We start from the raw sequence: 57110 nt of genomic DNA, 5'->3' as shown, positions 1-57110 counted from the left end.
GTCTGAAAACGCCGCAGACCATCTGCTACGAAATCCAGCGCGAAGTCGTCCGCGAGGCCCGCCGCTACGATGCCCAGTCCTTCCGCATCTTGGCCGCGCCCAACGTCATCGACCTTTTCCTCGACGAAGAATCACAATCGCTGGCGATGCTGATAGACTTTATCGGCAAACCGATTTCGCTGGCAGTCGAAACCGCCTACACGCAGGAACAATACGACATCGTATTGATGTAACCCAACGATCAGGCCGTCTGAAAACCTAAAACAAAGACAAACCCATGCGCAACGAATCCTACGCATCCGAGAAAAAAGGCAAAACCGGCATCAAACGCATCATCAATGCCTACGGCTATTCCAAAGACGGACTCAAGGCCGCCTACCGGCATGAGAGCGCGTTCCGCCAAGTATGCTGGCTCAACCTGACGTTGGTTATACTCGCCTGCATCTTCGACTTTGATTTTTCCGTCAGGCTGCTGCTGATTACCGCATCCTTCATTTCGCTGATTACCGAATTGTTCAACACCGCCGTCGAAGCTGCCGTCGACCATACATCCACCGAAAAGCACGAACTGGCCAAACGTGCCAAAGACGCAGGTTCGGCAGCGCAGCTTGCGGCTTTGGTTTTGTTGGCGGTAACTTGGCTGTCCGCACTGTGGCACACCTACATCTAAATATTTTTAGCTATGTAAAATTATTATATTAGTTATTTATATCTAGTTATTAATCTGTAAAAATTTAATTTAAGTCAAATATTCAGACGGCCTTAACGTATAATATGACCACTATCTTCCCCAACCCTTGCAAAGGAAAAAACATGAAGAAACTACTGGCAACACTGGTTTTGGCAGGTCTGTACCAAACCGCTATGGCGGCAGGCATCCAAGTCGAAGAACCTTGGGCGCGCGCTTCCGTCGAAGGCATGAAAATGAGCGGCGCGTTCATGAAAATCAACAATGACACCAACGCCCAAGATTTTCTGGTCGGCGGCAACAGTCCCGTAGCGGAGCGCGTAGAAGTCCACACCCATGTCAACGACAACGGCGTGATGCGTATGCGCGAAGTCAAAGGCGGCATCCCTCTGCCGAAAAAAGCCGTTACCGAGTTGAAACCGGGCAGCTACCACGTCATGTTCATGGGCCTGAAACAGCCTCTGAAAGAAGGCGAAACCGTACCGGTTACGCTGAAATTCAAAAAAGCCAAACCCATTACCGTCGACGTACCGGTTAAAAACGTGCCCAAAGCGGCCGACGACGCACACAACCACAACCACGGCGGCGGTGCGCACGCACACTAAATCCCGCCTGATGTGAAAATCCCTCCCGGATTCCGGTCTTTCGAGGCCGTCTGAAACCCGTCTGTCGGTTTTCAGACGGCCTCAGTATATTTAAATTTATGTTAAAATCAGCGTTTAAATCCGTTTTCACCCCACATCTCCACGCATGAATATTGAAAACACACCGCAAAACATCATCGTCGGACTCTCCGGCGGCGTCGACTCCTCCGTAACGGCCGCCCTGCTCAAACAGCAGGGACACCGAGTGCACGGCGTATTCATGCAAAACTGGGAAGACGACGACAACGATGAATATTGCAGCATCAAACAAGACTCTTTCGACGCCATCGCCGTGGCCGACATCCTCAGCATCGACATCGACATCGTCAATTTCGCCGCACAATACAAAGACAAAGTATTCGCCTATTTCCTCAAAGAATACGGCGCGGGCAGGACGCCGAATCCCGACGTATTGTGCAACGCCGAAATCAAGTTTAAATGCTTTTTGGACTACGCCCTAGAGCAAGGCGCGGACACCATCGCCACCGGCCACTATGCACGCAAAGAAGTCCGAAACGGCGTGCACTACCTGCTCAAAGGCCTCGACCGAAACAAAGACCAAAGCTATTTCCTCTACCGCCTCCAACCCTTCCAGCTCGAACGCGCGATTTTCCCGCTGGGCGGTTTGGAAAAACCCGAAGTCCGCCGCCTTGCCGCCGAATTCAATTTGCCGACTGCCGCCAAAAAAGACAGTACCGGCATCTGCTTCATCGGCGAACGCCCGTTCCGCGAGTTCTTGCAAAAATACCTGCCGACCAACAACGGCAAAATGGTGACGCCCGAAGGAAAAACCGTCGGCGAACACGTCGGACTGATGTTCTACACGCTCGGACAGCGCAAAGGCCTAGGAATAGGCGGCGCTGGCGAGCCTTGGTTCGTCGCGGGTAAAAACTTGGCGAAAAACGAACTCATCGTCGTACAAGGCCACGACCACCCGCTGCTCTACACCCGCAGCCTCGTCATGAACGATTTGAGCTTCACACTACCCGAACGCCCGAAAGAAGGACGCTACACCTGCAAAACCCGCTACCGTATGGCCGACGCGCCCTGCGGACTGCGCTATCTTGACGACGACACCGCCGAACTTGTCTTTGACGAACCGCAATGGGCGGTAACGCCGGGTCAATCCGCCGTCCTCTACGACGGTGATGTCTGCTTGGGCGGCGGCGTGATTATGGCCACCGACAAACCGCTGATTGTTAACGGCTGACCCTTTTTCAGACGGCCTGGCCGGTACCGGCCGTTTCCGCAGATTCACCTGTTACCACGAGGCCGTCTGAAAACCCTTCCAGACGGCCTGCAACGAAAACCAAAGAAAGCCCCATTATGGAAAAACTCTGGCTGAACAGCTACGAACAAGGCGTCAACGCCGAAATCGACATCACTAGCTACAAATCCATCACCGACGTATTCAACCAAAGCGCGCAAAAATTCGGCGGCAAACCCGCCTTTTGCAATATGGGCAAAACGCTGACCTATGCCGAAACCGCCAAGCTGATTACCGACTTCGCCTCCTACCTGCAAAACGTACTGAAACTACCGCGCGGCGAGCGCGTCGCCATCATGATGCCCAACCTGCTGCAATATCCGGTCGCCCTGTTCGGCACCTTGCAGGCAGGCATGGTCGTCGTCAATACCAACCCGCTCTATACCCCGCGTGAACTGGAACACCAGCTTAAAGACAGCGGCGCAACCACCATCGTCGTTTTGGAAAATTTTGCCAACACGCTGGAATTGGTGCTGCCGCGCACGCAAATCAAACACGTCATCGTCGCCAGCGTCGGCGACATGTTCGGCACCATCAAAGGCACGCTGATGAATTTCGTGCTGCGGAAAATCAAAAAAGCCGTACCCGAATACCGCATCCCGAATGCCGTTCCGTTTCAGACGGCCATGAAACAGGGAGCGGCGCTGCCTTTTACCAAGGTAGACATCACCCGCGAAGACACCGCCTTCCTGCAATACACCGGCGGCACGACCGGCGTTGCCAAGGGCGCCGTACTCAGCCACGGCAACATCTGCGCCAATATGCTTCAAGCGAAAGAATGGATTAGGAACCAACTGCGCGAAGGAAAAGAAACCGTCATCGCCGCGCTGCCGTTCTACCACATCTTCGCCCTGACGGTGAACCTGATGATTTTTACCAACGCCGGTTCCAAAATCATCCTGATTACCAACCCGCGCGACATGAAAGGTTTCATCGGAGAACTCAAAAAAGAGCGTATCAGCGTCTTTGTCGGCGTCAACACCTTGTTTAACGGCATGGTCAACCAGCCCGATTTCGCCACCGTCGATTTCTCCGACCTGCGGCTGACGCTCGGCGGCGGCATGGCAACGCAGAAAGCCGTCGCCGAAAAATGGAAAGACATTACCGGCACCCCCATCGTCGAAGCCTACGGCCTGACCGAAGCCAGTCCGGGGGTGTGCTGCAACCCGCTGAATATTGAAACATACAGCGGCGGCATCGGCCTGCCGATACCCTCGACCGAAATCGAACTGCGCGATGCCGACGGCAGCACTGTGGCGCAAGGACAGCCTGGTGAACTATGGGTCAAAGGCCCGCAGATCATGCAGGGTTATTGGAACCGTCCCGAAGAAACCGCCAAAGCCATTGACGCGCGCGGCTTTTTGGAAACCGGCGACATCGCCGTCATGGACGAAAAAGGCTGGTTCAAGCTGGTCGACCGCAAAAAAGACCTGATTGTCGTTTCCGGCTTCAACGTTTACCCGAACGAAATCGAAGAAGTCATCGCCCACAACGACAAAGTCATGGAAGTTGCCTGCATCGGCGTGCCCAACGAAAAAACAGGCGAAGCGTTAAAAGTGTTCGTGGTAAAAAAAGACCCGTCGCTGACCAAGGAAGAACTCATCGCCTTCTGCCGCACCGAACTGACCGGCTACAAAGTGCCCAAAGACATCGAGTTCCGCGACGAACTGCCCAAATCCAACGTCGGCAAAATCCTGCGCCGCGAACTGCGCGAACAGGCGCTGGGCAAATAATCCGATTCCGTCCTACGGCAAGAGGCCGTCTGAAAATCCGGTTTTCAGACGGCCTCAATAGCGTCCGTCGGCCTCATTGCCAGCCCTACTGCTTCAAGGTAAAATCCCGTATTCCAACATGGGTACTGCATCATGACTAAATTTATTTTCGTAACCGGCGGCGTCGTATCTTCACTCGGAAAAGGTATCGCCGCCGCTTCTATTGCCACCATCCTAGAATCGCGCGGTTTGAACGTGACCATGCTCAAGCTCGACCCTTATATCAACGTCGACCCCGGTACGATGAGCCCGTTTCAGCACGGCGAAGTGTTCGTGACCGACGACGGCGCGGAAACTGACCTCGACTTGGGACACTACGAACGTTTCATCAACGCCACCATGACCCGCCGCAACAGCTTCAGCACGGGGCAGGTGTACGAAAACGTTATCGCCAAAGAACGCCGCGGCGACTACCTCGGCGGTACGGTTCAAGTCATCCCGCACATTACCGACGAAATCAAACGCCGCATCCACGAAGGCGCGGCGGGTTACGATGTGGCCATCGTCGAAATCGGCGGTACGGTCGGCGATATCGAATCACTGCCGTTTTTGGAAGCCATCCGTCAGATGCGCAGCCAGTTGGGACGCAACAACACCTTGTTCGCCCACTTGAGCTACGTTCCCTACATTGCCGCCGCCGGCGAAATCAAAACCAAGCCGACTCAGCATACCGTTAAAGAAATGTTGAGCATCGGTTTGCAGCCCGACATCCTGATTTGCCGCATGGACAGAACCATGCCCGCGGATGAACGCCGCAAAATCGCCTTGTTCTGCAACGTGGAAGAGCGCGCGATTGTGGGCAGCTACGACGTGGACAGCATCTACGAATGTCCCGAAATGTTGCACGACCAAGGCATCGACAACATCATTACCGAGCAGTTGCAGCTTAACGTGCAACAGGCGGATTTGACCGCGTGGAAAAAAATCGTCCATGCCATCAAAAATCCGAAACACACCGTCAAAATCGCCATGGTCGGCAAATACGTCGATTTGACCGAATCCTACAAATCGCTGATCGAGGCCTTGAAACACGCGGGTATCCACACCGAAACCGATGTGCAAATCACCTTCGTTGACAGCGAAAACATCGAGAAAAACAACGGCGACGTTTCCATGCTCAAAGACATGGACGCCATCCTTGTTCCCGGCGGTTTCGGTTCGCGTGGCGTGGAAGGCAAAATCGCCGCCGTGCGTTACGCCCGTGAAAACAACGTGCCATACTTGGGCATCTGCCTCGGTATGCAGATTGCGCTGATCGAATACGCCCGCGACGTGGCAGGCTTGAAAGGCGCAAACTCCACCGAGTTCGACCTCAAATGCGCCGCGCCCGTCGTTGCCCTGATTGACGAATGGCAAACCGCCGACGGCAGCGTCGAAACCCGCGACGAATCCGCCGATTTGGGCGGCACCATGCGTTTGGGTGCGCAAGAGGTTGAATTGAAAGCAGGCAGCCTCGCAGCCAAAATCTACGGCAGCGAACACATCCGCGAGCGCCACCGCCACCGCTACGAAGTCAACAACAACTACGTTCCCGCGCTGGAACAGGCAGGCTTGGTCATCGGCGGCGTATCTGCCGGACGCGAACGTTTGGTTGAAACCATCGAACTGCCGTACCATCCTTGGTTCTTCGCCTGCCAGTTCCACCCAGAGTTCACCTCCAACCCGCGCAAAGGCCATCCTTTGTTTACCGCGTTTGTTAAAGCCGCGTTGAACAATAAAAAAGTCTGACATTCGGTCAAAGGCCGTCTGAAAATAAAAAGCACCTCAGTTGTGAGGTGCTTTTTTAGTCCGTAGGTCAGGTATTTTATTCCCGACCTACAGCTGCGTCTACCGTTTTCAGACGGCCTTTAAGTTTTTATGGCGGACTACTGAATCTCGTTCACTTCGCGGCCGTTCAAAGGCTGCACAGGGCGGTTGTTGGCGCTGCCGATAATTGCCCGCATCGCCTTAATCTGTGCCTCTCCCGCCTGAACCGGCGTTTCAAACACCACCCAAGTAACGTTTTCGCTGCAAGGCGGCGTGGTCAACGAGCCTTTCAGATGGAAAGATTTGGTGTCTTCGGGCAGCAAAGTTTGAATATCCAAGCCTTTCAACTGCACGGATTCGCCCGTTTTCAATTTTTTCGCCACCAACGTAGTCAAGGCAGGGTTGTTTTTTCCCGGTTTGAACACCGTGGCAACTACGGCCAAAGTCCCGTCTTCAGCCTGATGGACAAAATGCGCCTCCATCGGCAAATGCTTGCCTTTAAACGTATGTTCGCTCGGGATATGGAAATGGAACTGCTTGAATACATAAGGCTTGCCGTTAATCATAACAGTCTGCGTTTTACCCTGCGGTGTTGCTTGAAGGGTATGGCCGTTATTTTCCACTTTATAATCGGATGTGTCGTAGCGGTACACAACCTGCTTGCCTTTTACCGCTTTTACAGAGGAGAAATCCACGGGGGACTGCTGTTTTCCCGTTTTGCAGACTGCAAAATCCTTGCTCAATCCGCCCCAGTGGGCCGAATCGTTTGCTCCTGTGTAAGACCAATTAGGTTGAGGATTTGCCGCGGATACTGTCGCGGCCGACGCCGCCATCAGCAAAGAGAGGAACAGATGTATTTTCATAATCACACTCCGGTTTTTATGCTACATTGATAATATTTTATATCGGTTAAATCTACCGATATAAAAGGCTCCTGCTTCTGGTAAACAGTATAGTATCAACAGGCGTTATAAGCTTGACATATCTCAAACATCCTTCCTTAAACCGATTCCGGCCGCTCAATATAACGAAATCATCTTTAAATACAACAAACCATTCTTTCCCTTTTTCAGACGGCCTCAGTAAAGTAGCGTCATCAGAAATATAGGAAAAACTGCAAGTTTCCTATGGCCGCGCCCCGCACGACATCGGAGGCACGCAATAAAAATAAACTCAGGAGCACCCTATGACGACCACCGCCGACCCGCGCGCCAAGCTGCCCGACACCCCGCTTTCCGGCAACGAGGCCCTGAAAGACCGCAGCGACTATCTGCACGGTACCATCAAAGACGATTTGACCGACGACTTTACCGGCGGCTTTACCGCTGACAATTTCCAGCTCATCCGTTTCCACGGCATGTACGAGCAGGACAACCGTGACATCCGCGCCGAGCGTACCGACCAAAAACTCGAACCCTTAAAAAACATGATGTTGCGCTGCCGTCTGCCCGGCGGCATCATCACACCGGCGCAGTGGCTGGGCATAGACGAATTTGCCGGCGACCACACCATTTACGGCTCTATCCGCCTGACCAACCGCCAAACCTTCCAATACCACGGCATTTTAAAAACCGATTTGAAACTGGCGCACCAGTCCCTACACAAACTCGGCCTCGATTCCATCGCCACCGCCAGCGACGTCAACCGCAACGTTCTCTGCACCAGCAATCCCGTTCAAAGCCCGCTGCACCAAGAAGCCTACGAATGGGCGAAACGCATCAGTATGCACCTCCTGCCGCGCACTATGGCATATGCCGATGTCTGGCTGGACGGCGAAAAAGTGTTCACCACCGAACCGACCGAACCGCGCAACAAAGAAATCGCCGACGATGTCGAACCGATTTTGGGCAAAACCTATCTGCCGCGCAAATTCAAAACCGCCGTCGTCATCCCGCCCGACAACGATGTGGACATCCATTCCAACGATTTAGGCTTTGTCGCCATCGAAGAAAACGGCAGACTTGTCGGCTTCAACGTCCTTGTCGGCGGCGGGCTGTCAAGCGAACACGGTAACACTAAAACCTATCCCAACACCTCTTACGAATTCGGTTTCGTCCCCCTCGAATACACCCTCAACGCCGCCGAAGCCGTCGTCAGCACCCAGCGCGACTGGGGCAACCGCAGTGACCGCAAAGCCGCGCGCACCCGCTATACCCTCCAGCGCGTCGGCGTCGAAGTATTCAAAGAAGAAGTCGAAAAGCGCATGGGCATCAAGTTCCAACCCATCCGCCCCTACGCCTTCACCCATCGCGGCGACCACATCGGCTGGGTTAAAGGACTTGAAGGCAACTGGCACCTGACCCTGTTTATCGAAAACGGCCGCCTGCTCGACTACCCCGGCAGGCCGTTGAAAACCGGCGTGCGCGAAATCGCCAAAATCCACCCCGGCGACTTCCGCCTGACCGCCAATCAAAACCTCGTCGTCGCCAACGTCCCGCCCGAGCTGAAAGACACCATAGACAAAATCGCCAAAGAACACGGCTTAATCAGCAAATCCATCACCATCCAGCGCGAAAACTCGATGGCGTGCGTCGCCCTGCCGACCTGTCCGCTGGCGATGGCGGAAGCCGAACGCTTCCTGCCGTCGTTCTCCGACAAAATCGACGAAATGTTCGCCAAATACGGTTTGGAAGACGAATACATTGTCCTGCGCGTCACCGGCTGCCCCAACGGCTGCGGCCGCGCCATGCTCGCTGAAATCGGCTTGGTCGGCAAAGCCGTCGGCCGCTACAACCTCTACGCAGGCGGCAACCGCGAGGGTACCCGCATCCCGCGCCTCTTTAAAGAAAACATTACCGAACCCGAAATCCTCGAAATCGTCGACGGCTGGGTCGGCAACTGGGCGCAAAACCGCCTCGATAACGAAGGCTTCGGCGATTTCGCCATCCGCACCGGCATCGTCAAGCCCGTCTTGGACGCGCCGCACGATTTTTGGGCATGAGCCGCAGATTGGAACTAATCCCGATTAACCCAATCCTACAATGGTAAAAAGTACCGCTACCGCCGTCGGCCTATGCAGCACACCGGTTGACGGCACCGCCGGTTCCCCCTGCCCTTTGCAGGTTTTTCACTAAAAAAGCAAGTCTATAAAGCAGCATGGTAAAACAACCGTTTTACCGCCGGAGAAACCGAAGGCCGTCTGAAAACAGGTTGGAAGGAAATTGAAGATTCCTCCAGACCTGTTTTCAGACGGCCTTTCCCATCCGACTAGCGACAGCCGCTCAGTTCAACAGCAACTCCCCGTTTTCAGACGGCCTCAGCATATCGTTTTCTTCCTCATCCGTATCCGTCGGCGGCGTTTCAACCAAATCAGGCAACACCAACTCACCCAGCTCCGTTAACGGCGGCAGCTCTTCCAAACTGTCCAACCGCAAATCGCTCAAAAACGTTGCCGTCGTCGCCCACAACGCAGGCCGGCCGACCGAATCGCGGTGTCCGATCACTTCAATCCAACCCCTGTCCTGCAAGGTCTGCATCACATTCTGCGACACCGCCACACCGCGTATGCCCTCAATGTCGCCGCGCGTAACCGGCTGCTGGTAGGCGATAATCGCCAGCGTTTCCATCACGGCGCGGGAATAGCGCGGCGCACGCTGTTCCTGAAGGCTGCCCAGCCGCTCGAAGGCCGCCTGCGCAATCTGAAACCGCCAGCCCTCGTGCGTATGCACCAGTTGCAACGCCCTGCCCTGCCAACGCGTTTTCAACTGCGCTAGCACGTCGATTAATTTGTCCTGCGACAGCGGCGGCACACACAATTCGCGTATGGATTTTTCGTTTAAGGGTTCGGTTTGGGTCAAAAGCGCAGCTTCGATCAGTGCGTCGGGAGGGAGTTTTTCGTTCATAAGGTTTTCACAAAATTTTTTAATTATTCTATCGAATAAGACTCCGAACAGTCTCACCGTTTTAAAACGGCCCGATAACCATCTTTTTGTACTTTACCGGTTTTTACGCATAGATTGTCGCCGCAACGGACTATGTCGGATTGTCCAATAAGCTGCGTGACTTCTGCTTCCGCCTTATTTTGACTAATAATCTGAGAATAATAGTAACCCATCCAAATGCCGCCCGTCAGCAATAGAACCAAACTGACCGACACAGCCAACCAACTTCTGAATACCAACTGTTTGTTCTTCTTATTAACATAATAAAGATAACTGTTAAACTCCTTGGATTGTTCAATCATTTTCTGACGAACTTCCTCCATATCGCTCACATACCCTTTTAATACGGAATCCAATTCAGTTTTGATATTTTCTCTCGAAAATTCAGTTAATTCTTGTTTCATACCTGCAAGCAGGGAGATAAACTCCCTTCTCGTCTGTCCCGCATATTCTTCGTTCTTTTCTTTTTGTTTTTCCAACAGCATCATGGCTGCTTCGAGCAGCGTATCAAGCTGTTCCGGATTTTTCTCAATATTCATGCCTACTCCCTATAAAAACCAATTGACTTGATCCGACACCGTGCTTTCAGACGGCCTTAACGGCTCATCCCCATGCCGCGTGACTGCTCCATCTGCCTTTCCGTTTCCCGTTGCTGTGCTTCCTGTTCATGTTTCTGCTCTGCTTGAACGATATTCTGAAAGCTGTCCCGTTCGGGCGTCAGTCGGGATTGAAAAGCATCTACTTCGGCGAAATCGTGGATAAACCGCCCATCCTGATGTACTGCCAGCTTGTCGTTATGAATACCGATATGGTCGACTTGGGTCATTTTCTGATCGAATGCTTCGGCGGTTAGGGCGGTAATGCTGTTTTGCAGCCCCTCTTTGGTATAGGGCAGATTGTTTTCTTTAACGTATGCAGTCAGCTTGTCGGTAATCTGGGCATGTAAATCCCGCGCACGTTCGGGCATATTTTCTAACGTGTAGCGGCTGTTTTCAAACTCCCGCAGCGACTGGCGTCGTTCCAGTTCGGCATCGAATCTTTCCATGATTTTCTGTATAACGGGATTTTCACCCATGATGCTTTTTGCCGCACTACTGTCACCTGCGTCTAACGCTGCTGTTGCGGCTTGGTATTTGGCGATGAGGGCAGCGGCACGGGAAGGTTGGGCATCTTCACTGATGTGCATTTGCCGCATATTCTGTTTTGTTTGTGTGCCGATTTCATCAAAATACAGAGGCTTATTCAAATTAGACGGTTCATAATAAGGCGCATGGTTAAACCGCCCCAAATCCAAGCCTTTGCCGCTTTCGATAATCTGCTCTTCCAATCCCAGCCCCTTCATATCGATAACGAGCTTGGACGAAGCATCATGGTTGTAATGCTGCTGCACGATAAAGCCGATATAGGTACGGGCATTGTTGTTGCGGTAGTCGATTTGTGGATTTCTGTCGAAATAGCTTTGGGCAAGCACTTCGCGGTTTTTGTCGGAATTCAGGGAAAGCGACATATCGGGATTAAATTCGAGATTTTTGTCAGGAATAACGCTTTTCTCATCTCTTGCAGGTTTGCCGAAATAGGCTGCATAGCCTTCTTGTTCGCCCATCGCTTTGGAAATTTCAGAAAATCCCGCTTTAGGATTATTCTGACGCACATGGCTTGCCACCGCATTCCAGCCTGCCAACATGGCCAATGCCTCATCGTTTCGATCGGAATCCAGTTGCCTCCGCAAAGGCGGCGTATAGTCTTTGACTGACAGAGTGCTTGCAGCAAGCTGCGCAATACCGCGCCGGACTTGCTGCTCGGTCTGCAAACCGCCTTGTTCGTGATGGTAGAAACTGTGCTGGGTTTCATGGGCAAGCTGGAACATCAGGCTAATCTTATCTTCTTTTTCTACCAATATTTCAGGACGTATCAACATAGTCGGCGGCGTATTTCCCTCTCCTGAAACATAACCTGCTGCGGCATTGGGATTTTCTTTGGTATCCAATATACCGAATTTTTGAATATAGCCTTGCTCCGCTGCACGATTCAGCTTCAATGTTAACTCGGGAGAATCTTTGATAGCGGCTTCCAAGTTATGCTTAAGCACAGCAGGATTCCCGATATGGCTCAAATAAGCAGATGCAAATTCGTCAATCATCCTTTGTAATTTCGGATTAATAGTATTCATTAATACTCCCTCCTATAGGTAACATGGATTCCTGAAATACATTTATGGTTGGAATTTTTACTCTTTTCATAACGGTAAAAAATCCTAATAAAAATATTTTTTCCCATATAAGTACGATATGGAACCCCCCCCCATTCCGTTTCATAGCCATAACGCATACCTAAATTCACCAAACTCTGATGAAACTGCTCCAAATCGGTTTGACAGATAGATGAAAAATCCCTGCTTTCATTGAAGTCGAAAAAACCGAAATTGACATGATTTTTTATAATTTTTTCTCCCTGCATGTTTTTATCTGGAGTGTCAAAGCTATTGATATTCCATCCCCAATCTGCCGCTCCTTTTACAGGGGAAGTACCAAAGAAAAATTCACCGGGATATTTCTTATCCTGATTTTCCATCCTGATTCCGAAAATCTTTTCCACATGTTTTGCTTTAAAGTCTTCAGGCGTATTGGCAGAACGGATAAATTCCAGCATCTTTTCCAATACCTCGGAGGCGGTGTATTCGGGAGATTTCTGCTGTGTCGTATGGCTCATTGCTTCGGTTTCCTTGGCGGTTGTTTGAATGTTTGAACAGGCTGCAAGCAGCAGGCAGAAGGCTGCGGCTAATGTTTTGGGTTGCATGGGGCTCCTTCGCTATTGTCGAATTGTTTTTCAGACGGCCTGCTATTAAAAAAGTAAGGCTGTCTAAGTTCGAAACTATATCATATCAATAGCATTAGTTTTCAGACAGCTTCTGCCCTTTGCGTTCTGCCTTTCTGGCTTCGCGCACGGCTTTGAGTTCGGCTTCTTTCTGGCGGGCTTTTTTGAGCCATGTTTCCCATTGGTTCGGCGTTTCGAGGGTGATTCTGCCGATTTTGCCTTCGCGGAAGTCGGTGAGGATGTTTTCGGCGGCTTTTTGGTAGTTGACCCGTCCGCCGCTGAGGACTGCGCCGCGTTTTTTGGCTATCCATTCGAGCCATGAGTTGTCGTCCCAGTGACTGCTGGGGTCTTTGTCGGCTTGGTAGCGTACTTGCAGCATGGGGAGGTAGTGGCGGCGGAGGTAGTCTAAGAGTTCGAGGGCGACTTCTTCTTCGTCCAACGCGTTGCGTCCGACTGCGCCGCCGGCGGCGAGGTTGTAGCCGCCTTCTTCGACGATGATTTTCGGCCACAGCATTCCGGGGGTGTCGTAGAGCCAGAAGTCGTCGGCGAGGAAGAGGCGTTGTTCGGCTTTGGTGATGCCGGGTTCGTTGCCGGTTTTGGCGGATTTTTTGCCTATCATACCGTTAATGAGGGTGGATTTGCCGACGTTGGGGATGCCGCAGATGAGGACGCGCAGGGGTTTGTCTATGCCTTGGCGGTGGGGAATCATGGCACGGCAGGCTTGGGTGATTTTGCCGTGTGCGCCGGTTTCGGAGGAATCGAGGGCGATGGCGCGGGTGTCGGGGCGGCTGTTGTAGTATTCGAGCCAGATTTTGGTGCGTTCGGGGTCGGCAAGGTCTTGTTTGTTGAGGATTTTGAGTTTGGGTTTACCTTTGGAAAGCTGGGCAAGCAGGGGATTTTCGCTGGAGGCGGGCATTCGTGCGTCCAGCATTTCAATCACCATGTCGACGCTTTTGGCGCGCTCGGCGATGGCTTTTTTTGCTTTGTTCATGTGGCCGGGAAACCATTGGATTGCCATATTCGGATACTCTTTTTGTGTAATGAGGCCGTCTGAAAAAGGTTTTTATCTTTTCAGACGGCCTGGTCTGTGTTTAGGCCGTCTGAAAAATCAAACGGCCGCGGATTTTCGGGTTTAAGTTAACGTTCCGCCAAGTTCTGCGCCTGACGGTGTCGTACCAGCAATTCGTATTTTCCTTTCAGCCGCTGCGCCAGCCTCTCGACGACATAGACGGAACGGTGCTGCCCTCCCGTGCAGCCGATGGCGATGGTAATATAGCTGCGGCTTTCTTCCTCCATACGCGGTAGCCAACGCTGCATGAAGCGGTCAATATCGTCCACCATTTCCTGCGCCCAGTTCTGACCGTCGAGGTAATCCTGAATCGGTTTGTCCATGCCGTTGTAAGGACGCAGTTCGGGATCGTAGTAGGGATTGGGCAGACTGCGCATATCGAAGACGAAATCGGCATTGTTGGGCGTGCCGTATTTAAAGCCGAACGATTCCAGTATCACCAACAGCCCTTTGCGCTCGGTTTGCAACCATTGCTGCACGGCGTAGCGGAGCTGTTGCGCGTTCATGCCGGAAGTGTCGATGCAGTAGGCCAAATCACGCAGCGGCCAAAGCCATTTGCGCTCTTTTTGCAGACCTTCGAGCAGCGTCATATTCTGCCCCGCCAGCGGATGGCCGCGGCGGGTTTCGGAATATCGGCGGATCAATACGCTCTCTTCGGCCTCGAGAAACAATACTTCGATTTCATGCCCTTCTTCGCGTAAAAACCGGATTTGTTCCCGCGTTTGGACAATATCGATACGCGAACGTATGTCGACGCTGACGCCCAAACGGGTTTCATCCCCGCGCCCGATATGGTGCATCACCAAAGCGGGCAGCATTTCCATCGGCAGGTTATCGACGCAGTAATAGCCCAAATCTTCCAACTGCTTGAGTGCAACTGATTTACCCGAACCGGAAAGCCCGCTAATCAATACTATTTTCATGCTTGGATTCGTTTTCTTTAAGTAGGGTTTGATGCCGTTCCAAAAATTCCCTTGTGCTGTCTTTGCCGCGCAACTGAAGGATATAGTTGCGCACCGCTGCCTCCACCAGTACGGCAAGGTTTCGTCCAGCCGCCACAGGCAGTGTTACGGAACGGATATTTACATTGAGGATAGACTCTGTTTCCGTGCGTATGCTCAAACGGTCAAGTTGCTTCATATACTCGTCGTCGGCAGACACCAGATTGATAATCAGGTTGAGAAGTTTTTTAGGGCGGATGGAGGTTTCGCCGAAAATATGACGGATATTCAGTACACCCAGCCCGCGAACTTCCAAAAAGTCTCGCAGCATCGGCGGACAGCGGCCTTCCAGCATTTCCGGACCGGTACGGAACAATTCCACCGCGTCATCCGCAATCAGGCTGTGTCCGCGTGAGATCAGTTCCAAAGCCAACTCGCTTTTACCCAAACCCGAATCGCCCGTAATCAGCACGCCGATTTCAAATACATCCAAAAAGACACCGTGTTTGATTACCGATACCGCCAGCGTGCGTTGCAGGTAAATGCGCAGCACGTCCATCAGATACGGGCTTTCCAACTTGGAAGTCAGCAAAGGGATATTGTTGGTATGGCAAAAATCGCGCAGTTTGGGCGAAACCGCCAAACCGTTGGCCACGATGACCAGAGACATCGGGATATTGAACAGTTCGTTGAAATCGTAGGCCAGCTCGCCCGATTCCAAGCGCTTCAGGTATTCGGCCTCGGCCACACCGACCACCTGCACTTGATTGGGATGGATAAAATTCAAATGGCCGACCAGCGCCAAAACGGGCTTGTCGGCCTCAACGCCGATTCTATTATCGGCACCCGCCGTACCCGCCGCCCAAGCCAGTTGGAGCTTATACTGGTTGTCTTGGTAAAGGCAGCGGACGGAAACACTGGGCATGATTATTCCGCCGTCAGAAGATTGCGGGCTTCCTCCGCCGAAACCGCAGCCATCAGGGCTTCGCGGACGGTTTTCTGCGAGAACTTCCCTGCCAGTTTAGACAGCACCTCCAAATGTTCCCCCGTCGCATTTTCAGGTACAAGCAGCACGAAAACCAGTGAAACAGGTTTGCCGTCGGGCGCATCGAAGGCTACCGGCTCTTTGGTACGGATAAACGCACCCACCGCTTTTTTCACGGAAGCATGGCGCCCGTGCGGAATCGCTACGCCCTGCCCCAGCCCCGTCGTACCCAACTTTTCGCGGGCAAACAGGCAGTCGAACACATCGGCACGCGCCAATCCGGTTTCATTTTCAAGCAACAAACCGACCTGCTCGAAAATACGTTTTTTGCTGCTAACATCCAAATCCAAAACGATATGGGATACAGGTAGAATTTCGCCAATCAGGCTCATAAGATTCTCTTCAAGAGGTAGCAAAACAAGCTGGAATTGTACCGACAGTCGGTGCAAATCTCAATCTCTGCGGCGCGATTTACACGGCTTCCCACCGCATACTCCCCCGCCAAATGCCGATACAGCGTGATTTCAGACGGCCTCAGCCATATTCTTCTCCCGCTAAATTGACATCCAGACATAATGACCGGCCAAACCTAAAAACCAAACCAGCCCGATACGGTTGTTTTCCAAAAAAGTACTGAAACATACCTGGCGGTTGCGGGTTTTAATCGCACGGCACTGCCCGATCTGCCACCACACGACGAACGGCAGTGCCGCCCAATAAGGCCACGATGCCTGAATTTTATAGCCCAGCACCACCATCAACGCCGTAAACCAGAAATGGCACAGCATCACAGCCTCAATATCACGATCGCCGAAAGTAACGGCCGAAGTTTTGATACCGATTTTCAAATCGTCTTCCTTATCAGCCATCGCATAAACCGTATCATAAGCCAGCGTCCACAGAATATTCGCGACAAACAGCAGCCACGCCACTGGCGGCACAGAATGGGTAACAGCAGCAAACGCCATCGGTATACCGAAAGAAAACGCCACACCCAAATAAAGCTGGGGCAACGGGAAAAAACGTTTGGTAAACGGATACGTGACTGCCAGAAACAGTGCGGGCAGGCTCATAAACCAAGTAAACAAATTCAACGGCAACAGGCACAAAGCCGCACACAAGCACAAAATCACCGCCAGCAAAACCGCTTCCGATTCTGTAACCATCCCCCGCGCAAACGGCCGGTTTTTCGTGCGCTCCACCGCACCGTCGAAGTTCCGGTCGGCAAAATCATTTACCACACAGCCCGCGCTGCGCATAAAAAACACACCTGCCGTAAAAGCCAGCAAAACCGTACTCCCCGGATAACCGTCCGCAGCCACCCACATCGCCCAGTAGGTCGGCCACAAAAGCAGCAACGTACCAATCGGTTTGTCAACGCGCATCAGTTTGCAATAAACGACCAAACGGCCGACCGCATAACGGGGAAAGAATTTTAGGAGTAAACGTCTGATATTCATGTGCGTAATAATTATTTATAACTATATGACAATTAATATTATTTTATTTTAGAAACCCGCATATAGGTATTATAGTCCGTTTTCCGGAATACGCCTCATACAAATACGCGTATTCATTCCCGACATGGAAACAGACAAAAAAATAACCCCTTTCAGGGTTATTGTGTGGTGCGGACGGAGAGACTCGAACTCTCACACCTTTCGGCGCCAGAACCTAAATCTGGTGCGTCTACCAATTTCGCCACGTCCGCATCCAAGGCAACGGATTATACACATAAACCTATAAAGCTGCAAAGCACGGAGCGCCTTGAAAAAACGGTATAATGCGCCATATTGCGTCCATCAAGCGAAACCGGCCGTCTGAAATCCAATCTGTGGCTTTCAGACGGCCTCAATACTAAAACACTGCCAGAGAAAAACATGTCAGCCTTACTGATTAAAGACTACCTCCGCACACAAGGCCTGCGCCTGCCTGTCGAAAGCGTACATATCGCCTATCTTGCCGCACAGGCAGTCATAAACAACGGCAACGCATCCATCGACCGTTCGATTTTATGGTTTGGCAACGGCGAACTGGTTCTTGCCGACCATATCGAACAGACTTCCGAAAACGAAGCTTTGCTGAAACAAATTTTTATGGCGCTCGATTCCGTGTTCGGCCGCAATCCCGACATCCTAAGCGCAACCGTTTATGCCAAGATGCCGTCTGAAAACCCTGTTTCCCAACTTATCAGGCTGACACACCAAGGCAGAATGCCGGAACAGAAACTGGACATAACCGACGACAACAGCCGAACCTATCTTGCCTCCCGCACGGCGCAAAGCGGCTGGATGAACATCGCCAACGACATTCCCCGTTGGCTTTCGTCCGGAGAACTGGAAGGCGGACGCAACCACGCTGGCAAAAGCCAGATTTCCGCTCCCGTCTGTACTGAAAACGGCACGATTCTCGGTGTGCTCCATGTCGAATACCCCGAAACAGACCGTGCCGACGAAGCCGCACTGACCGATTGGATCGCGCTGGCACTGGCACTGGCAGAACCGATGGAAATCCTGCTGAAAATAGAAGAAAAAAACGAGGACCAGCTATGAATAAAAAGATTAAATACATCGCGTCCTGCCGCTTACCGACCGAATGGGGCGTATTTACCATGCACGGATTTGAAGAGGCCGACGGACAAGAACACATCGCCTTGAGCATGGGGGACTTTTCAGACGGCCTGCCCGTATTGTCGCGCATCCATTCCGAATGTTTGACCGGCGACGCCCTGTTCTCGCAAAAATGCGACTGCGGCCCTCAACTGAAAGCTGCCATGCAGGCCGTGCAAAAAGAAGGACGCGGCATTATCGTTTATCTGCGCCAGGAAGGACGCGGCATTGGCCTGATCAACAAAATCCGCGCCTACCGCCTGCAAGACCAAGGATTAGACACGGTAGAAGCCAATCTCAAACTCGGCCTGCCGGTGGATGCACGCGATTTTTCACTGGCCAAACACATTTACGACCATCTTGGCGTGCACGAAATCAAACTGCTGACCAACAATCCCGAAAAAATCAGTACGTTGCAACAGGCGGGAATCAGCATAGTTGAACGCATTCCGCTGCAAGTCGGCGAAAACAGCGAGAACGAACGTTACCTGCATACTAAAGCGGAAAAATTGGGGCATTTTCTATTTCCGGAACAATAGTAACCCCGTCAAAAGAAAACCTCAGGCCGTCTGAAATTTATTCGATTAAATTTCAATACCATAACAAATCATCGACAAACGGGCGCTTGCACCGGTTCCACTTTTTTGGTTTAATGTCGCTTCTTTCGGGTGATTAGCTCAGTTGGTAGAGCGTCTGCCTTACAAGCAGAATGTCGGCGGTTCGACTCCGTCATCACCCACCAAGTTTCTTTTCCGCTGTTGTTAACACAGCGGATGCGCGGTGGTAGCTCAGTTGGTTAGAGTACCGGCCTGTCACGCCGGGGGTCGCGGGTTCGAGCCCCGTCCGCCGCGCCAAATCCCAAAAGCACCGGAATCCGGTGCTTTTATTTTATCCGAGAGGCCGTCTGAAAAATCTTTACCCGTTTTTCAGACGGCCTCTACATTGTTATAATTCGGGTTCACACCTTCAAGCAGAACAAGAGCCTGAAATGACCCGACCATTCGTCTTACCCGACACACGGCCCTACCCGACCAGCCCGATTAAAAATTTCTTGCTGCTCAACGCCTACCAATTGGCACACAACTCATCGGCGGCATCCCGCAAACTTTCATCCGAACAACTGCAAACCGAAATCCGCGGCATGTTGTCGCAAAACCACTATATCAACCTGTCGCTCGCCATGACGATGGCACCCGACGTCGGAACCTACCAAAGCCTGATGGATAGTGTCGATACGGTTTTACGGGCGGAAAAAGACGGTGAAATACAATGGTTCGCCCTGCCAATCGTTATCGTGGCAGGCTGCAAACAGGACAAAAGCCTGCCGCTGGGGTTACCGACCGAGGCATTGTTTGCCTGCCTGCAAAACTACCCCTACCTGCGCAACCTTACCCAAAATACCCGTTGGTTGCCGTATTTGGTTCAATCGGACGAATTAAGCGGCATCACACCGGGAGATTGGTGGCAGGCCAAACAAAATACCGACTCCGCCGAACGATTCCTACAACAATTCTCCCACCATCCCTTGTCCCTGCCGAACGGTCAGTCCGTACACGTTGTCTATGCGCTGGGCTACGGCAGCAAAGACGTCCAACCCTCACTCGGACTTAACCTGCAACAGGCAGGCTTGCCTTTGATGCAAGTCTGGCAAGAAGCTCTCGCCCTAACGGGTGCCACCCTGTTTACCAACCCCTTATCGCCGAACACCCCGCTTAAAGCTTTGGCCGACGGCAGCCATACCCGCCAACGTATGGCGATGGACGTTTTCTCCACCAACGCCATACGTTCGATACGGATGCAAAGTCCTCGTGTCGGTGTCGTGGTTGGTGCACGGGCGGGCGGGCAGATTCTGTTTGGTTTCAACGCTACCGACAGTGCCTTTGAAGTCGTGCCCCAGATTTTCACTTGGGAGCTGGCTTCAACCGACAAAATCGCCATCGTCCAACAAAATTTTCTCGATTTAATGGTTGAATGCCAAATCGAACATATTTATTACCTGCACGATGCCCTTCCCGAAAACAGCGAGCTGCCGACCTATTCACAGGCACTGAAATTAGACGGGCACAACCCTTTATTTTCCAAAGAGCCATGAAAAACTATAAAATACTCTTCGTCTGCCTCGGCAACATCTGCCGCTCTCCAATGGCTGAATACGTACTCCGCCACCAAGCCCTGCAAGCAAGCGTTACCGACCGCATCAGCGCCGACAGTGCGGGTACTTCCGGCTGGCACGACGGCGAAGACATGCATCGGGGTACACGCAAAGTTCTGGCACAGCACGGTATCAACCATTCCGGCTTCACCAGCAGCAAAGTCCGTAAGACTGACGGTAGCTTTTACGATTTCATTATCGCAATGGACGACAACAACCTGAACGAACTGGAACGCCTGTTCGGTAGACATCCCGAAAAAATTTTCAAACTCACCGACCTGATTCCCGAAAGCGGTTACCATGCCGTACCCGACCCTTGGTATACCGGAGACTTCGACGAAACATTCAGGCTGGTCGACGCGGGTTGTAAAGCATTGCTGCACAAGCTCGGATTATCCGGCTATAAAGATTGAACCGTCCAATGAACAAAACCATCCTTTCACTTACCCTATCCACCACCATTTTCCTGCTCTGCAGTTGCGGCGACAAAGAACAGGCGCAAACAGCCGGTTCTTTCAAACAGCACATCCGTTCCACCTTTATCGAAACCGCTGCTGAAAAATGCGTTGAAAACGCCCCTCAGCAAAACGGCTTGCCGAAAGATAAAATACGGCAAGTCTGCGCCTGTACCGCAGATAAGCTGGCAGATTCCGTATCCGCCGAAGATTTACCCGATATTTTGGCTGGCAATATCAACCCCGAACTGGCCGACAAAATCTCAACAGCGACGCTCGCCTGCCTGAAAGAAACCCGCCGTACCGCCATGCAGGCTCCGACAACAAAATGATGACAGGCCGTCTGAAAAATCTTATGATAGTTTCAGACGGCCTTTATATCATGACAAACAAGGAAATCAATTCAAAATGAACACATTGGCAAACTTCCTTCCGCAACATCTGCAGCAAAACGCCCTGCCTGCCGAACTTGGCAGCGTCTTGGAATCCATCATCGCCGCTTGCGTTCAGATTAACGGAAAAATCCGTTTGGGCGCATTGTCCGGCGTGCTGGGTATGGCGGGAACAGGCAACATACAGGGCGAAGACCAAAAGAAACTGGACGTAATTGCAAACGAGATTCTGATTGAAACCCTGAAACAGAACCCGAATGTTGCAGGATTGGCCAGCGAAGAAGAAGATACTTTCGTCTCAACCGATGAAAACGGCGGCTATTTGGTATTATTCGACCCGCTCGACGGTTCGTCCAACATTGATGTCAATATTTCCGTCGGCACCATCTTTTCCATCCTAAACAAACCGGCAGGCCGTCTGAATACCGAATCCTTCCTACAAAAAGGCAATAGCCAAGTGGGTAGCGGCTATGTCCTGTACGGTCCGCAAACCCAGCTCGTTTTTACCCTGAAACACGGCGTATTTATATTTACCCTGAACGAACACGGTGAATTTGTATTGACCCAAGAAAACCCGCAGGTCCCCGCATCAACCCAAGAATTCGCCATCAATATGTCCAACCAACGCCACTGGTTCCCGCCGATGCAGCGATACATTGCCGAACTTCTGGAAGGCAACACCGGCGTGCGCGGTAAAAACTACAATATGCGCTGGGTAGCCAGTATGGTGGCGGAAATCCACCGCATCCTAATGCGCGGCGGCGTATTTATATATCCGCAAGACAAACGCGATCCTGCCAAACCCGGCAAACTACGCCTGATGTACGAAGCCAATCCCATGAGCCTGATTTTGAAACAGGCCGGCGGAGCATCCAGCAATGCACTAGAAACCATGCTCGATATCCAACCTATCGGCCTGCATCAGCGCGTCGCCGTAGTAATGGGCAGCCGCGAAGAAGTGGAATACATTGATAAACTGCATCTGGGTTAACCGTATTGATTGCATTTCATCTAAAAAGGCCGTCTGAAATAATTTTCAGACGGCCTTTGGTTTGTTTCAAAACAAAAATAACAAAATTTAAATCTGATAATCTCCGCAATCATTGCGGATTTGTTGCAGAAATTTCCGCGTCCGTTCGTGTTTGGGGTGGTCGAACAACTCTTTCGGACTGCCCTGCTCTACGATGACGCCGCCGTCCATGACGACGACGGTAGTAGCGACTTCCAGCGCAAACTTGATTTCGTGGGTCACGACGACCATTGTCCAGCCTTCCTGCGCTAATTCTTTCATGGCGTTCAATACGTCTTGCACCAATTCAGGATCCAGCGCGGAAGTGGGTTCGTCAAACAACATCAGCTCGGGCTGAATCGCCAGTGCGCGGGCGATGCCGACGCGCTGTTGCTGACCGCCGGAAAGCTGGTAGGGATAAAGGTCAACCTTATCGCCCAAGCCGACTTTTTCCAGCAATTTCAAAGCTTCTTCGCGCGCTTGGGCGGCAGGCTTGCCTTGTACGGCAACCGGACCTTCCATCACGTTTTCCAACGCGGTTTTGTGCGGGAAGAGGTTGTATTGCTGGAACACCATGCCGGATTTGCGGCGCAGAGCCAAGATGTCATGTTTCGATGGTTTTTTGGAAAAATCAATTTTCAGTGGTCGCTCGTTGTCGAACTCGATTTGTCCGTCTTCAGGCATTTCCAGCGCATTTAAGCAGCGCAGAAACGTCGTTTTACCCGAGCCGGAAGGTCCGAGGATGACGACCACCTGCCCTTTGCCCACATCCAAATCGATGCCGCGCAAAATGGTGTTTTCGCCGAAGGTTTTGCGGATATTGCGGATTTTAATCATGGCTTCCCCTTATTTGGCGACATAGCGGTCGAAGCGTTTTTCCAGGCGCGCCTGAATCAGGAACAGCACTTTGCAGAAACACCAGTAAACCAAAGCGGCTTCGATATAGACGGGCAGGAAGTCGTAGGTACGGTTTGCCGTTTCCTGCGCGACGCGGAACAATTCCGTTACCGTCACCACCGCCGCAAGCGAGGTGTTTTTGAACAAGCCGATAAACTCGTTGCTCAAAGGCGGCACGGCGACGCGGAATGCCTGCGGCGCGACGATGCGGCGGAAAGTCTGCATATAGGTCATGCCGATGGAGAAACCCGCCTCCCACTGCCCTTTAGGCACGGACAAAATCGCCGCGCGTATGGTTTCGGAAGCGTATGCGCCGACATTGAGCGAGAAGCCGATGATGGCCGCGGGAATCGGATCGATGAAAATACCGACGGACGGCAGCCCGTAAAACACAATCACAAGCTGCACCAACAGAGGCGTCCCCCTGATGATGGAAATATAAGTTTCCACCAGTTTCAGCAGGGTTTTCCGCACGATGCCGCCCGAAGGCATAATCCGCACCAAAGCCACGGCGATGGCAATCACCATCCCGATCAGGAACGACGCCACCGCCAGCGGCAGCGAGACCATAAAACCGGCTTTGACCATAGGCAAAAACGCGCTGACAATCATATCGGCGCGTGTTTCCGTCATAAACGGCAGCGAAGCAAGAAAATTATTTAACACTGATGTCTTTTCCGAAGAATTGTTCGCCCAGTTTTTTCAGCGTGCCGTCGGCTTTCAGCTCGTTGATTGCCGTGCTGAATTTCGCCACGACTTCGTCATTGCCTTTATTGACAATCAAGCCGGAACCGACTTTTTCATCGGCAGGCGCAGACCAAACGATTTTCACGCCGGCATTCGGGTTTTTCTTCAGATAGTCCAAAACCGCCAACTCATCGTTCAACGTCGCATCGGCGCGTTTTTGTTCAATCAGGGTCAGCGATTGTGCTAAACCGTCCACCGGTACGAGTTCCGCACCCGCGGCTTTGGCTTTTTCGCCGTAGTTGCTGGTCAGAGACTGCGCGGTTTTAACGCCTTTGATGTCGTCAATGGATTTGATGTTGCTGTCGTTACGCGCAACCAAAACCGCACCGCTCCAGCTGTAAGGTTCGGATTTGTCGAATGTCGCTTGGCGTTCGGGGCTGGTCAAACCGACTTGGTTTGCCACCACGTCGAAACGTCCCGCTTTCAAACCCGCCATCATCGAATCCCATTGCGTTTCTTTAAATTCAACTTTTACGCCCAGTTTGTCCGCTACGGCGCGGGTAACTTCCACATCGTAACCGGTCAGCTTGCCGTCTTTGTCGTGGTAGGTAAACGGTGCGTAAGTGCCTTCGGTACCGACGGTAATCGTACCTTTATTGTTGATACGCTCGATTAAAGAACCGGAAGCACTGGCAGATTGAGCGGGAGCAGAAGAAGACGCGCTGCCGCCCTCTCCGCCGCAGGCCGCCAAAACCAACGCGGTCATACCGCCGAGTACGAATTTTTTCAACATAATCAGTCCCTATGTTTTTTGCAAAGCGGCCATTTTACGTTAAGTTTTTTTGAAAGACAAAGAATGCTTGGTTCTATGCTTTATTCCAAATCAGAGGCCGTCTGAAAAAGATTTTCAGACGGCCTTTCAATCGAATATACGGGGGTTGATTTACATTTTCAGATATCTGCTCATTTGCGCTGCGTTACTGTCTTCAAATTTCAAGACACCCGCATCGGCATGATGTCCCAGCAATCCGGCGAACAAACCCAGAGGAAATTTAGCCCGCAGGCGGTTATAGCCCGCTGCAGATTGGTTGTAAGACTGTCTGACGGCCACCGTCGCGGTTTCCGCCGCATCCATATTTTCCGATTTTGCCGTCAGATAAACGTCGGTCTTTGATTCGGGATAAGTATCGAAAACACGCTGAAGCTGTTGCAGCATATCGGTCAAGTCGGACTCCGCCTTGTCCAAATCGGCCACGGTTGCATCCTGCGGAGAAGATGCGGCATCCAATAAGGCCTCGGCGCGGCTGCATGTGGCGGCCAAATCGTTATTGAGTTTGTCCAGGCCCAACATGTAAAGCTGCGACGCATCAATCATATGCCTGACCGACTGGTGCCGCAGCCGCAAGGCCGCCTTCATCGCTGAAAATGTTTCCGCACAATGTTTCCTGCTCAACGTCAGTTTTTCGCGGAACATCATCAACCCCGCAGCCGATATGGAAATGAATAAGAGAATTAAGAGCCCCATCCTGATTTGTCTTTCTAAGTAAGCAGTATTCTGCCTTTATATTTAATTATGGATAAAATTATTTGGTCATTCGATTTAAGTGTTGCGGGATTATAACCTAATTTAACCATTATGCCCACTTATCATAAAGGCCGTCTGAAACGCTGTTGTTTCTTTGCAGAAACGGCGTTTCAGACGGCCTGCGGCATCGTTTCCCGTTAGGCGGTGTTAGCGCAGCGAAACTTCCACATTGTCAATCAGGCGGGTGCCGCCCAAGCGTGCGGCGGCCAGCACGACCAAATCCTTATCGCCTGCATGAGCAACGGCAAGGCTTTCCGCATGACGGATTTCGACATAATCAACCGTCCAACCCGCCGCCGTCAGGTTGCGTACCGCCGTCTGTTCCAGCTCGGCATAGGCCAGATTGCCGCCGCGCAGGGCTTCGGCGATTTTATTCAGTTCGCGGAAAAGGCGCGGCGCCTCGGCACGCTCGTTTTCATTTAAATATTGGTTACGGCTGGAAAGTGCGAGGCCGTCTGAAGCGCGGCCGGTATCGACCGGAACGATTTCGACATTGAAATTCAGGTCTTCGGCGAAACCCTTGATGATGGCAAGTTGCTGATAGTCTTTTTTGCCGAAGCAGGCCGCATCGGGTTGCACGATGTTGAACAGTTTGGTTACGACGGTCGCCACACCGCGGAAGTGTCCTGGACGGAACCGGCCGCACAATTCGTTTTGCAGGTTCGGCGGTTCGACGTTGTAACGCTGCTCGACATTCGGATACAGCTCTTTTTCATCAGGAGCGAACACAACTGCCACGCCCTCGCCTTCCAGCTTGGCGGCATCTTGTCCGAGGGTGCGCGGATATTTGTCGAAATCCTCGCCCTGACCGAATTGAAGGCGGTTGACGAAAATGCTGACAACCACGTTATCCGCGCGCTTCTTCGCTTCGCGCACCAAGGCCAGATGCCCTTCGTGCAGGTTGCCCATGGTCGGCACGAACGCCACGCGGCCGGCCGTTTTGCGCCATTCGCGCAACTCTTTGACTGTATGGATGATTTGCATTGTTTTGTCCTTTTGCTTTTTCAGACGGCCTTATTCTTCAAATATATGTTCCGCCGCGGGAAACGTTTTGGCTTTGACTTCGGCGACATAAGCCCCGACCGCTTCCTGAATGCTGCTCCGTCCGGTCATAAAGTTTTTCACGAATTTGGCGGTTTTACCGGGGAACACGCCCAGCATATCGTGCATGACCAGCACCTGACCGTCGCAGTCCGCACCGGCGCCGATGCCGATGGTCGGGCAACTCACTGCTTCCGTTACCTGTTTGGCCAGCGCCGCGGGAACACACTCCATCAAAACGATTGCCGCCCCCGCCGCATCGTGTGCCTCGGCATCGTGCAACAGGGCTTCCGCTTTGTCGCCGCGCCCCTGCACCTTGTAGCCGCCGAATGCAAACACCGACTGCGGCGTCAGGCCGATGTGGGCGCAAACCGGGATGCCGCGCATTTGCAGAAATTCGGTGGTTTCCGCCATCCAAACGCCGCCTTCGAGTTTGACCATGTGCGCACCCGCCGCCATCAGTTCGGCGGAAGCGGCAAACGCCTGCTCTTTGCTTTGCTGATAAGCTCCGAACGGCAGGTCGGCGACAATCATCGCGTTTTCCGTACCGCGCGCGACGTTTTCGGTGTGGTAACACATATCGCGCAGGCTGACGGGCAGCGTGGATTTGCGTCCCTGCACGGTCATTCCCAACGAATCGCCCACCAGCAGCACGTCTACGCCGGCCTTGTCCATCAACGCGGCAAAGCTGGATTCATAGGCGGTCAGCATGGCGATTTTTTCTCCCTCCGCCTTCATTTTGCGCAGTGTATTTACTGTAATCATCGTGTTCCGTTTCCGCCTTTCAGACGGCCTCTCAGGTTTAAACGCGCATATTATAAGGCCCTTGCCGGTTCCGTGTGTAAAAATACGCCGCTAAAGCAAAACAGCCCAATCCGTTAAGACTGGGCTGTTTTTATTTTGGTGCCGGCACCAAGAGTCGAACTCGGGACCCTCTGATTACAAGTCAGACGCTCTACCAACTGAGCTATACCGGCCGTTTGCGCCGAAACGCAAAGCATTTAACTGGTGCCGGCACCAAGAGTCGAACTCGGGACCCTCTGATTACAAGTCAGACGCTCTACCAACTGAGCTATACCGGCATAAGAAGGCGGTATTATGCCGACAATTCTCCTTATTGGCAAGTATGCGGCGGGCAAAGGCTTCCGGCGCACGGAAAAATCTTTGATTTTTAATACAATTAAGTTCACAGGTAATTATTTCAGAAGGATAAATCCGGTTTGCCGCCCGAAAGGCCGTCTGAAAACAAAACGGATTCTGTTAAAATAACCGCCCCGCCAACCGAACCGACGATACGATGCCACGACACCCCTACCGCCGCCTGCGCCCCGCCAAGTCCGATCTGCCCGAAGTCGGCATTTCCGAAGAAGGTAACATCCGCTCGCTGCATTTGGGCAGCGACACCATCCAAAGCTCGATGAACCTCGACCATCCCGCCGAACTGGTTTTATCGTACAGCCGCGCGATGATGGGCTGGCTTCTGTTTGCGGAAGAAACGCCGAAACACATCACCCAAATCGGCTTGGGCGGCGGCTCGTTCGCACGCTGGATAGACAGCTACCTGCCCGACACCAAACAAACCGCCGTGGACATCAACCCGCAGGTCATCGCCGTTGCCCGCAGCCTGTTCGAGTTACCGTTTGAAGGGGAAAACTTCGAAATCGTCGAAGCGGACGGCGCGGAATACATCAAAGTGTTCCGCCACAATACCGACGCGGTGCTGGTGGACGGCTTCGACGGCGAACAAATCATCGACGCGCTGGTGGAAGAACCCTTCTTCCAAGACTGCCGCCACGCCCTCTCGCCCGACGGCGTGTTCGTCACCAACTGGTGGAGCGGCGACAAACGCTACCAACATTTCGTCGAACGCCTGCTCAACGTCTTCGAAGGCCGCGTGCTGGAACTGCCCGCCGAAAGCCACGGCAATATGGCGGTAATGGCATTTCAGAGCAGCCCGAAAGAGCAAAACCTCGACAAGCTGAAAAAGCGCGCGGAAAAATTAAGCGGACAATACGGTTTGGATTTCAAACGGATGCTGGTGGACTTAAAGGCAAACAATCCCAACAACGGCAAACATTTTTACCTGTAAAACGCAAAAACAGAGACTTTAGAGACTATTTTCAAACAAAGGCCGTCTGAAAACGGCAAACACCCTCTTTTCAGACGGCCTTTTCCTGCACATCAAGAAGCAACAAGGAACCATCATGCTCAAACCAGACATCATTCAAGTTCCCGGCCCCGCCGGTTTGCTTGAAACCATCTACTTGCCTGCCCAACAAAGCCCCGCACGCGGTGTAGCAGTCATCAACCATCCCAACCCGCTGCAAGGCGGCACGAACACCAACAAAGTTATTCAAACCGCTGCCAAAGCCTTATGCCAGCTCGGTTTTCACTGTTATCTGCCGAACCTGCGCGGCGTGGGCAACAGCGGAGGCGTGCACGACTACGGACGCGGCGAAACGCAGGACTGCATCGCCGTCATCGACTACGTTCGTTCGCAACATCCCGACGCGCCGCAATTTGCGCTTGCTGGTTTTTCCTTCGGCGGCTACGTCGCTACGTTTGCCGCCCAAGAGCGCACGCCCGATTGGCTGCTGCTGATGGGTGCGGCAGTACACCACTATACCGACCGACCCGAACCGTCCGCCGTTCCCGATGTTGCCAAAACGCTGGTGATACACGGCGCAGAAGACGAAGTCGTCGCGCTGGACAAAGTCCTGGCATGGGCCGGACCGCAGGATTTGCCCGTCGTGGTTTTGGCCGGTTCGTCGCATTTCTTCCACGGCAAACTGATTGCCCTGCGCAACACGATATTGCGGTTTGCACCGGCAATATCGGGCTGAATACCGCCCCCGCCTGCATAAATTAAAAAAGGCCGTCTGAAAACATACCACTCTGTTTTCAGACGGCCTTTTACGACATACAAACTTAATCCTTACCGAGCTGACTGTAGTCCACCAACATATATTTGGCGGTGATTTTCTGCGAAGCGTTGCCTTCGTCGCCCATCAGAATCATCTGCGGCTTGCCGTTGACGGTAATCGAATCGACGGCTTCGACGTTGGTGATGTGTTGCAGATTGGGCAGGGAGATTTTTTGCGGCTCGTCGGTCGGGTTGCCGCTCCAAGTCCACAGTTGCGAGAATTTCTGCCCGTTTTCGTCCTTCACTTCGTTGGCGATAACGTAATTTTTCAACACGGGATCGTAATTGAGCGAACGGATGCCGCCGCCGTCGATGTCGAGGATGGCCACTTCGTCAAATTCGGGTTGGACGTTGCGTTCGAATACGTCTTTCGGGTTGCTGATAAACGCCACTAAGGCCATATTGTTGAATTCGGGATCGCGGAAGCCCAAAACGAGGCGTTTCTTCACGGGATCGAACGCCATGCCTTCGATATTGATTTCTTCAAAGGAAACTTCGGCCTTGGTGCGTTCGCGGATGAGGTCGTGCAGCTTGTGGTCGGTTTCCAAAACCTGCGTCAGATTGTCGTAGCTGGTCAGTCCCAACACATTACCGTCTTGGATTTTAAAGCGCATCAGGTGTTCGCGGTCGGGCGAACGGTTGCCTTTACGGGTGCGCGAGTGCGAAGTGAGCGCGTAGATAAAGCCTTCATCGTCGCGTGCCAAGGCCTCCAAGTCGCTCAGGCGGCGTTTGAAGCCGGTAATCACGCGCGTATCCAACGCTTCGTCTTCTATAAACCTGCCTGTTTTATCGATGCTGATAATGCTGAACGCGTGGTTCGGTTCGTCTTCGGCAATCAGCAGTTTGCCGTCGGGAAGCTGCTGCACGGCGGAAGGCTCGTACACGCCGTTGAACATATTAATCCCCAAGGCGCGCAGTTCGGCCGTATTGCTGGCGGGCGAAGTCAAAAGCGAAGGCAAGGTTTTCACGCCGATAAACGCCGCCAGCGAAGCCAAAAGACCCCAGCGGAACACGGCGTAAGATAAGTTGATGTATTTAAACTGCTTGTCTGCCAGCAGTCCCAGCCAATAAAGATGGTCGCTCATTTTGTGGTACACCTGTTTGCGGTCGCCCATAATCTCCTGCATCATTTCCCAATACCGTTCTTTCTGAACCTTCACGCGGTCTTCGTAAATCAGGATATTGGGCTGGCTGCCGCCGAAAAAGCGCGTTTCTGCACGACTGACGCGGGTTTTCCAATCTTTCAGCGTCGCGCGGCGGCAGACAAAATCCTTCAGCCAAGCACGCGCCGCCTGCATTTTGCCGATACGATCCGGTGAAGCGGACAGCAGCGCGAACACGATGGACGCGGCGGCGGTAATCATAAACGTACTCGCCGGAATCAGAAATTCGGGCGACGATGAAAAAATAAATGCGCCCGAAATCATCAGCGCAGACACGATAAAACCGTTGAGCGAAATCATAATGTTCGCCTTGGTTGCCGCCAGCGCGAGCAGCTCCATCTCCGAGCGCACGGCGTTGCGGAACATGGTTTCCACGCCTTTTGCCGTGCCGATGACTTCTTCCTGCACTGCCTCTGCGCTCCGGCCTTTATCCTTGTTTTTCTTCTTGCCTTTTTTGCGTTTGGCTTTTTTTTCAGACGGCATGTCGGAAAACATTTCCGCCGCCTCTTCCGCCTCTGTGGCTCCTTCCGCTTCGGTTTCTGTTTCTGCTTCGGTTTCCGGCCCGAACGCGTAATCTTCGGTTTCCTGCGCAACCGCCGGTTCTTCAACCGGCCTGTTATCCTGATTTTCCATATCCCAGCTCCGTATTATTTATACGTTTTAGTCGATTATTAGACAAATGAGGCGGCCGCCTCATTTTAGTTCCCTTGCTTTCAATAATTTACACCAAGCGAACACACGGATACACTTGCAGGAAAACGTCCTGCCGGTATTCAAACCATTATCCGTTTAAAACATCCAGAATATTCCTCAGTTCGCCAACATTTATCTGGCCGGGGGCGGACGCTTTTTCCGCTGCGGCAAAAGTCATCGCCGAACCGAACATTCCCCCCGCGATGCGACTGACCGCACCGAATCTGCCCATAGAAACGGCAACAAGCGGTACGGAGGCCGTCTGAAAAACCGAATATGCCGCGTCAAGCAGCGTCAGCACGTCCTGCGGCGATTGCGGCATGACGGCGATTTTGCATATGTCCGCACCCAGTGCTTCCATTTTTTTCAGACGGCCTGCAATCACGTCTTTCGGCGGCGTGCGCTCGAAATCATGATTACACAGCAAAACCGCCGCACCCGCCGCCTTGACCTGGGCCGCTGCTTCGCCGACCGGCCCGTCTCCCGCCAGCAGCTCGATGTCGATGATGTCCGCCAGCCCCGATTCCGCCACACGCCGCAGCAGCGCGAAATAATAATCGTCGCCGCACGGACACGAACCGCCTTCCGCCGCGCGGCGGAAAGTAAACAAGAGCGGCGTGTCCGGCAGCGCTTCGCGCACTTTTTCCAACTGCGCCAGCACAAAATCCGCCTCGTCCGCCCGTTTCAGAAAATCCGCGCGAAACTCGGCCAAATCGAAATCCAGAGTGCGCAGTTGCGCCGCCGCCCGCATCAGGCCGTCTGAATCCTCCGCCACCAGCGGCACGGCGATTTTCGTCCGCCCCGCGCCCAACACCATGTTTTTAACCGTTACCGTCTTCATCGTCGTCTCCAAAAACCCGATACGGTGCTACTATAACGCAAAACAGCGGCGCAGATGCCGCAGAACAATAACGCCACCGGAACACTGCCATGTATTCACAACACAGCGAACGCCATTTCAGCAACCGCAACAACTGGCTGCGCGCGAGCGTATTGGGCGCGAACGACGGCCTGATTTCCACCGCCTCGCTGCTGACCGGCGTCGCGGCTGCCGCCCCCGATTTCCAAACCCTGCTGCTGACGGGCGTTTCCGCCCTTATCGGCGGCGCGGTTTCGATGGCGGCGGGGGAATATGTTTCCGTATCCAGCCAATCGGACACGGAAAAAGCCGATTTGCACAAAGAACGCTACGAGTTGGAAGCCAATCCCGATGCCGAACTGGCAGAACTGACCGAAATTTACCGCCGCCGCGGTCTGTCCGACGCGCTTGCCGCCGAAGTCGCACAGGCATTGATGGAACATGACGCGCTCTCCGCCCATGCCCGCGACGAAATCGGCATCACCGAAACCTCCGCCGCCAAGCCCATGCAGGCCGCGCTTGCCTCCGCCGGTTCGTTCTGCGCCGGCGCCATACTGCCGCTGCTGGTCGCGCTGACCTCCCCCGCCGCCCTTATCCCTACGCTGGCGGCAACTACTTTATGCGGGCTGGCCGCGCTGGGTTACGCTTCTGCCAAACTCGGTGGTGCCCCCGTCATACCCGCCGTCTTGCGCGTGTGCCTGTGGGGCGTAGCGGCGTTGGCTGTTACCGGCTTTATCGGCAAACTGGCGGGGGTAGCGGTTTGAACGGGGCCGTCTGAAAACTTTTGGTAAAACCCGCTACGCTCGTTTTCAGACGACCCTCTGGCACACAAAGGTCGTCTGAAAACCAACCAAACCATCCTATCCCTTACACCCGCTTTTAATCTGCTAAAATCCCGCTTTTACAACCCATCACGGCAGCCCGAAAAATTTTCCGGCTGCCGCAAGCCATTGTCCCTACACCATGACCTACCCTATCCCCAAACCCCGTGAAAAATCCCGTTGGCTCAATCTTTCGCAAGGCTCGCTGCCGCTGGCTTTGGCGCGTTATCTGCCGCATAAGCGGCTCAAAGTCGTGCTGACCCAAGATGCGGAACAGGCGTTGCGCCTTCAGACGGCATGGCGGTTTTTCCGTCCGCACGACACGGCGGTGTTCCTGCCGGACTGGGAAACGCTGCCTTATGAACGTTTTTCGCCGCATCAGGATTTGGTGTCGGAGCGGCTCTCGGCGTTGTGGCAGATTAAGAGCGGCGCGGCGGACGTGTTGTTCGTGCCGGTTGCCACGGCGATGCAGAAGCTGCCGCCCGTGCCGTTTTTGGCGGGGCGCACGTTTTGGCTGAAAACGGGGCAGACTTTGGATATAGGCCGTCTGAAAACCGATTTGGTGGATGCGGGCTACAACCATGTTTCCCATGTTGTCGCTGCAGGCGAGTTTGCCGTGCGCGGCGGTATTGTCGATTTGTTCCCGATGGGCAGCGAGATGCCTTACCGCATCGATTTGTTCGACGATGAAATCGACAGCATCAAAACCTTTGACACGGACACGCAGCGCACCATCTCCCCCGTTTCCGAAATCCGCCTGCTGCCGGCGCACGAGTTCCCCACCGACAGCGAGGCGCAAAAAATCTTCCGCAGCCGCTTCCGCGAGGAAATCGATGGCAATCCGAACGATGCCGCCGTGTACAAAGCCGTCAGCAACGGCCACTTCGGCGCGGGCGTGGAATATTATCTGCCGCTGTTTTTTGAAAACGAGTTGGAAACGCTGTTTGACTATATCGGCGAAGATGCGCTGTTTGTCTCTTTGGGCGACGTTCACGCCGAGGCAAACCGCTTTTGGAGCGACGTCAAATCGCGTTACGCCATGGCGCAGGGCGACGAAACCTATCCGCCTTTGCTTCCACAGCATTTGTATCTCTCTGCCGATGTATTCGCAGGTCGTCTGAAAAACTACGGACAAGTGCTGCCCGATGTTTCCGGCAAGGAACACACCCTGCCCGACCTTGCCGTCAACCGCCAATCCGACGAGCCGTTGCAGGCATTGAAGGATTTTCAGACGACCTTTAAAGGACGGATTTTGCTGTGCGCCGAAAGCTTGGGACGGCGCGAAACCATGCTCGGCTTCTTGCAGCAAAACGGTTTGAAAGCCAAACCTGTGTCCGACTGGCAGGGCTTTTTATCGGCGCACGAGCCGCTGATGATTACGGTTGCGCCGTTGGCATACGGGTTCAAACTGGGCGGGCTGCAACCCCCGAACCAACAGCAACCCACTCCCGCCTCTGAGGGAGAAGGCAAAGCGGTTACCGACCAAACCGAATTTTCCGCAACCGCAACAAACCCTCTCCCTAGCCCTCTCCCGCAGGAGAGGGAACAAAGTGCAGCCGCCATTTCAGACGACCTAAAAACCGAAAGTAGCCTGCACCCCGTCGAAAATAGTCTGCACGAGCAAATCCGACAGCAACCTGCCCCCTCCCCCGTGGGGGAAGGTTGGGGAGAGGGCAAAGCGGTTGCCGACCAAACCGAATTTTCCGCATCCGCAACAAACCCTCTCCCTAACCCTCTCCCACAGGAGAAGGAACAGAATGCAGCAGCCATTTCAGACGACCTGAAAACCGAAAGCAGCCTGCACCCCGTCGAAAATAGTCTGCACGGGCAAATCCAACAGCAACCTACCCCCTCCCCTGTGGGGGAGGGTTGGGGAGAGGGCAAAGCGATTGCCAACCAAACCGAATTTCCCGCAGCCGTAATAAACCCTCTCCCTAGCCCTCTCTCGCAGGAGAGGGAACAGAATGCAGCAGCCGTTTCAGACGACCTGAAAACTAAAAGCAGCCTGCACCCCATCGAAAGTAGCCTGCACGGGCAAATCCAACAGCAACCTACCCCCTCCCTCGTGGGGGAGGGTTGGGGAGAGGGCAAAGCGGTTGCTGCTCAAGGTGCCATCGCCGTCATCACCGAATCCGAGCTCTACCAATACGTCGCCCGTTCGCGCGTCCACAATCGCCGCAAGAAACACGCCGCCGTTTCAGACGGCCTGTTGCGCGACCTTGCCGAAATCAACATCGGCGACCCCGTTGTGCACGAAGAACACGGCATCGGGCGGTATATGGGCTTGGTAACGATGGACTTGGGCGGCGAAACCAACGAAATGATGTTGCTCGAATACGCGGGCGAAGCACAGCTTTATGTGCCTGTTTCGCAACTGCATTTAATCAGTCGCTACTCCGGCCAGGCGTATGAAAACGTTGCCCTGCACAAGCTCGGCAGCGGCGCGTGGAACAAGGCGAAACGCAAAGCCGCCGAAAAAGCGCGCGACACCGCCGCCGAGTTGCTCAATCTCTACGCCCAACGCGCCGCCCAATCGGGACACAAGTTTGAAATCAACGAGTTGGACTATCAGGCGTTTGCCGACGGCTTCGGCTACGAAGAAACCGAAGACCAGGCCGCCGCCATCGCCGCTGTGATTAAAGATTTGACGCAGGCGAAGCCGATGGACCGCCTTGTGTGCGGCGATGTCGGTTTCGGCAAAACCGAAGTCGCCCTGCGCGCCGCGTTTGTGGCGGTGATGGGTGGCAAACAGGTCGCCGTACTCGCCCCGACCACGCTTCTGGTGGAGCAGCACGCGCAAAATTTCGCCGACCGCTTCGCCGATTTCCCCGTAAAAGTCGCCAGCCTTTCGCGTTTCAACAACAGCAAAGCCACCAAAGCCGCGCTGGAAGGCATGGCGGACGGTACGGTCGATATCGTTATCGGCACGCACAAACTGGTGCAGGACGACATCAAATTCAAAAATTTAGGTTTAGTGATTATCGATGAAGAACACCGCTTCGGCGTGCGCCAAAAAGAGCAGCTCAAACGTCTGCGCGCCAATGTCGACATCCTCACCATGACCGCCACGCCGATTCCGCGCACCCTCAGCATGGCGCTCGAAGGCCTGCGCGACTTCTCGCTGATTACCACCGCACCCAGCCGCCGTCTCGCCGTCAAAACCTTTGTCAAACCGTTCAGCGAAGGCAGCGTGCGCGAAGCCGTGTTGCGCGAACTCAAACGCGGCGGGCAGGTATTTTTCCTGCACAATGAAGTGGATACCATCGAAAACATGCGCGAGCGGCTGGAAACCCTGTTGCCCGAAGCCCGCATCGGCGTAGCGCACGGACAACTGCGCGAGCGCGAGTTGGAACAAGTGATGCGCGACTTTTTGCAGCAAAGATTCAACGTATTGCTCTGTTCCACCATCATCGAAACCGGCATCGACATCCCCAACGCCAACACCATCATCATCAACCGCGCCGACAAATTCGGACTGGCGCAACTGCACCAACTTCGCGGACGTGTCGGCCGCAGCCACCACCAAGCCTACGCCTACCTGCTCACGCCCGAATACATCACCAAAGACGCAGAAAAACGCCTCGACGCCATCGCGGCGGCAGACGAACTCGGCGCAGGTTTCACCCTCGCCATGCAGGATTTGGAAATCCGCGGCGCAGGCGAAATCCTCGGCGAAGGGCAGTCCGGCGAAATGATACAGGTCGGCTTCACGCTCTACACCGAAATGCTCAAACAAGCCGTGCGCGACCTCAAAAAAGGCCGCCAGCCCGACCTCGACGCGCCGCTGGGCATTACCACCGAAATCAAACTGCACAGCCCCGCCCTGCTGCCCGAAAGCTACTGCCCCGACATCCACGAACGGCTCGTCCTCTACAAACGCCTCGCCGTCTGCGAAACCGTGCAGCAAATCAACGCCATACACGAAGAACTCGTCGACCGCTTCGGTCTGCCCGAACAACCCGTCAAAACCCTCATCGAAAGCCACCACCTGCGGCTCGCCGCAAAAAAATTGGGCATAGACGCCATCGACGCGACCGGCGAAGCCGTTACCGTTACCTTCGGCAAACACCACCAAATCGACCCGACAGAAATCATCCTGCTGATTCAGACAGATAAAAAATACCGACTGGCAGGAGCGGATAAGTTGAAGTTTACGGCTCAGATGGAGGATGTGGAGACGCGGATTAAGATGGTGAAAAGTGTGTTGAAGACTTTGAAAGAAAGAGTGATAGCAAAGTAGAGACTGATGAAGAAAAGGCCGTCTGAAACGGTTTTCACGGCTTTCAGACGACCTTTTAAACTATAAGGCGTATTTAAAAATCTGTTAGGTTTCCAACCCAACCTACGCCCACTTAAAAAACTTTTCATGTAGTACCCAAAAGCTTTATGATGCTGATTGCAACGGATAGGCGTACAAAATACCGTTGCGTTTAGATCAATATCTAACATTGTTCCTAAACTTGAAAAATTAAAAATTTGTGGGAATTTTCGACACAATCTACGCTTGCTATTTGCAAAACAAATACTTTTAATTTGACCTATGCCATCTACATTAAAAGGATAAATTTAATAAAATGAAAGAGTTGTTTATTCAGGCAGAAACCTTACAAAATCTTTTAATTTCTCAAGCTACTGGGGGTAAAGAAAATAACGCAGAATTTACACGCCTAAGACAGTTTATTCTTTCAAATGCTGCTTTTGACACATATATTCCAAAATTCATCAAAACATGTAGAAGTCTTGAGCAATTTTGGCAATTTATTAAATACGAATTTCCTAGTTATGCTGAACGTCGAAATTATATATGGAACGAATTTCATCCATTGTTAGACATATTAGAGCGAGGAGGCCCTGTTCCTTCAGATGAATTTGTTAGCAAAGGTGTAAAGAAAATAAATGCGGCACATGTACAAGCAGCATGGTTAAAGTCCCTAGATAGGAGATCAAGCGACCCAGAAGGCGCAATTACATCAGCACGAACACTTATAGAGACAGTTTGTAAGCATATTCTTGATGATATGGGAGTTAAATATGACGATACAGTAGATTTACCCAAATTATATAAAAAAACTGCCGATATTCTAAATCTAGCCCCATCACAACATACGGCAGAGGTTTTTAAGCAAATTCTCGGTGGTTGTACAGCAATAATTGAAGGACTAGGTACGCTTCGAAATCGTTTAAGTGATGCACATGGGAAAGGCAAAATGGGGGTAAAACCTGCTCCACGTCATGCTGAGTTAGCTGTAAATTTATCAGGAGCGTTAGCAAGCTATCTTTTAGCAACTTGGGAAGCTCGCAAAGAAACCTCTACTTAATAACAAGCGTAGTCTGTATCAGCAAGCGTAGGTTGGGTTGGCAAACCCAACAAAAACCTGAAATGTTGGGTCACGACCCAATCTACATCTGCCATAGCGTCCTTAAACACCGTCATTCCCGCGCAGGCGGGAATCCAGAAAATCTATGGGCTGCTGCAATTTTTCAGAGATTCCCGAAACCCAAAAGTCCGGATTCCTGCCTGTACGGAAATAGCAAGGCGAAGTTGCTTCGGTTTATCCGCAGATTTGCTGAAGCGTTGAAGGTCCGGACTCCCGTTTTCACGGGAATGACGGGGTTGTGATGTAGCTGTAATTCCTGAAAGGCCGTCTGAAACCTGCAAACCCGTCATTCCCGTTTAGCAAACGCAGCTTATATTCAAGGGTGGGCGCAGAACGCACGCACGCGTTTCTTGGTTATCCACTTTCCCCTTTCTGACTGCCTGAAAAAAGTAAACTCAGATTGGCTCAAGACCCAACATCGTTCTTAAACTTGAAAAGCCTGTCGGGTTTCCAACCCAACCTGCATTTGCCGCCCGAAGCACTTTCAGACGGCCTGCTTGGCAAAGCTGTCAAAACGCTCTATCCTCGACCCTGTTTCTACACCCGCCAACACAAAGAAAGGATTTCCTCATGGCCCAAGTAACCTTCCAAAATAACCCCGTCCACACTTCCGGCAATCTGCCCGCAGCCGGACAAACCGCGCCTGCGTTTACCCTTGCCGCTGCGGATTTGTCCGACAAAACCCTTGCGGACTTCGCAGGCAAACGCAAAGTCTTGAATATCTTTCCAAGTGTGGATACCGGCGTATGCGCCCAATCCGTCCGCACTTTCAACAAACGCGCGTCCTCATTGGATAATGCGGTCGTGTTGTGCATTTCTGCCGACCTGCCGTTTGCCCAGGCCCGTTTCTGCGGTGCGGAAGGTTTGGACAAGGTCGTTACTTTATCGTCTTTCCGCAGCAGCTTCGCCGCCGACTACGGCGTCGCCCTGACCGACAGCCCCCTGCGCGGCCTGACTGCGCGCGCGGTTTTGGTTTTGGACGAAAACGACAAAGTGCTGCATTCGGAATTGGTCGCCGAAATCACCAACGAGCCGGATTACGATGCGGCATTGGCTGTTTTGTAATTCTTAAACAGTTTGTTTTTTTATAAGAAAAGGCCATCTGAAAATGTTTCAGACGGCCTTTTGATTCAATCGGTCAATGTTTCGGCACGACCGTCAATACTTTTTCATTGTCTTCGGACCACATCATTTTCGCCGTTTCCCTCAGGTTGTTGCGGGTAATGGAATCGGCAATCCGACCGGCATCGTTCGGATAGGGGAGGACGCCCTCTGCCTGACGGTCGGCGGAAAGGCGTTCTATCCATGCCTCGGCGGAACGGCGGCGGGCGTTTTCCTGTTCGATGAAGAGTTTCCTCAGATTACGCGCTTCGGCATAACCTATGCCGTCGGGCAGCTCGCGCAACACTTTTTTAGCGGCCTGCCAGCCTGCCTGTGCTTGGTCTGCGGCGGTGTTGAAAGTCAGACTGCTTTCTATCCGCCGCAGCCCGGGATAGGTCTCGGCTTTGAATTTGACGGCGTATGCGCTTTGCTGCCTGCCGCGCAATTCGTCTTTCAGGCGGGCATTGAAGAGGTTGTTCAGCAGCCTGATTTGTTCGGTTTTTTCAGGTGTCAGCGTATCGGCCTGCCGCCACGATTGCGCGTGGATTTCCGCTCCTTCGGTTTCTCCTGCGGCTTCGTGTCTGCTTTCGCTTCCCGCCCGCAGCGGATAGTCGCTTGCGGCTGCGGCGGAGCGCGGGATTCCGGCCAGATATTTTGCTACCAGTGGCGCGGCTTCTTCCGGCGGCAGGTTGCCGACAATGTAGTACTGCACGGGCGCGGCGGTCAGTTTCTGCCATTCCTGTTTTATACGTGCTTGGGTCAGGCCGGCATAGGCATTGTTTTCAGACGGGATCAGGCTGCGGCCGTATTTCATTTCCTCCAAAACCTGCTGCGGCCTGCCCGATTTGGAATGCTGCCGCACTTTAAACCGTGCTTCGTCCCGCTTGGCGTATTGCTGCCATTGGGACAAATCGGGAGCGGTCTGGTAGCTGCGGTACAGTTGCAGCAGGGTTTTCAGGCTATCGGCATTGGCCTGTGCGTCGGTAATCTGGCGGTAGTCTTCCAAACGGTAGGTATAGCTGATGCGCTCTTGCTGCCGCCACTGCCTGAACCCTCCCGCGCTCATGCCCTGCGGGGCGGACTGGGACACGGTTTCCGCCGCCAGTTTCGCCAGCCATGCTTCGGACGGCTCTGCCAGCGAGCCGCTGTCCGATACGGCGCGGAAATGGACGCGGCGGCCTGCTTCGGGCAAACGCATCAACACCGCGGTATCGCCGTTGCCCAGTTTGAGATAGCGGATGTCCAACTGCCTGCCGGTTCGCTCCGTCAGGATTTTTCCACGCTCCGGTTCGGCAAATTCGGGCGCGGCCCTGCTGCCGGACTGTGTTTCAGACGGCCTCTCAGGCGTTTTGTTCAAATCGGCGGGAGACGGCAGGTTGACCGTGCTGCCTTGGGAAACCTGTACCTGTATCATTTTGTCGGGCGCGTCGAGCCATTCGGTTATGCGCCGGTTGACGGCCTTGGCGTTAATCCGGTAAAGCTGGCTGCGGTCGGCGGCACGGATTTCGGCGTCGGGCAGCGGCAGCCCCCGCAGGATGGTCTCTTCGGAAAGGCGGATGACCTTCGTCAGGTCGTCGGGAATGCCGGCGTTTTGCGGCAGCAGATTGTTGTGCAACGCTTTGCGGTAGCCGCCCAGTTCTTCGTCGGTGGCGGGATGGTCAAGGATGTCCTGCCTGAGGTTGCGCAATACTTCCAGCATTTCGCGATGCTGGCCGGGGGCGATGTCGGCATCGAGCATCAGCGAACCGGTGCAGCAGCCGAGCGTATCCATTTTCAGGCCGACATCGAGTCCAGAGCGGATGATGCGGCTGTTGACGACATAGGCGGCGAAATTGTCCAGCAGCCGCTGATAAGACTGTTCGGCATAGGCTTCGGCTTTTTGTTTTTTGAAACGGAACACCAGCGAAAGTCTGTCTTCGGCATTGTCTGCGTCCTGCACCATGCCGACATGCCAGCCGTTTTTCAACCGCGGTTGGTATTCGTCCGCACTCCGCACGCCCAGCGCAATCGGCCGCATGTCGCCGAACGTCCGTTCTATCAGCGCGGCCGTGCCGTCGATATTCAGATTGCCCATCAGCACCAAAACGGCGTTGTTGCTGCCGTACCATTTGTTGTGGAACGCGTCGGCGGTATCCGCTCGGGCGCTCTGCACCGCCTCCAGCCTGCCTATCGGCGGATAGCGTCCCTGCCGCGCTCCTTCGTACATTAAAGCGTGCTGCCTGCGGCTCAGGCGGTTTTGCAGGTTTTGCTGCTGGCGCCATTCGCTGAGGACGACCTGCCTTTCCTTCTCCCAATCGGCGGCGGAAAACTGCTGCGGTTGCAGGATTTGGCGGTAGATTTTCAACACCTCTTCGAGCTGCCTGCTCCCTTGCGGCGGCGAAAACAGATAGCGTGTGTAATCGTAGCCGGTCTGGGCATTGAAATGCCGGCCCATCTGCCAGCCGTTGCGGCCGAGGTAATCCGACAATCCCTGCGGATACTGCGGCGAGGATTGGAATACCATGTGCTCGGTAATGTGCGCGATGCCTTCTTCCCCGTCGTTTTCATCGGCTGCACCCACGCCCACGTTCAGCCGCGCGGCCAGCCGCCCTTCCGCCGACGGGATTTTGAAAATATGGTAGGTCAGGCCGTTGGCCAGCCTGCCTTTGGCGTAAACGGGCTGTCCGGCGTACGCGGCGGATGCGGTGCCCGCGCCGATAAAGAAGATGAGGAGGAGTTTTTTCATTTCGAAATGAGGCCGTCTGAAAACGAAACGGTTGCTGGATTTATCATTATGCCTGTGTTTATTTGCTTTGAATATAGTTTTATCATATTATTTTACCGATTCGGGTTAATCGATTTGGCTGTCGAAAAACGGCAAAATCAAAGGCCGTCTGAAACAGAAGATTATTCTTGTTTCAGACGGCCTTTCGGTTTGTTTTACAGCTTAGCGCGGCAGCAGATGCAGCCTGACGGTATCGCCTTCGTTGACGACTTCCATAGCGGGCACTTCGCACAATGCTTCCGCCTTCGCGCAGGTCGCCAGCATCGCGCTGCCTTGGTTGGGCAGCAGTTCGGCAACGGTCTCCCCCTGCCCGTCGCGGCTTAAAACCACGCGCAGGAACTCGCGGCGTTTGATGGCTTTTCGGGTGCCGAACGCGGCTTTGGCGGTGATTTGCGGCAGGTATGGCGCCGTGCCCGACCTGCCGGACAGTTTGCCCAACGCCGGCGCCAGCAGCATATGCGCGGTAACGAAGGCGGCAACGGGATTGCCCGGCAACACGAATACCGCCGCAGTGCCGACCCGCCCCCAGCCAAACGGTTTGCCGGGTTTGATTGCGATGGAGCGGGTAGTCAGCACCCCGACGTTTTCAACGGCCTGCTTCAGATAATCGGCCTCGCCCACCGACGCGCCGCCGCTGGTGATGACGGCGTCGAACCGCTGCGCTGCATCTTTGAGCAATGCTTCGGTCTGCGCCAAATCGTCGGGAATGATGCCGCCGTCTGCCACCTCCATTCCCAGCGACTGCAACCACGCCAAAAGCTGGTAGCGGTTGGCGTCGTAAATCAGGCCATCTGAAAGCGGCCGGCCGGGTTCGGCCAACTCGTTGCCGGTGGAAAACACCAGCACTTTGAGCGGCTCGTATACCTCCACTTCGGCAAACCCCTGCGATGCCGCCAGCCCCAATGCGGCGGCATCGAGTTTGCAGCCTGCGGCAAGCAGCTCCTGCCCGACTTGGATTTCTTCGGCTTTAAGCCGCATGTTCTGCCCCGCCTTGATTTCCGCCTTGACTTTCAGACGGCCTCCCTCCGCTTCGGCCTGCTCCTGCATCACGACGGCGGTGGTGTTGCCGGGCAGCGGCGCACCGGTAAAGATGCGCACGGCTTCGCCTTCCCTTAACGGCACGGCGGCGGCATCACCGGCCTGAACGCGGCCGACGACGGCAAACTCGCGCAGGCTGCCGTCGGTGCTGCACACGGCGTAACCGTCCATCGCACTGTTGTCGAACATCGGCGCGGGATACTGCGCATACAGCGGCTGCGCGAGAATACGGTTGGCGGCAGCCGCCAGCGGCAGGCGGCGGCTTTTCAGACGGCATTCGCAACCGTCGAGCAGTTGCGCCAGCGCGGTTTCAAAATCAATCATAGCGGTTGCTCCAAATCCTGCGGGGTGTTGTAGTTGGCGAAATTTTCTTCCGAGCCGAATGCCACCGAACGGGCGCGCTGCTGCTGCAACCAGCCGCGCAGGGTGCGCTGCCCCGTATAAAGGTAGGGCACGGCGCTTTGCAGAATCTGCGGGCGGATAAACATCACGCTGTATTGCTGGTGACCGGAGGTTTCGGCGTAAAAGGCGTTGCACAGCGGCGTGCGCTTGGCAACGGCGACAAACTGCTCCACCAAATCCGCAGGCAGTTTCGGCGTGTCGCAAGGCACAATCAGCAGCCAGTCGGCGGTGGCCAGCTGCAAATCGTTGGCGGCGGTACACAGCGCCACCAGCGGGCCCAGCCCCTGCCACTGGCGCGAATCGGAAAACACATGCGGCGTGCGTTTGGTATATTCTTCAAGGTTGCGGTTGGCGCTGACGGCGATGTGGCCGACCTGCGGCTTGATGCGGTCGATGACGTGGTCGATGAGCGGTTTGCCGTGCCACAGCACCAGCCCTTTGTCCGCCCCGCCCATGCGTTTGGCCATTCCACCGGCCATAATCAGTGCGTAAATCCTCATTGCGTGCCGCTCCATTTCTCCACTGCTTCTTTATCGCTTTGTTTGGCCTCGACCCATCTTTCGAGGCCGTCTGCAAAGGTTTCTTTTTTCCAAAAAGGGGCTTCGGTTTTCAGATAGTCCATAATAAATTCCGCCGCGGCAAATGCGGCTTTGCGGTGCGCCGCCGCCGCCAGCACCAGCACAATCTGCTCGTCGGGCCCCAGTTCGCCGACGCGGTGGACGACAGTGCAGGCCTCAAGCGGCCAGCGTTGCGAAGCCGTCCGGACGATTCCGGCGATTTCGTTTTCCGTTACTTCGGGATAATGTTCCAGAAACAGCGAAGACAGCGGCACATCGGTGTCGCGGTCGCGCACCAGCCCGACAAACGCCGCCACCGCGCCGGTATTGCCGCTTCGGGCGAGCAGCCCGCGGTATTCCTCCTGCAAATCGAAATCAGCCGTCTGTATCCTGATAAGCGTTTGCATGTCAGCCCCCCGTTACCGGCGGCAGCAGGCCGACTTCCGCCCCGTCGGGAATCCGCACGTCCCAACCGACGATTTGCTTATCGACCGCCAGCCGGAAAATCCTGTCTTCTTCCAAGGCTTCGGCCCACGCGCCGCCGCGCCGCTGCAAAAGATGCAGCAGTTCCCGACCCGTGCCGCCCCCCCATGCCACCTGCTCCTGCGCAACCCCCAGCTGCTGTTTCAACACACCGAAATATAAGATGGTAATCATTGTGTTTGCTCTTGATAGATATTTTTCTCAAACCATAAAGAAAGGCCGTCTGAAAAACGTTGTTTCCAACGGAGTTGGAACATCTGCGTACCGACGGCGGCAAAGCCCGTTTTAAATTTTATCCGGCCCGACCATAACGGAATTTTACACTAACTCTGCATGTTTTCGTTAACTAAGTGCCTATTCTTTAAGGCGGATTGTAAACCCTCCTAAAGGATGATACGCTTACGCATCCGTTTTACCGACAACGACATGAAACCACTATCCTTCTTTTCAGACGGCCTCAGCCTGTCCGCACGGCTGAAACTGCTGACCCTGCTTTGGGTCGGTTCGGCTTTGCTGTCGGTGGTGTTCACCCTGCTGTTGTCGTGGCGGCTGGAAGGCGCGAGTACGGCCATCAACGATGCGGGCAGCCTGCGTATGCAGACCTACCGGCTGGCCTATATGGTCGGCAACCATGCCACCGAACGGCAGATAAACAACCAAATCAAGGAATTCGAGCAGTCGCTGCAAAAGGTCAGCCGCACCGACGCCATCAATCCGCTGCTGCCCGCCCAAAGGCCGCAGGCATACGACCTGATACAGTCCATGCTCGTTATCGACTGGCAGTCCAACATCCTCCCCAAACTGCAAAAACACACCCTGCCCACCAATATCGACCTCTACCGCTTCGCCGGCAACATCGACCTCTTCGTACAGGCGCTGGAAAACGCCAACGAGGAAAACACCCGCTGGCTGCGGCGGTTTCAGATGGCGCTGATTCTGATGATTCTGATTGCGGCGGGCGTGATGATTAAGTTTCACTACTCATGGATTATCCGCCCGCTGGAAGCCCTGCTCGACGGCGTGCAGACCATCGGGCGCGGCGGGTTCGGCGTTGCCATCCCGACCGGCTATATTCAGGAATTTGCCCAAGTCAGCAAAGGTTTCAACCAAATGAGCGCGCACCTGAAAACGCTCTACACCGACCTCGAAGGGCTGGTCGCCCGTCAGACGCAGGACCTCGCCCGCCAGAACCGGGACTTGGAAATGCTCTACCAGACCACGCGCGACCTGCACCAGACCCACACGCCGACCAAAGCGGCGGAAGAATTTCTCAGCCGCGTCGTCCCCGCCGTTTCCGCCTCCGCGGGCAGCATCCGCCTGCTGGATTTCGAGCGCAAACGCACCGATTTGGTCGCCAGTACCGGCCTGCCCGCAGACGTGCAGACCGCCGAGCAGTGCAGCGAACTGGAAGCCTGCCTCTGCGGGCATAAAGACAAAGGCGGAGAAGGCGGCAGGCCGTCTGAAAATCCCTCCGGCCAATCTGCGTGCTTTTACGACGCCCGCGATTACGGCAACCTGCCGTTTGTAACCGGACATCCCGGCTTCGCCCGCGTATCGGTGTTCCCCATCCTGTATAAAAGCGAGGAACTGGGCATCCTGACCCTGTATTTTTCAGACGGCATCGAATTGGGCGAAAACGACGACAGCCTGCTGCGCACCCTGTGCGGCCAGCTCGGCGTATCCATCGCCAACAGCCGTTTCGCCCAAGAGCGCAGCCAGCTTGCCGTATTGCAGGAGCGCAACCTGATTGCGCAGGGCCTGCACGACAGCATCGCACAAACCCTGACCTTCCTCAACCTGCAAGTGCAGATGCTCGACAGCGCCTACAAAGCCGGCGAAAAAGAGCAGATGGAGGAAAACATCCGCTTCCTGACCGACGGCGTGCAGGAATGTTACGACGACGTGCGCGAACTGCTGCTCAACTTCCGCACCAAAATCAGCAACAAAGACTTTCCCGAAGCCGTTACCTCCCTGCTCGCCCGCTTCGAACAGCAAACGCAGATAGAGGTCGACACCGCATGGCGCGACGACGGCCCGTCGCTCAACAACGACGAGCAGCTCCAAGTCATCTTCATCTTACAGGAAAGCCTGTCGAACATCCGCAAACACGCGCAGGCGCACCATGTCGTCGTAGAGCTGGACAACCGCCACGACTTCACCCTGCGGATACGCGACGACGGCGTCGGTTTCGACACAGGCCGTCTGAAAAACATGTCCGAAGCGCATGTCGGCTTGGGCATCATGCAAGAACGCGCACGGCGCATCAACGCCGTATTGAGTGTAGAATCACAACCGCATCAAGGCACTACGGTTACATTAGTGCTGCCCCAACACAGAAGGACAGCTTCATGAGCATCAAAATCATCTTAATCGACGACCACACATTATTCCGCAGCGGCATCAAAGCCCTGCTGTCGCGCCAAAGCGACTTCGACGTCATCGGCGAAGCCGCCGACGGCTTTACCGGCATCAAACTGGTCGAGCAGATGCGTCCCGACATCGTCCTGCTCGACCTCGACATGCCCGTTATGAACGGCCGCGAAACGCTGGCGCAGATACTCAGCAGCAATCCGCAGCAAACCGTCGTGATGCTGACCGTATCCGAAGACAACGACGATTTGACCGAATGTATGCGCATCGGCGCGCGCGGCTTCCTGCTGAAAAACATCAATGCCGACTTCCTGCTCGACAGCATCCGCAAAGCCGTCGACGGCGACAACGTGTTCTCGCCCGAAATGACCACCCGCCTCGTCCAATCCCTGATTTCCCCCGCCTCACCGCGCGCCGACCATCTGTTGTCCACCCTCACCCCGCGCGAAATGGAAATCCTCGGCTACCTCGCCGCCGGACACAGCAACAAAGTCATCGCCCGCCATCTCGAACTGGCCGAATCCACCATCAAAGTGCATGTGCAGAACATCTTGCGCAAGCTCAACCTCAGCAGCCGCGTACAAGCCGCCGTATATGCCGTGCAGCACAAAGTCCCGCAGCCGGAAGGGGTATAGGCGGCTGCGGATGTCCGCCGCCGTATCGGCACCCCATCACGACATGCTCCGAAATCCGACTGAAAAGGCCGTCTGAAAACTCAGTTTCAGACGGCCTTTTCATATCAATCCGACCTGTATTATTTAGTGTGCATCAGCCAGTATTGCAGCCCGACCAGCGTTTTCGCGTCATGGATTTCGTCGTTTTCCAGCGCGGCTTTGACCGCTTCGCGGTTCATCAGCACGGTTTCGGTGATTTCGTCTGCGTCATTGCTCAAGGTGCTGCCCAAACGCACGCCTTGGGCTTGGTAGAGGTACATTTTTTCGTCGCAGAAACCGACTGCGGTATAGAAGGTATGCAGCAGTTTTACGCTGTCGGCGGTGTACGGCGTTTCCTCGGCCAGTTCGCGCAGCGCGCATTCGGCGGGATCTTCGCCGGCCACGTCCAGCTTGCCCGCAGGCAGTTCCAATACGGCCTCGCCCACCGCGTAACGCCATTGGCGCACCAGCACGATTTCGCCGTTTTCCGTTTCCGCCAATACGCTGGCCGCTCCGGGATGGCGGATGACGATGCGTTTGCTTTCGTTGCCGTTGGCCAGTCTGACGGTATCGCGGCTGATGCTGACGAAGCTGCCTTCATAAATCGGTTCGCTGCCGACTTTGGTTTCTTTCAAATCCATCTTGTTTTTGGTTCCTGTCTAAATTATCGTCGTGAGGCCGTCTGAAAATTCAACGCGACGCGCCGCGTTCGATTTCCACGCCCACTTCCTTCACGTCCGGCAGTATGCCGGGCTTCACAATCCGCACCCGCACCCACAGCGCGCCGAAATCGCGCAATATCAGGTCGGCAACGTGTTCGGCCAGCACTTCCAGCAGAAGGAAATCCTGCTCGCGCAGGCTGGCGCGCACGGCCTCGCACACGTCGCCGTAATGTACGGTTTCGCCGATGTCGTCCGACAACGCGGCCTTTTCGGACACGCCGATGTCCAAGTCGAGCAGCAGCGTCTGCACGTGTTCGCGCTCCCAGCCGTATACGCCGATTAAAGTCTCGGCCTTCATGCCGCGTAAAAAGACTTTATCCATTTGCTTTGCACCGTTTTCACGTTAGAATACCCGCTTCATTGTAAGCAAAGCATAAGAAATGTTCAATCTGTCGGCAGTCATCGCTTCTTACCTGATCGGCTCTTTGTCGTTCGCCGTCATCGTGTCGAAATGTTACGGCATGGCCGACCCGCGCACCTACGGTTCGGGCAACCCCGGCGCCACCAACGTGCTGCGAAGCGGCAAAAAGAAAGCGGCCGCGCTCACCCTGCTCGGCGACGCGCTCAAAGGCGTATTTGCCGTCGCGGCGGCAAGGTTGCTGCAAAACAATCTCGGCCTTTCAGACGGCATCATCGCGATTGCGGCCGTAGCGGTTTTGGCGGGACATATGTGGCCGGTGTTCTTCGGCTTTAAAGGCGGCAAAGGCGTGGCCACCGCGCTGGGTGTGCTTTTGGCGTTGTCGTGGCCGACCGCGCTAATCTGCGCGGCAGTCTGGCTGGTGATGGCTTTCGGTTTCAAAGTGTCGTCGCTGGCGGCGCTCACGGCAACCGTGGTCAGCCCGCTTATCGCGTATTTTTTCATGCCGCACGGCTCATGGGTTGCCGCCACCGCCGTCATCGCCGCGCTGGTGCTCTACCGCCATAAAAGCAATATCGAAAACCTGCTTCAAGGTAAAGAAGGCAAAATCGGCGATAAGACGGAAAATTAGCCGTAAAATCCAAACCGCGAAGCCTTGTCATGACAAGGCTTTTTATTTGCCCGAAACGCGGTTTTGCCCGATAATTCCACATCTATAAGCGTAAATGACAAACCTTTTGAAATGATTAAAAAAATCCTCCGTCCTTATGCCAAACCGGCATTACTCGCCGCAACCGCCGCGCTGCTTTCTGCCTGTTCGCTGGTGCGTTACCAACCCATAGCCACCATCAACAAAATCGATTTGAACAGCGGCTACCGCTTTGAAACCGACCGCCAAAGTCAAAATAATGCCGACGGCGACGACACTTATATCGTATTGATGTTTTCCGGCGGCGGCACACGGGCGGCCGCCTTGGGCTACGGCGTCTTGGAACAGCTCAACCGGCAAAAGGTAAACATCGGCGGCAGGGAAAAAACCCTGATGCAGAATGTAGACGTGGTCATCGGCGTATCGGGCGGCTCGGTGCTGGCCGCCTATTTCGCGCTGCACGGGCAGGACACCATTCCCTCGTTCGACCGCCGCTTCCTGCGGTTGAATTTCCAAAAGCTCATGACCAAACAGGTTTTCTCGTTTGCCAACCTGCCCCGCCTGACTTCGCCGGAATTCGGCCGCGGCGACCTGCTGCAAGAGCAGTTTGAAACCCATCTTTTCGGCAAAGCCACTTTCGCCGACTTGGAAAAACGCCGCAAAGGGCCGTTTGCCATCATTTCCGCCACCGACATGGGCTTGGGGGAACGCATCAATTTCACGCAGGAATATTTCGACCTGATGTGTACCAATCTGGGCGATTTGCGCATTGCCCGCGCCGTCGCCGCTTCCAGCGCCGTACCGATGGTATTCGCGCCGGTTACGCTCAACAACAACGGCGGCAACTGCAACTACAGTCCGCCCAAAGATACCGCCCAAGCCGCCGTGTCCGGCCGGAATGCCCAACAAAATAAAACTCGGCAGGAATACGTTACCCGCTACCGCCGGTACGACAGCAAAACCCGCCCCTACATCCACCTGCTCGACGGCGGCCTGACCGACAACCTCGGTATGCGCAGCCTGCTGGATATGGCCGACGTCTATTCCAGCAGTATGCTGATGCGCCGGATGACGGACCACAATATCCGCCGCGTCGTCATCATCAGCGTCAACGCCCGCAACCGCATCAACAGCGACATCGACACCAAAGCTGCCGTCCCCGGTTTCAGAAACGTCCTCAGCTCGATTGTCGACATTCCCATCGACAGATATTCCCAAGAATCCCTGCGCCGCCTGCGCGCCTTTGCCGACAAGTGGAACGAAGACAACCGCAACGCAGACGACAGCAAAAAAATCGCCCTGTCGTTTGTCAGCCTGAGTTTGGACGACCTGCCGAAATCCGAGTTGCGCAACGACGTGCTGAACATTCCGACCAGCTTCTACCTGCCACCGGATGACATCGCCAAACTGCGCACCGCCGCCGCCATCCTGATGAAGCAGTCCCCCGAATACAAAAAACTGCTCGAAGACTTGTCCGCCAAGCCGAATAAAGCCGCAATCTATCAAGAAACCGCCGCCCTGCCGCGCACCGTGTCCCAAAGCGAACTGGACGAAATCAACAACCCGAAAGCCGGTGCGGACAACGGCGGAAACTCCGACAACGACGGCAAATAAACCTTTCAGACGGCCTCGTTTATCAAAACGGCCGCCGCTGCCGTATAATGGCACGGCACATACCCACATCATCGAAACCACTATAAGGAACACGCTATGGATTGGCGCGGACGCCCTGAAAGTACCAATGTTGAAGACCGCAGGGGCAGCGGAAACGGAGGCGGCGGGAAAACGCCCGGCATCATCGGTATCATCGTTCTCCTGGTCGGCGCATACTACGGCGTTGATTTGTCGGGCTTGGTCGGCACGGCCGGCCTCGGCACCGGAACCGTCCGACAAAGCAGCCTCACCCAAGAGGAAGAAAAAGAACTCGCCAAAATGTCCAAAGTCGTGCTGGCGGATACCGAAGCCACATGGCGCAGCTACTTCTCGGAAAAACTCGGCAAAACCTACACGCCGGCCAGAATGGTCTTTTACACAGGCGGCACGCACACTTCCTGCGGCGCGGGACAGGCGGCAATGGGGCCGTTTTACTGCCCGGGCGACCGCAGCGTTTACTTGGATCTGTCGTTTTACGACGATATGCGCAAAAAGCTGGGGGCATCGGGCGAAGCGGCTTTTGCCTATGTAATTGCGCACGAAGTCGGCCACCATGTCCAAAACCTGCTCGGCATTCTGCCCGAAGTCAATAAAATCCGCCAAAACGCAGGTCAAACGCAGGCCAACGCCCTTTCGGTCAAACTCGAATTGCAAGCCGACTGCTTCGCAGGCGTCTGGGGGCATTACGCCGCCAACAAAAAAATGCTGAAAACCGAAGACATCCAACAGGCGATGACCGCGGCCGAATCCGTCGGCGACGACCGCCTCCAGCAAAACGCGCAGGGTTACGTCGTGCCCGACAGCTTCACCCACGGCTCGTCCGCCGACCGCATGGCATGGCTCAAGCGCGGTTTGGAAAGCGGCGACATCGGCCGGTGCGATACTTTTACCGCAAACTGAGTGTTATTTGATGTAACCGGCAAAGGCCGTCTGAAAACGCAACGTTCAGACGGCCTTTTGCTGTGTTAGAATAAAAGCACGTTATTTTTCAGCCTAGTGCCGTCTCTTCTGCCTTTCCGTTCCCAAGTCCGGCACCATCGAAGCCATTTTACCCAGCAAAGGAGTCCATCATGGCAACAATCTCCCGTGAAATCTTCAAAGCCTACGACATCCGCGGCATAGTCGGCAAAACCCTGACCAACGAAGCTGCCTACCTTATCGGCAAAGCCATCGCCGCCAAAGCCGCCGCGCAGAACATCGGCAAAATCGCCCTCGGCCGCGACGGCCGCGTCAGCGGCCCCGAGCTGATGGAGCATATCCAGCGCGGCTTTACCGACAGCGGTATCGACGTGCTCAACGTCGGCATGGTTGCCACCCCGATGCTCTACTACGCCGCCATCAACGAATGCGGCGGCAGCGGCGTGATGATTACCGGCAGCCACAACCCGCCCGATTACAACGGCTTCAAAATGATGCTCGGCGGCGACACGCTGGCCGGTCCGGTCATTCAGGAACTCTTGGCCGCCATCGAGGCCGACCGCTTCACCCAGCCGGCAACCAAAGGCAGCGTTACCGAAAAAGATATTTCCGCAGAATACCGCAACTACATCGTCGGACACGTCAAACTCAAACGCCCGATGAAAATCGTCATCGACACCGGCAACGGCGTGGGCGGCGCGTTTGCAGGTGCGCTCTACCGCGCGCTGGGCAACGAAGTAACCGAACTGTTCAGCGAGGTGGACGGCACTTTCCCGCACCACCATCCCGACCCGTCCAAACCGAAAAACCTGCAAGATTTGATTGCCGCGCTGAAAAACAGCGATGCAGAAATCGGCTTGGCTTTTGACGGCGATGCCGACCGTTTGGGCGTCGTCACCAAAGACGGCAACATCATTTACCCCGACCGCCAGCTCATGCTGTTCTCCCAAGACGTATTGAGCCGCAATCCGGGCGCGAAAGTCATCTTCGACGTCAAATCCACCCGCCTGCTCGCACCGTGGATTAAAGAACACGGCGGCGAACCCATCATGGAAAAAACCGGCCACAGCTTCATCAAGTCCACCATGAAAAAAACCGGCGCGCTGGTTGCCGGCGAAATGAGCGGACACATCTTCTTCAAAGAACGCTGGTTCGGCTTCGACGACGGCATGTACGCCGGCGCGCGCCTCTTGGAAATCCTGTCTGCCTTCGACAACCCGACCGAAGTGTTGGACAACCTGCCGCAAAGCATCTCCACGCCCGAACTCAACATCGACCTGCCCGAAGGCAGCAACGGCCATCAGGTTATCGAAGAACTCGCCGCCAAAGCCAAATTCGAAGGCGCGACCGAAATCATCACCATCGACGGCCTGCGCGTGGAATTCCCCGACGGTTTCGGCCTGATGCGCGCCTCCAATACCACGCCGATTTTGGTGTTGCGTTTCGAGGCGGATTCCGACGAAGCCATCGTGCGGATTCAAAACCAGTTCAAAGCGGTAATCGAAAGCAATCCCGCGCTGAAATGGCCGCTGTAACAGTTTGAAGTAATGAAAGGCCGTCTGAAAAACAGTTTCAGACGGCCTTTCCGATTATTTGAACGGCACAAACGGCAAACACGATAAAACACACCGCCAAAGTCTGCGGCATCATCATTCCCTATTAATTTAAGGCCGTCTGAAACAGCGCGCCCACGGATTTGGTCCGGCATTTATTTCTCGATATAATCCAACTTTCCCTTTTTCAGACGGCCTCCCATGCTCAGTTACCGCCACGCCTTCCATGCCGGCAATCACGCCGATATACTCAAACACTTCATCTTGTTTTTAACGCTTGAGTATTTCAACCGCAAAGACAAACCCTATTGGTATGTCGACACCCACAGCGGTGCGGGATTGTACGATTTGACCGGCGGCGAGGCCCAGAAAGTCGGCGAATACAGACAAGGCATCGGAAGGCTGCAACAGGCGGAGAAGCTGCCGCAAGAATTGTCCGAGTTCGCAGGCCGTCTGAAAAACATCCTGCCGCAGGACAACCTGTATTGCGGTTCGCCGTGGCTGGCACAGGCCATGACGCGCAGCGATGACAGGCTGCGCCTGTTCGAGCTGCACCCCGCCGATTTCCGGCATCTGCAAAACAATATGCGCGAAGCGAGTCTGGGACGGCGCGGACAGATAACGCAGGCCGACGGCTACCAAGGCCTGATTTCCCTACTGCCGCCGCCGCCCCGCCGCGCCGTGGTGCTGATTGACCCGCCCTATGAAGAAAAACAAGATTACCGGCGCGTCGTCCATACCCTGAAAGACGCGTTGAAGCGGTTTGATTCCGGTTGCTATATGGTTTGGTATCCCTGTCTCAGCCGCGAAGAAAGCCGGGAACTGCCCGAACAACTGCAAAAACTCGCGCCGGAAAACCACCTGCACGCCCAACTTCACGTTTGCACGCCGCGCGCGGACGGCTTCGGTATGCACGGCAGCGGCATGTTCGTCATCAACCCGCCCTACCTGCTGGCCGGACAGTTGCAAACCAACCTGCCCGTGCTGGCCGGAATCTTGGCGCAGGACTCCGGCGCACATTATGTTTTAGACTACCAGATTAAATAACCCGTTTTCAGACGGCCTTCGATAAAGTTTCCCCGACCATGAGCCTATTCAAACGGAACGGATTGCGCGGCAGACTGCCCGACAGGGCGAAAATCTTTGCCTCGCGCTGGACCAAACCCTTCGCCCCGTTATTCGACAAACCCTACTTCTGGACACTCAACCGCCGGCAAGCCGCCGTATCGGTGGCGGTAGGCATGTTCTGCGGCCTGATGCCCGGCCCCACGCAGATGCTCAGCGCACTGATTGTCGCCTACTTCCTACGCACCAACCTGCCCGTCGCCGTGTTCAGCACGCTCTACACCAACCCCTTCACCTACATGCCGCTTTACTATACCGGCTACAAAATCGGCTGCCTGATTTTAGGTATCGAAGCCGCAGACAAACCCGTCTTTCCCAAATTGGGCGGCGGACAATTCTGGTCGGAAACCGCCGCATGGCTGGCAGACGCAGGCAAACCGTTGCTGGTGGGCGTTCCCGTATTGGGTTGCATACTGGCTGTGGCCGGATATTTCGCCGTATTGCTTTTGTGGCGCTGGCACACGGTCTACCACTGGCGCGGACGCAAAGCAAGCAGCCGCCTGCGCCCCCTGACCGCCAACGAAATCGAAATGGCAAAAACCGTTTTTTCAGACGGCATCGACTACACCCGTGTCAGAATCCGCCGCGGCCTGCCCCTGATGCCCAATATGAAAGTCGCCGTATCACCCAACGGCTGCATCTACTTCCCCAAACAGAGCTGCCCCGCCGACTTCGCACTGGCCGACCGCAGCTACCGGATATGGCTGATACACGAACTGACCCACGTCTGGCAATACCAGCAAGGCTTCCGCACATGGCTGGGCGGGCTTGCACTGGCACTCTCCGGCGGCTACCGCAAACGCCGAGCCTACGCCTATCCGCCGCCGGAACAAATTACCTCGTTCAACGATTTGAATATGGAACAACAGGCCGATTTGATCGCCCATTACTTCGCCGCCAAAAACCTGCCCGGCAGCCGCTATTGCGCCGACCTGCCGAAGTTTCAGACGGCCTTGAAAGACTTTCTGGCAAACCCGAACCAACCTTCCCTGCTGCCGAAATACCGGCTGTTTTCAAAAAAAGCCTACGCGCAACAACACCGGCAATAACGTGTCCGAAACTGTAAACATTCAGACGGCCTCCGACGGATTCTATCGCAAATTCAAATAGAAAATGCCCGCACCGCCATTTACGCGCAGACGGAAGTCAGGAAGTTTGAAATTGCGGCAATCTTTAAATATTTCTGAAATGACGGCGGTGAAAATGTCCTATTTTTATTTGAATACACGATACAAAGGCTTCCATATGGGATTTCAATGTGTTTGGCTATATAATGGCCGCTGATTTTCCAGCGGCGGAACACATCCGGCCGCCCGAACCGCCTACGACCATAAAAAGGTAACCCAAATGCCTTGGAACATCCCGATATTCCTTACATGGATGCGCGTTTTGCTCATTCCCGCATTCACCGCACTCTTCTACCTGCCCGACGCATGGATACATCCACAAACCGTCAACTGGACGGCGGCATTCATTTTTGCCGCCGCCGCCGTTACCGACTGGTTTGACGGCTTCTTGGCAAGACTGTGGAAACAAACTTCCGACTTCGGCGCATTCCTTGATCCGGTTGCAGACAAACTGATGGTTGCCGTCGCCCTACTCCTGCTGGTGGATATCGAGCGCACCAACGTCATCTTTGCCATCATCATCATCGGCCGCGAGATCACCATTTCCGCCTTACGCGAATGGATGGCGCAAATGGGCAAGCGCAACAGCGTGGCCGTCGCCACCATAGGCAAATTCAAAACCACCGCCCAGATGCTCGCCATCCTGCTGCTGCTGGCCGGAATGAAAGATTTTTACGGCTTCAATCTGATACTGATTGGTAACATATTGATGTTAATCGCGTCCGTACTGACCATCTGGTCCATGTTCTATTACCTGAAAATGGCATGGAAAGAATTCAAATAACCGTTCGCAAAAAAATAATGCAAAGCACTTGACGAAGCGAAGGCAAATCCATAATAATAGCGTCTCTTTTCTGTCGGATACGGCAGAAAACCTGAATCCGGGCGGGAATAGCTCAGTTGGTAGAGCGCAACCTTGCCAAGGTTGAGGTCGCGAGTTCGAGACTCGTTTCCCGCTCCATCCGGTTCAGTTTACGCAATGAATTGCGGGAATAGCTCAGTTGGTAGAGCGCAACCTTGCCAAGGTTGAGGTCGCGAGTTCGAGACTCGTTTCCCGCTCCAAATATTTTATTCAGATGTTTCTTCCGATGCGGGAATAGCTCAGTTGGTAGAGCGCAACCTTGCCAAGGTTGAGGTCGCGAGTTCGAGACTCGTTTCCCGCTCCA

General features: G+C 54.3%; 54 protein-coding genes and 8 tRNA genes (1 of these 62 running past the window's edge). 34 read left to right on the top strand and 28 right to left on the bottom strand.

The genetic code is table 11. From position 1 onward, the window contains the following. The 6 genes from ACI43T_RS09790 to ACI43T_RS09765 all read left to right on the top strand — a co-directional run. On the top strand, positions 1–233 hold the end of the coding sequence (locus ACI43T_RS09790; protein WP_405386778.1) for an Rne/Rng family ribonuclease. Its footprint begins 1261 nt before the window's first position; 233 of the gene's 1494 nt are visible here — the last part of the coding sequence; the start codon falls outside the window, past its left edge; its stop codon occupies positions 231–233. A gap of 44 nt (positions 234–277) precedes the next feature. Beyond that, positions 278–670 (top strand): diacylglycerol kinase, encoded by a 393-nt coding sequence (locus ACI43T_RS09785; RefSeq protein ID WP_009173705.1) that lies wholly within the window; start codon positions 278–280, stop codon positions 668–670. A gap of 143 nt (positions 671–813) precedes the next feature. Next, a complete protein-coding gene (locus tag ACI43T_RS09780; protein WP_009173706.1) occupies positions 814–1293 on the top strand; it encodes a copper chaperone PCu(A)C in 480 nt (159 codons plus the stop codon). A gap of 145 nt (positions 1294–1438) precedes the next feature. After that, positions 1439–2542 (top strand): tRNA 2-thiouridine(34) synthase MnmA, encoded by a 1104-nt coding sequence (mnmA, locus tag ACI43T_RS09775; RefSeq protein WP_405386775.1) that lies wholly within the window; start codon positions 1439–1441, stop codon positions 2540–2542. 116 nt (positions 2543–2658) lie between these two features. Further along, positions 2659–4332, top strand: coding sequence for an AMP-binding protein (locus tag ACI43T_RS09770; protein ID WP_405386773.1), 1674 nt, complete (start codon positions 2659–2661; stop codon positions 4330–4332). 132 nt (positions 4333–4464) lie between these two features. Then, the gene (locus tag ACI43T_RS09765; RefSeq protein WP_405386771.1) at positions 4465–6099 is read left to right on the top strand and encodes a CTP synthase; all 1635 of its coding nucleotides are present in this window, start codon (positions 4465–4467) and stop codon (positions 6097–6099) included. Between the two features lie 137 nt (positions 6100–6236). Here the strand turns inward: ACI43T_RS09765 and ACI43T_RS09760 are convergent, their stop codons facing one another. Further along, positions 6237–6980: a carbonic anhydrase gene (locus ACI43T_RS09760; RefSeq protein ID WP_405386769.1), complete on the bottom strand. Its 744-nt coding sequence runs from the start codon at positions 6978–6980 to the stop codon at positions 6237–6239. Between the two features lie 323 nt (positions 6981–7303). Here ACI43T_RS09760 and cysI point away from each other — a divergent pair, with 323 nt between their 5' ends. Next, positions 7304–9058, top strand: a complete 1755-nt coding sequence (gene cysI, locus ACI43T_RS09755; protein ID WP_039850515.1) for an assimilatory sulfite reductase (NADPH) hemoprotein subunit — start codon at positions 7304–7306, stop codon at positions 9056–9058. A 280-nt stretch (positions 9059–9338) separates the two neighbouring features. Here the strand turns inward: cysI and scpB are convergent, their stop codons facing one another. The 10 genes from scpB to ACI43T_RS09705 all read right to left on the bottom strand — a co-directional run bounded on the left by scpB (position 9339) and on the right by ACI43T_RS09705 (position 17518). Beyond that, on the bottom strand, positions 9339–9959 hold the full coding sequence (scpB, locus tag ACI43T_RS09750; RefSeq protein WP_405386766.1) for an SMC-Scp complex subunit ScpB: 621 nt from the start codon (positions 9957–9959) through the stop codon (positions 9339–9341). A gap of 53 nt (positions 9960–10012) precedes the next feature. Then, positions 10013–10537: a hypothetical protein gene (locus ACI43T_RS09745; protein ID WP_405386764.1), complete on the bottom strand. Its 525-nt coding sequence runs from the start codon at positions 10535–10537 to the stop codon at positions 10013–10015. Between the two features lie 56 nt (positions 10538–10593). After that, the gene (locus tag ACI43T_RS09740) at positions 10594–12168 is read right to left on the bottom strand and encodes a hypothetical protein (RefSeq protein WP_405386761.1); all 1575 of its coding nucleotides are present in this window, start codon (positions 12166–12168) and stop codon (positions 10594–10596) included. After that, positions 12168–12794: a hypothetical protein gene (locus tag ACI43T_RS09735; protein WP_293277778.1), complete on the bottom strand. Its 627-nt coding sequence runs from the start codon at positions 12792–12794 to the stop codon at positions 12168–12170. Before ACI43T_RS09735 ends, ACI43T_RS09740 begins: the two co-directional genes overlap by 1 nt. 94 nt (positions 12795–12888) lie before the next feature. Continuing rightward, a complete protein-coding gene (ylqF, locus tag ACI43T_RS09730) occupies positions 12889–13830 on the bottom strand; it encodes a ribosome biogenesis GTPase YlqF (protein ID WP_405386759.1) in 942 nt (313 codons plus the stop codon). A 119-nt stretch (positions 13831–13949) separates the two neighbouring features. Further along, complete coding sequence (gene rapZ, locus ACI43T_RS09725) at positions 13950–14804, bottom strand: RNase adapter RapZ (RefSeq protein ID WP_297957633.1); 855 nt, start codon at positions 14802–14804, stop codon at positions 13950–13952. Continuing rightward, complete coding sequence (hprK, locus tag ACI43T_RS09720; protein ID WP_009173716.1) at positions 14785–15747, bottom strand: HPr(Ser) kinase/phosphatase; 963 nt, start codon at positions 15745–15747, stop codon at positions 14785–14787. Before hprK ends, rapZ begins: the two co-directional genes overlap by 20 nt. A 2-nt stretch (positions 15748–15749) precedes the next feature. Continuing rightward, a complete protein-coding gene (gene ptsN, locus ACI43T_RS09715; RefSeq protein ID WP_009173717.1) occupies positions 15750–16199 on the bottom strand; it encodes a PTS IIA-like nitrogen regulatory protein PtsN in 450 nt (149 codons plus the stop codon). 162 nt (positions 16200–16361) lie between these two features. Further along, the gene (ubiA, locus tag ACI43T_RS09710) at positions 16362–17267 is read right to left on the bottom strand and encodes a 4-hydroxybenzoate octaprenyltransferase (protein ID WP_293277775.1); all 906 of its coding nucleotides are present in this window, start codon (positions 17265–17267) and stop codon (positions 16362–16364) included. Positions 17268–17433: 166 nt separating this feature from the next. Then, positions 17434–17518: transfer RNA gene (locus ACI43T_RS09705), tRNA-Leu, on the bottom strand. 169 nt (positions 17519–17687) lie between these two features. Here ACI43T_RS09705 and ACI43T_RS09700 point away from each other — a divergent pair. From ACI43T_RS09700 to ACI43T_RS09665, 8 genes are all read left to right on the top strand, one after another. After that, on the top strand, positions 17688–18359 hold the full coding sequence (locus ACI43T_RS09700) for a hypothetical protein (RefSeq protein ID WP_405386805.1): 672 nt from the start codon (positions 17688–17690) through the stop codon (positions 18357–18359). Continuing rightward, entirely contained in the window at positions 18356–18955 is a 600-nt protein-coding gene (gene ribA, locus ACI43T_RS09695; RefSeq protein ID WP_377081263.1) for a GTP cyclohydrolase II, read from the top strand. The genes ACI43T_RS09700 and ribA overlap by 4 nt, the downstream gene beginning before the upstream one ends. Before the next feature lie 127 nt (positions 18956–19082). Further along, positions 19083–19158: transfer RNA gene (locus ACI43T_RS09690), tRNA-Val, on the top strand. Between the two features lie 35 nt (positions 19159–19193). Beyond that, positions 19194–19270 (top strand) — tRNA-Asp (locus ACI43T_RS09685). Between the two features lie 134 nt (positions 19271–19404). Then, positions 19405–20508 (top strand): conjugal transfer protein, encoded by a 1104-nt coding sequence (locus ACI43T_RS09680; protein WP_377079635.1) that lies wholly within the window; start codon positions 19405–19407, stop codon positions 20506–20508. After that, a complete protein-coding gene (locus ACI43T_RS09675; RefSeq protein WP_377079634.1) occupies positions 20505–20981 on the top strand; it encodes a low molecular weight protein-tyrosine-phosphatase in 477 nt (158 codons plus the stop codon). Before ACI43T_RS09680 ends, ACI43T_RS09675 begins: the two co-directional genes overlap by 4 nt. Positions 20982–20989: 8 nt before the next feature. Next, entirely contained in the window at positions 20990–21355 is a 366-nt protein-coding gene (locus ACI43T_RS09670) for a hypothetical protein (RefSeq protein ID WP_377079633.1), read from the top strand. 76 nt (positions 21356–21431) lie between these two features. After that, a complete protein-coding gene (locus ACI43T_RS09665; RefSeq protein ID WP_039850518.1) occupies positions 21432–22406 on the top strand; it encodes a class 1 fructose-bisphosphatase in 975 nt (324 codons plus the stop codon). A gap of 87 nt (positions 22407–22493) precedes the next feature. Here the strand turns inward: ACI43T_RS09665 and ACI43T_RS09660 are convergent, their stop codons facing one another. The 8 genes from ACI43T_RS09660 to ACI43T_RS09625 all read right to left on the bottom strand — a co-directional run bounded on the left by ACI43T_RS09660 (position 22494) and on the right by ACI43T_RS09625 (position 27716). Next, the gene (locus ACI43T_RS09660; RefSeq protein WP_377079632.1) at positions 22494–23261 is read right to left on the bottom strand and encodes an amino acid ABC transporter ATP-binding protein; all 768 of its coding nucleotides are present in this window, start codon (positions 23259–23261) and stop codon (positions 22494–22496) included. 9 nt (positions 23262–23270) lie between these two features. Then, positions 23271–23987, bottom strand: coding sequence for an amino acid ABC transporter permease (locus ACI43T_RS09655; RefSeq protein ID WP_377079631.1), 717 nt, complete (start codon positions 23985–23987; stop codon positions 23271–23273). Next, positions 23977–24801 (bottom strand): amino acid ABC transporter substrate-binding protein, encoded by an 825-nt coding sequence (locus tag ACI43T_RS09650; RefSeq protein WP_009173727.1) that lies wholly within the window; start codon positions 24799–24801, stop codon positions 23977–23979. The genes ACI43T_RS09655 and ACI43T_RS09650 overlap by 11 nt, the downstream gene beginning before the upstream one ends. A 150-nt stretch (positions 24802–24951) precedes the next feature. Then, a complete protein-coding gene (locus ACI43T_RS09645; protein WP_308024505.1) occupies positions 24952–25533 on the bottom strand; it encodes a LemA family protein in 582 nt (193 codons plus the stop codon). Positions 25534–25740: 207 nt separating this feature from the next. Continuing rightward, positions 25741–26577 carry a pantoate--beta-alanine ligase gene (panC, locus tag ACI43T_RS09640; protein WP_314107767.1) on the bottom strand — a complete coding sequence of 279 codons (837 nt, stop codon included), beginning with the start codon at positions 26575–26577 and terminating at the stop codon, positions 25741–25743. A 30-nt stretch (positions 26578–26607) separates the two neighbouring features. Beyond that, on the bottom strand, positions 26608–27399 hold the full coding sequence (gene panB / locus ACI43T_RS09635; RefSeq protein ID WP_377079630.1) for a 3-methyl-2-oxobutanoate hydroxymethyltransferase: 792 nt from the start codon (positions 27397–27399) through the stop codon (positions 26608–26610). 136 nt (positions 27400–27535) lie between these two features. Continuing rightward, a tRNA-Thr gene (locus ACI43T_RS09630) sits at positions 27536–27611 on the bottom strand. 29 nt (positions 27612–27640) lie between these two features. Further along, positions 27641–27716 (bottom strand) — tRNA-Thr (locus tag ACI43T_RS09625). Positions 27717–27931: 215 nt separating this feature from the next. On the opposite strand from ACI43T_RS09625, the gene ACI43T_RS09620 reads away from it, so the two are divergent. Together ACI43T_RS09620 and ACI43T_RS09615 are read left to right on the top strand one after the other, a co-directional pair. Further along, positions 27932–28723 carry a polyamine aminopropyltransferase gene (locus ACI43T_RS09620; RefSeq protein ID WP_405386751.1) on the top strand — a complete coding sequence of 264 codons (792 nt, stop codon included), beginning with the start codon at positions 27932–27934 and terminating at the stop codon, positions 28721–28723. A 115-nt stretch (positions 28724–28838) separates the two neighbouring features. Continuing rightward, complete coding sequence (locus tag ACI43T_RS09615) at positions 28839–29477, top strand: alpha/beta hydrolase (protein WP_405386749.1); 639 nt, start codon at positions 28839–28841, stop codon at positions 29475–29477. Between the two features lie 85 nt (positions 29478–29562). Here ACI43T_RS09615 and ACI43T_RS09610 read toward each other — a convergent pair whose 3' ends face one another. Continuing rightward, positions 29563–31215, bottom strand: coding sequence for a Pycsar system effector family protein (locus ACI43T_RS09610; RefSeq protein ID WP_377079640.1), 1653 nt, complete (start codon positions 31213–31215; stop codon positions 29563–29565). A 286-nt stretch (positions 31216–31501) separates the two neighbouring features. Next, positions 31502–32254, bottom strand: coding sequence for a type I 3-dehydroquinate dehydratase (gene aroD, locus ACI43T_RS09605; protein ID WP_405386747.1), 753 nt, complete (start codon positions 32252–32254; stop codon positions 31502–31504). Between the two features lie 89 nt (positions 32255–32343). Between aroD and ACI43T_RS09600 the strand changes: the two genes are divergently transcribed. The 5 genes from ACI43T_RS09600 to tpx all read left to right on the top strand — a co-directional run bounded on the left by ACI43T_RS09600 (position 32344) and on the right by tpx (position 39536). Continuing rightward, a complete protein-coding gene (locus tag ACI43T_RS09600) occupies positions 32344–33036 on the top strand; it encodes a VIT1/CCC1 transporter family protein (RefSeq protein WP_405386745.1) in 693 nt (230 codons plus the stop codon). A gap of 199 nt (positions 33037–33235) precedes the next feature. After that, positions 33236–37333 (top strand): transcription-repair coupling factor, encoded by a 4098-nt coding sequence (gene mfd, locus ACI43T_RS09595; RefSeq protein ID WP_405386743.1) that lies wholly within the window; start codon positions 33236–33238, stop codon positions 37331–37333. A gap of 334 nt (positions 37334–37667) precedes the next feature. Beyond that, entirely contained in the window at positions 37668–38411 is a 744-nt protein-coding gene (locus ACI43T_RS09590; protein WP_405386741.1) for an abortive infection family protein, read from the top strand. Between the two features lie 460 nt (positions 38412–38871). After that, positions 38872–39054 carry a hypothetical protein gene (locus ACI43T_RS09585; RefSeq protein WP_377079623.1) on the top strand — a complete coding sequence of 61 codons (183 nt, stop codon included), beginning with the start codon at positions 38872–38874 and terminating at the stop codon, positions 39052–39054. Beyond that, on the top strand, positions 39042–39536 hold the full coding sequence (tpx, locus tag ACI43T_RS09580; RefSeq protein ID WP_009173739.1) for a thiol peroxidase: 495 nt from the start codon (positions 39042–39044) through the stop codon (positions 39534–39536). Before ACI43T_RS09585 ends, tpx begins: the two co-directional genes overlap by 13 nt. 73 nt (positions 39537–39609) lie before the next feature. Here the strand turns inward: tpx and ACI43T_RS09575 are convergent, their stop codons facing one another. The 5 genes from ACI43T_RS09575 to ACI43T_RS09555 all read right to left on the bottom strand — a co-directional run bounded on the left by ACI43T_RS09575 (position 39610) and on the right by ACI43T_RS09555 (position 44990). Beyond that, positions 39610–42297, bottom strand: coding sequence for a M16 family metallopeptidase (locus ACI43T_RS09575; protein WP_377079621.1), 2688 nt, complete (start codon positions 42295–42297; stop codon positions 39610–39612). A 201-nt stretch (positions 42298–42498) separates the two neighbouring features. Continuing rightward, positions 42499–43698 carry a molybdopterin molybdotransferase MoeA gene (locus ACI43T_RS09570; protein ID WP_377079620.1) on the bottom strand — a complete coding sequence of 400 codons (1200 nt, stop codon included), beginning with the start codon at positions 43696–43698 and terminating at the stop codon, positions 42499–42501. Next, a complete protein-coding gene (gene mobA / locus ACI43T_RS09565) occupies positions 43695–44276 on the bottom strand; it encodes a molybdenum cofactor guanylyltransferase MobA (RefSeq protein ID WP_405386803.1) in 582 nt (193 codons plus the stop codon). The genes ACI43T_RS09570 and mobA overlap by 4 nt, the downstream gene beginning before the upstream one ends. Then, positions 44273–44740, bottom strand: coding sequence for a molybdenum cofactor biosynthesis protein MoaE (locus tag ACI43T_RS09560; RefSeq protein WP_405386738.1), 468 nt, complete (start codon positions 44738–44740; stop codon positions 44273–44275). The genes mobA and ACI43T_RS09560 overlap by 4 nt, the downstream gene beginning before the upstream one ends. Position 44741: 1 nt before the next feature. After that, positions 44742–44990 (bottom strand): MoaD/ThiS family protein, encoded by a 249-nt coding sequence (locus tag ACI43T_RS09555; RefSeq protein ID WP_405386736.1) that lies wholly within the window; start codon positions 44988–44990, stop codon positions 44742–44744. 252 nt (positions 44991–45242) lie between these two features. Here ACI43T_RS09555 and ACI43T_RS09550 point away from each other — a divergent pair, with 252 nt between their 5' ends. Further along, on the top strand, positions 45243–47168 hold the full coding sequence (locus tag ACI43T_RS09550) for a histidine kinase (RefSeq protein ID WP_405386734.1): 1926 nt from the start codon (positions 45243–45245) through the stop codon (positions 47166–47168). Next, a complete protein-coding gene (locus ACI43T_RS09545) occupies positions 47165–47821 on the top strand; it encodes a response regulator transcription factor (RefSeq protein WP_314107540.1) in 657 nt (218 codons plus the stop codon). The genes ACI43T_RS09550 and ACI43T_RS09545 overlap by 4 nt, the downstream gene beginning before the upstream one ends. 119 nt (positions 47822–47940) lie before the next feature. Here the strand turns inward: ACI43T_RS09545 and ACI43T_RS09540 are convergent, their stop codons facing one another. Next, on the bottom strand, positions 47941–48480 hold the full coding sequence (locus ACI43T_RS09540; RefSeq protein ID WP_405386731.1) for an NUDIX hydrolase: 540 nt from the start codon (positions 48478–48480) through the stop codon (positions 47941–47943). A 49-nt stretch (positions 48481–48529) separates the two neighbouring features. Further along, positions 48530–48883 (bottom strand): dihydroneopterin aldolase, encoded by a 354-nt coding sequence (folB, locus tag ACI43T_RS09535; RefSeq protein WP_405386729.1) that lies wholly within the window; start codon positions 48881–48883, stop codon positions 48530–48532. Between the two features lie 58 nt (positions 48884–48941). Between folB and plsY the strand changes: the two genes are divergently transcribed. The 10 genes from plsY (at position 48942) to ACI43T_RS09485 (ending at position 57110) form a co-directional block, all read left to right on the top strand. Further along, a complete protein-coding gene (gene plsY, locus ACI43T_RS09530; RefSeq protein ID WP_405386727.1) occupies positions 48942–49550 on the top strand; it encodes a glycerol-3-phosphate 1-O-acyltransferase PlsY in 609 nt (202 codons plus the stop codon). Positions 49551–49661: 111 nt separating this feature from the next. Next, the gene (locus tag ACI43T_RS09525) at positions 49662–51182 is read left to right on the top strand and encodes a patatin-like phospholipase family protein (RefSeq protein ID WP_405386725.1); all 1521 of its coding nucleotides are present in this window, start codon (positions 49662–49664) and stop codon (positions 51180–51182) included. Positions 51183–51278: 96 nt separating this feature from the next. Further along, on the top strand, positions 51279–52121 hold the full coding sequence (gene ypfJ, locus ACI43T_RS09520; protein WP_405386723.1) for a KPN_02809 family neutral zinc metallopeptidase: 843 nt from the start codon (positions 51279–51281) through the stop codon (positions 52119–52121). 170 nt (positions 52122–52291) lie between these two features. Next, positions 52292–53674 carry a phosphomannomutase/phosphoglucomutase gene (locus ACI43T_RS09515; protein WP_405386721.1) on the top strand — a complete coding sequence of 461 codons (1383 nt, stop codon included), beginning with the start codon at positions 52292–52294 and terminating at the stop codon, positions 53672–53674. A 219-nt stretch (positions 53675–53893) separates the two neighbouring features. Then, positions 53894–54739, top strand: a complete 846-nt coding sequence (locus ACI43T_RS09510) for a 23S rRNA (adenine(2030)-N(6))-methyltransferase RlmJ (protein WP_405386719.1) — start codon at positions 53894–53896, stop codon at positions 54737–54739. 38 nt (positions 54740–54777) lie between these two features. Beyond that, complete coding sequence (locus tag ACI43T_RS09505) at positions 54778–55866, top strand: DUF2062 domain-containing protein (RefSeq protein WP_377081711.1); 1089 nt, start codon at positions 54778–54780, stop codon at positions 55864–55866. Between the two features lie 298 nt (positions 55867–56164). After that, complete coding sequence (pgsA, locus tag ACI43T_RS09500; RefSeq protein ID WP_009173755.1) at positions 56165–56728, top strand: CDP-diacylglycerol--glycerol-3-phosphate 3-phosphatidyltransferase; 564 nt, start codon at positions 56165–56167, stop codon at positions 56726–56728. A 101-nt stretch (positions 56729–56829) separates the two neighbouring features. After that, positions 56830–56905: transfer RNA gene (locus ACI43T_RS09495), tRNA-Gly, on the top strand. Between the two features lie 25 nt (positions 56906–56930). Then, positions 56931–57006, top strand: a tRNA-Gly gene (locus tag ACI43T_RS09490). A 28-nt stretch (positions 57007–57034) separates the two neighbouring features. Continuing rightward, a tRNA-Gly gene (locus tag ACI43T_RS09485) sits at positions 57035–57110 on the top strand.

It is taken from the genome of Neisseria oralis (assembly GCF_045062685.1).
Taxonomy (GTDB): Bacteria; Pseudomonadota; Gammaproteobacteria; order Burkholderiales; family Neisseriaceae; genus Neisseria; species Neisseria oralis.
The sequence above is the reverse complement of the archived record's forward strand: the minus strand, read 5'-3'. Positions and strand labels throughout refer to the sequence as shown.

Excerpts from the sequence above, each read along its gene's own strand:
- ACI43T_RS09675 (WP_377079634.1), top strand. The coding sequence starts at position 20,505 with ATGAAAAACTATAAAATACTCTTCGTCTGCCTCGGCAACATCTGCCGC.
- ribA (WP_377081263.1), top strand. The coding sequence starts at position 18,356 with ATGAATAAAAAGATTAAATACATCGCGTCCTGCCGCTTACCGACCGAA.
- ACI43T_RS09760 (WP_405386769.1), bottom strand. The coding sequence starts at position 6,980 with ATGAAAATACATCTGTTCCTCTCTTTGCTGATGGCGGCGTCGGCCGCG.
- ubiA (WP_293277775.1), bottom strand. The coding sequence starts at position 17,267 with ATGAATATCAGACGTTTACTCCTAAAATTCTTTCCCCGTTATGCGGTC.
- scpB (WP_405386766.1), bottom strand. The coding sequence starts at position 9,959 with ATGAACGAAAAACTCCCTCCCGACGCACTGATCGAAGCTGCGCTTTTG.
- ACI43T_RS09780 (WP_009173706.1), top strand. The coding sequence starts at position 814 with ATGAAGAAACTACTGGCAACACTGGTTTTGGCAGGTCTGTACCAAACC.
- ACI43T_RS09770 (WP_405386773.1), top strand. The coding sequence starts at position 2,659 with ATGGAAAAACTCTGGCTGAACAGCTACGAACAAGGCGTCAACGCCGAA.
- ACI43T_RS09670 (WP_377079633.1), top strand. The coding sequence starts at position 20,990 with ATGAACAAAACCATCCTTTCACTTACCCTATCCACCACCATTTTCCTG.
- ACI43T_RS09540 (WP_405386731.1), bottom strand. The coding sequence starts at position 48,480 with ATGGATTTGAAAGAAACCAAAGTCGGCAGCGAACCGATTTATGAAGGC.
- ACI43T_RS09600 (WP_405386745.1), top strand. The coding sequence starts at position 32,344 with ATGTATTCACAACACAGCGAACGCCATTTCAGCAACCGCAACAACTGG.
- ACI43T_RS09785 (WP_009173705.1), top strand. The coding sequence starts at position 278 with ATGCGCAACGAATCCTACGCATCCGAGAAAAAAGGCAAAACCGGCATC.
- ACI43T_RS09700 (WP_405386805.1), top strand. The coding sequence starts at position 17,688 with ATGTCAGCCTTACTGATTAAAGACTACCTCCGCACACAAGGCCTGCGC.
- ACI43T_RS09680 (WP_377079635.1), top strand. The coding sequence starts at position 19,405 with ATGACCCGACCATTCGTCTTACCCGACACACGGCCCTACCCGACCAGC.
- ylqF (WP_405386759.1), bottom strand. The coding sequence starts at position 13,830 with ATGGCAATCCAATGGTTTCCCGGCCACATGAACAAAGCAAAAAAAGCC.
- ACI43T_RS09645 (WP_308024505.1), bottom strand. The coding sequence starts at position 25,533 with ATGGGGCTCTTAATTCTCTTATTCATTTCCATATCGGCTGCGGGGTTG.
- aroD (WP_405386747.1), bottom strand. The coding sequence starts at position 32,254 with ATGAAGACGGTAACGGTTAAAAACATGGTGTTGGGCGCGGGGCGGACG.
- panB (WP_377079630.1), bottom strand. The coding sequence starts at position 27,399 with ATGATTACAGTAAATACACTGCGCAAAATGAAGGCGGAGGGAGAAAAA.
- mnmA (WP_405386775.1), top strand. The coding sequence starts at position 1,439 with ATGAATATTGAAAACACACCGCAAAACATCATCGTCGGACTCTCCGGC.
- pgsA (WP_009173755.1), top strand. The coding sequence starts at position 56,165 with ATGCCTTGGAACATCCCGATATTCCTTACATGGATGCGCGTTTTGCTC.
- ACI43T_RS09510 (WP_405386719.1), top strand. The coding sequence starts at position 53,894 with ATGCTCAGTTACCGCCACGCCTTCCATGCCGGCAATCACGCCGATATA.
- tpx (WP_009173739.1), top strand. The coding sequence starts at position 39,042 with ATGGCCCAAGTAACCTTCCAAAATAACCCCGTCCACACTTCCGGCAAT.
- folB (WP_405386729.1), bottom strand. The coding sequence starts at position 48,883 with ATGGATAAAGTCTTTTTACGCGGCATGAAGGCCGAGACTTTAATCGGC.
- ACI43T_RS09575 (WP_377079621.1), bottom strand. The coding sequence starts at position 42,297 with ATGAAAAAACTCCTCCTCATCTTCTTTATCGGCGCGGGCACCGCATCC.
- mobA (WP_405386803.1), bottom strand. The coding sequence starts at position 44,276 with ATGAGGATTTACGCACTGATTATGGCCGGTGGAATGGCCAAACGCATG.
- hprK (WP_009173716.1), bottom strand. The coding sequence starts at position 15,747 with ATGCCCAGTGTTTCCGTCCGCTGCCTTTACCAAGACAACCAGTATAAG.
- ypfJ (WP_405386723.1), top strand. The coding sequence starts at position 51,279 with ATGGATTGGCGCGGACGCCCTGAAAGTACCAATGTTGAAGACCGCAGG.
- ACI43T_RS09570 (WP_377079620.1), bottom strand. The coding sequence starts at position 43,698 with ATGATTGATTTTGAAACCGCGCTGGCGCAACTGCTCGACGGTTGCGAA.
- ACI43T_RS09590 (WP_405386741.1), top strand. The coding sequence starts at position 37,668 with ATGAAAGAGTTGTTTATTCAGGCAGAAACCTTACAAAATCTTTTAATT.
- ptsN (WP_009173717.1), bottom strand. The coding sequence starts at position 16,199 with ATGAGCCTGATTGGCGAAATTCTACCTGTATCCCATATCGTTTTGGAT.
- panC (WP_314107767.1), bottom strand. The coding sequence starts at position 26,577 with ATGCAAATCATCCATACAGTCAAAGAGTTGCGCGAATGGCGCAAAACG.
- ACI43T_RS09515 (WP_405386721.1), top strand. The coding sequence starts at position 52,292 with ATGGCAACAATCTCCCGTGAAATCTTCAAAGCCTACGACATCCGCGGC.
- ACI43T_RS09505 (WP_377081711.1), top strand. The coding sequence starts at position 54,778 with ATGAGCCTATTCAAACGGAACGGATTGCGCGGCAGACTGCCCGACAGG.
- ACI43T_RS09665 (WP_039850518.1), top strand. The coding sequence starts at position 21,432 with ATGAACACATTGGCAAACTTCCTTCCGCAACATCTGCAGCAAAACGCC.
- ACI43T_RS09620 (WP_405386751.1), top strand. The coding sequence starts at position 27,932 with ATGCCACGACACCCCTACCGCCGCCTGCGCCCCGCCAAGTCCGATCTG.
- ACI43T_RS09610 (WP_377079640.1), bottom strand. The coding sequence starts at position 31,215 with ATGTTTTCCGACATGCCGTCTGAAAAAAAAGCCAAACGCAAAAAAGGC.
- ACI43T_RS09615 (WP_405386749.1), top strand. The coding sequence starts at position 28,839 with ATGCTCAAACCAGACATCATTCAAGTTCCCGGCCCCGCCGGTTTGCTT.
- ACI43T_RS09660 (WP_377079632.1), bottom strand. The coding sequence starts at position 23,261 with ATGATTAAAATCCGCAATATCCGCAAAACCTTCGGCGAAAACACCATT.
- ACI43T_RS09735 (WP_293277778.1), bottom strand. The coding sequence starts at position 12,794 with ATGCAACCCAAAACATTAGCCGCAGCCTTCTGCCTGCTGCTTGCAGCC.
- ACI43T_RS09745 (WP_405386764.1), bottom strand. The coding sequence starts at position 10,537 with ATGAATATTGAGAAAAATCCGGAACAGCTTGATACGCTGCTCGAAGCA.
- ACI43T_RS09525 (WP_405386725.1), top strand. The coding sequence starts at position 49,662 with ATGATTAAAAAAATCCTCCGTCCTTATGCCAAACCGGCATTACTCGCC.
- plsY (WP_405386727.1), top strand. The coding sequence starts at position 48,942 with ATGTTCAATCTGTCGGCAGTCATCGCTTCTTACCTGATCGGCTCTTTG.
- ACI43T_RS09560 (WP_405386738.1), bottom strand. The coding sequence starts at position 44,740 with ATGCAAACGCTTATCAGGATACAGACGGCTGATTTCGATTTGCAGGAG.
- ACI43T_RS09550 (WP_405386734.1), top strand. The coding sequence starts at position 45,243 with ATGAAACCACTATCCTTCTTTTCAGACGGCCTCAGCCTGTCCGCACGG.
- ACI43T_RS09765 (WP_405386771.1), top strand. The coding sequence starts at position 4,465 with ATGACTAAATTTATTTTCGTAACCGGCGGCGTCGTATCTTCACTCGGA.
- ACI43T_RS09740 (WP_405386761.1), bottom strand. The coding sequence starts at position 12,168 with ATGAATACTATTAATCCGAAATTACAAAGGATGATTGACGAATTTGCA.
- ACI43T_RS09650 (WP_009173727.1), bottom strand. The coding sequence starts at position 24,801 with ATGTTGAAAAAATTCGTACTCGGCGGTATGACCGCGTTGGTTTTGGCG.
- rapZ (WP_297957633.1), bottom strand. The coding sequence starts at position 14,804 with ATGAAAATAGTATTGATTAGCGGGCTTTCCGGTTCGGGTAAATCAGTT.
- mfd (WP_405386743.1), top strand. The coding sequence starts at position 33,236 with ATGACCTACCCTATCCCCAAACCCCGTGAAAAATCCCGTTGGCTCAAT.
- ACI43T_RS09555 (WP_405386736.1), bottom strand. The coding sequence starts at position 44,990 with ATGATTACCATCTTATATTTCGGTGTGTTGAAACAGCAGCTGGGGGTT.
- ACI43T_RS09545 (WP_314107540.1), top strand. The coding sequence starts at position 47,165 with ATGAGCATCAAAATCATCTTAATCGACGACCACACATTATTCCGCAGC.
- cysI (WP_039850515.1), top strand. The coding sequence starts at position 7,304 with ATGACGACCACCGCCGACCCGCGCGCCAAGCTGCCCGACACCCCGCTT.